This window comes from Mesorhizobium sp. BR115XR7A, assembly GCF_020165315.1.
Classification (GTDB): domain Bacteria; phylum Pseudomonadota; class Alphaproteobacteria; order Rhizobiales; family Rhizobiaceae; genus Mesorhizobium; species Mesorhizobium australicum.
Genome location: NZ_JAIUHW010000021.1, coordinates 1 through 57,671, shown reverse-complemented (window position 1 = coordinate 57,671; position 57,671 = coordinate 1). Strand labels below are relative to the sequence as shown.

Here is a 57,671-nt window from a genome sequence, read left to right as displayed (position 1 = left end):
CGCTCAGCGTGGCCGCGATCTTGGTTCCCGCCATCAGGTTCGGCAGCGAATGCGGAACGCGGATCCTGAACAGGATCTGCGTCGGGCTGGCGCCGACCGAATTCATCAGCGACAGCAGCGAGCGGTCGACCGACTGCATGCCGGCCAGCATCGACAATGTCACCGGAAAGAAGGCGATGACCAGGATCAGGCCGATCTTGGGCGCGAGCCCATAGCCGAACCAGAGAATGAAGATCGGCGCCAGCGCCACCTTCGGCACGTTCTGGAACAGCACCACCAGCGGATAAAGCGCCCGGCCCAGCCAGTCGAAGCGCACGATGACCAGCGCAATGGCGACGCCGACAACGACGGAGACAAGGAACCCGAACAGGATCTCGCCTGCCGTCACCAGTGTCGCCTGCATCAGCGTTGCCCATTGCGCGACCAGCGATTGCGCGATTTCGGACGGAGCGGGAATGATGAAGGCGGAGATAGCGAAAATCCGCACCACGGCTTCCCATACGACGATCGTCGCCAGCAAAAGTATGACCGCCGGCAGCCAGCTGCCGGTCGCGGCCACCCAACTCGAGGCAAACCGCGAGTCGGAGGGATTGGTGATGGGTTGATCGCTCATGACACGCCTCCCGGTTGGTGGCTGGCGCGCAGCATCGTGCGCAGTTGAACCACCAGCCTGACGAACTCCGGATCTTCCGTCACCGACAGATCGCGCGGATAGGGCAGGCCAATATCGAGGCTTTCGGTGATCCGGCCGGGCTTGATCCCCAGCACATGAACATGGCGAGACAAATGAATGGCCTCGTCGATGGAGTGGGTGACAAGAACGATGGTCTTGCCGGTGCGCTGCCAGATCTCCAGCAGCGACTGACCCATCTGGTCGCGGGTAATGGCGTCGAGCGCGCCGAACGGCTCGTCCATCAGCAGCACCGCCGGATCGAGCGCCAGCGCCCGCGCGATAGCGACGCGCTGGCGCATGCCGCCTGACAATTCGTTGGGACGCTTGTGGGCGCTGTCGCCCAGGCCCACCAGCTCAAGCATCTCCTGTCCGCGCGTCCGTAGTTGCGCGCGCGAAAGCGACTTGTCGGCGATACCTAGCAGCATGGAAGCGTTGTCGACGGCGTTCTTCCACGGCAAAAGGTTGGCGTCCTGGAAGACGAGGCCGATCATGCGTTTGCGCGCCGCCTCGACCGGCGAAAGCCCGGCGATCGAAACGCTGCCGCTTGTCGGATTTACAAGTCCGGCCAGAACCTTCAGCAAGGTGCTCTTGCCGCAGCCGGAAGGACCGATGAGAGAAACAAACGATCCCTTCGGTACCGAAAGATCGATGTTCTGCAGAACCAATTGCTTGGCCATGACCACCGAAACGCCCTTGGCGGAGATCAGGTCGTCGTGACGTATATGGGCCGGCCGGCCACCGGCTGCCCGAATGGTTTCAACACGCATGGCTTGGCCCTCCATGCGGTACCCCAACCCGACCGGCCTTGTGAGCACGATGTGTCATGGCTACTCCCGGCCCTCCAGGATGCGCCGCACCGCGACGAGCTTGCGCGCCCGTTCGCCTTGCAGCGCCTTTGTCTGCTCGGGCGTGTAGGAGAACATGCCCTCCCCCGATTTGATGCCGAGCTTCGACGCGTTCGTCTTTTCCAGCACCATCGGCGCGACATCGTCGCGATTGGAGAGATCGGCGTTGAGGAACGACGAAACGGACTTGTAGATATCGAGGCCCGCCATATCGAGCAGCGCCATCGGCCCGATGACCGCGATCTTGTAGCCGATGCCCCACGAGACGCAGGTGTCGAGATCTTCCGGCTCGATGACACCGCGCTCGACAAGGTCGACCGCCTCGCGCAGCAACGCATAGAGCACGCGGTTTTCGACGAAGCCCGGAACATCCTTCTTCACCACCACCGGCAAGAGGCCGATCGAGCGGATCAGGTCGCGAATCGTCGTCACGATATGCGGCGCGGTCTTTTCGCCTGCGATCACCTCGATCATCGGGATGATGTGCGGCGGGTTCGACCAGTGCATTCCCACCATCCGCTCGGGATGGGAGATGTGCGCCTGCAGCTTGGTGATCGGGATGCCCGACGTGTCGGACGCCACGATTGTGTCCGATGCGATCAGGCTGTCGATCGTGCGATAGACATCGGCCTTGATCGAAATGTTTTCAGGAACGTTCTCGATGACGAGGTCGGCGCCCGATACCGCGTCTGCGATGTCATCCGTGAAGCGGACCGTTCCGGCGCCGGCCGGTGGCGCCGCGATACCCAGGGCGTCGAGAACGCCCTCGGCCACGCCCAGCATGGACCCCGCGCGCTCGATCGCGGCCGGGGCAACATCGTAGGCGACGACCTGCAGGCCGCCCCTGGCGAGCCGGGCGGCCATGCCAGGCCCCATCGTACCCAGACCGATGATGGCGATACGCTGGATCATTATGCTGCCCTGCTTTGCGTTGCCGCTTTTGATGCCGCGACGAGATCGGCGGCTTTCTCGGCAATCATGATCACCGCCGCGTTGATGTTTCCGCAGACCAGGTCGGGCATGACGGAAGCGTCCACCACCCTCAGGCCGTCGACGCCGCGAAGCCGCAAGTGCGGGTCGACGACCGAGGCCGCGTCGGCGCCCATCCGGCAGGTTCCCGCCGGGTGATGCACGGTGATGGACGTCTTGCGGATATGCTCATCGATCTCGTCGTCGCTCTGGCATTTCGGGCCAGGGAAAAACTCCGCCTCGATGAAGGGCTGCATGGAGGGCTGCGACGCGAGGTCCCTCGCCACTCGGAAGCCGGCCCGAAGCGACTGCCAGTCCTTCGGCGAGGCGAGGAAATTCTGGTGGATCAGTGGCGCCGCGAAAGGATCGGCCGAGGCCAATTTCACCGCGCCCCGGCTTTCAGGCTGCGTCGCCACGATCCGTGTGGCGAACCCGTCCGGAAATGGCGCCTTGAACGGCTCGAAATACGGCCACGCGGCGAGCGGGGCGGCCGTGAACAGCAGTTGCACATCCGGCAACGGACGCTCCGGGCCGCTTTTCAGGAACGCGACGACCCCGCCAGGCACATCTCCCGAGAAACCTCGTCCGGTGAAGTAGGTCTTGGCGAAATCGAACCCGATCCGGTCGGCACGCATGTTGCGAAGGAAAGGGCCGCCCGGAGCCCGGCGCCGGTACATGAGAATGACCGAGACGTGATCCTGCAGGTTCTTGCCGACCGCCGGCAGGTTGACCCGCGTCTGGATACCGTGCGTCGCCAGTTCCTCTGGCGCCCCTATGCCGGACAGCATCAGAAGTTGCGGCGTGTTGATGACGCCGCCCGAGAGCAGGACTTCCCTGCGGGCGACGACCGACCGTTGGCCGCCGCCATGGTTCACAACCACGCCGGTGGCGCGCGTGCCCTCCAGCGTGATCTTCGTCGCCGTCGCTCCGGTCAGCACGGTCAAATTGGGTCGCTTCAGGGCCGGCCGCAGATAGGCGGACGCGGTCGAACTGCGCCGACCGTTCGAGATCGTCATCTGGAGCCGGCCGAAACCTTCCTGCCGCTCACCATTGTAATCGTCCGTCTGTGGATATCCTGCCTCCACGCTGGCCTGCGCAAACGCGTCGATCAGCGGGTCCTTGTAACGGCAGAACTGGGTGCTGACCGGGCCATTGCCGCCGCGAAAATGGTTCGGGCCTCCTTCCCAGCTTTCCTGCTTGCGGAAATAGGGCAGCACCTTGTCGTACGACCAATCATGGAGCCCGCTGGCCGCCCAACGGTCGTAATCGCCGCGATTTCCCCGCACATAGGCCATGGCGTTGGTCGACGACGACCCGCCGATCACCTTGCCGCGGGCGCACTCGACCCTGCGTCCGCCGACATTGTCTTCCGGTTCGCAGAAATACATCCAGTCGTGACGTCGCTCGGTCAGGATCTTGCCCCAGCCAAGCGGGATGTGGATCATGGGGTCGCGATCCCAGCCGCCGGCCTCGAGCAGCAGCACCGAACATCCGGGGTCGGCGCTCAGCCGGTTGGCGAGCACGCAACCGGCCGATCCGGCCCCAACGATGATGTAGTCGTAACTTTCCGCGTGCGGCATGGTGCGTTTCATTGCCTTGGTCCGGCGCTCCTGCGCCAGGGAACTATTGAAACCGAGCCCTGGACCATCCCGACCGGGGCCGGATGGACTAGGTATTCCTCAAGGCGGCCGGCACTAGGCCAGGCCGGCCTCTCTCAGACGCTGCGACCAGTGATTCCATCCTCGATCGATCTGGGCGCCGACGAGTTTTCCTGCCGTCTTTATCTCGCCCGGCGATAGATATTTGATGTTGCCGATCCGCAGGCCGGCCGTGAGCGCTGCCGCTTCCTGCTCGAGATAGAACGCCCGGAAGACGACCTCACGCACGGAGTTGCCGACATTGACGACGCCATGCCGCGCCATGAGCACCACTGTCTGGTTGCCGAGACTTTCGGCGATATCAGCGCAGATCGCGGGGCTGCCGCCGAAGAGATCCGTCTCGTCGCCATTCTTGTCGCGAATCTCGTAGACCGGGACTTTCTCGCCGATGAAAGCTCCCATGTGGGTGACCGGCCGAAGCGGCGTATCGACGAAGCAGTACGGCAGGACAGCGGGAGAATGGGTGTGGAGCACACACTGGACGTCGGGCCGCGCCTTGTAGATTTCGCTGTGGATGTAGCGCTCAAGATAGGACGGGCGATTGTCCGACGTCTCGCCGTCGAGATTGAAACGCTGGATGTCGTCGACGGTTATCAGGCTCGGAGCAAGCTTCTGCGCCAGGAAGAAGCTTTGGGGATCCTGGGGGTCACGGGCACTGATGTGCCCGAACGTATCCATGATGCCCTCGTTCAGAAGGATCTTCGTCGCCGTGACCAGCTCTTCGAAGACGGTCTGGTGTGCTGGGCTGTTGTCTTTCATTTCCAAATTCTCCCATTGCGCGGCGCTGGCGACCATTTTTATTCTTAGTTATCGGTCGCCGGCGTCGCGGATTTCACTTGTTTTCGTAGAGGCCAACGATCCGGTTTTGCTCGATGATGTTCCCGGCATATTTCTGCAGGAACTCCTCCCTGGTAGGCGTCCCTTCGACCTTGGTGTCCAGGGCATAGACCCAGAAGTAATAGTGATGTTCTCCATGGCCTGCGGGCGGCTGGGGCCCGTAATACTGCTTGCCGCCGGCGCCGTTTGGGCCGACGCGAAACTTCTCCTGCGCATCCGAAAGATCGGTGGTCGACGGATCGATGCCGTAGACGACCCAATGCGTGAAGCCGTTGGGCAAGGGCGCGTCGGGATCATGGCAGATGACCGCGAGTTCCTTCGTGCCCGCGGGGACGCCGCTGACCGTAAGCCTGGGCAACACATTGCCTTTGTCGCCGGCATGCTCGTCGCGCAACTTCCCGAGCGGCTTGAAATCCGCCGACGTAATCTTGAGGTCCTTGATGTTCAGGGGCATGGAATTCGTCCTTCGCCAATTTCGATCGAACTAGACACCGGCCTTGAGGTCGGCGACGGATTTGCCCCCGACGCGCTGATGAACGCGCGGACCCGATGCGACGGCCACGCAGATCAAAAGCTCATCGGGGCGCGGGCCATCCGGCACCGAAAATGTGACGGCATCATAGTGGGAACGGATGTAGAGCTCGTCCTTGTGGGCAAGCGGGATATCGATGGATGTGCCGGCTGCGGCGACCTTGCTGACCGACGAGATCCAGGCCTTGCCGCCGCCCACTTGCTGACGCAGCGGATCTCCGAACACCGTGGTGATGCAGGCGACGACATGTTCCTGCTCGCCGGATGTGCCCGCGATACCGCCTTTGCCATAGCTTTCGACCGGCCTGTTGCCGAGCAGCGCCACCGCCCGCTCGCCGAGCGCATGACCGATGGCTGAACTGGGATTGGTCAGGTCGGACAGTTCGGCGACGAACTTTCCGGCGAACGGATTGCGGATGACCACGCCAGTCGCGACTTTGACGAGGGTCTCGCCAGGCTGGCCGCCATCATGCCGGCTTTCCTGGACCGAGGCGTACCACCCCCTGACATCGTAATCCCGTTCGACTTCACTGGAATAGTTCATCTTTATCTCCTGAAGGGAGCGCAGCTTGCGCGCGCGCCGATTAATGCGTTGAGCGGCTCGTCCGATGCTACTGCGGCCATGAGAAGACGCCGCGCAGCGGGTCGTAGCGGGCTGCTTCCAATGCCGCCGGCGTGAACATGTTTCCCTTCGAGAGCGAGCGGTTCGCCGCATAGTCGCCGGACAGCGCCTGGCAGCGATCGGTGATCGGGCGAATGCGCTTTTCCCACGCGACGAGCGCGTCCTCGACCGAAGAGTCAGTCTGCAAATCTTGCGACAGGCTGAAGGCATTGACCATCGCGCAACCGGCGCCCTGGGCAAGAGCCGGACACATCGCATGCGCGGCATCTCCCACCAGGGCGACCTTGCCTCTTGTCCAGCTGTCAAGCTTGGTCGTTTCGTACTTGTCGTACCTGGCTGTTTTCAGCTTCGCCGCCTCGATCAGGCACGGCTCCAGGAAAGGGAACATCTCAACCCAGACCTCGAGATCGATCGGCACCTGCGACCCCCGCGGATCGGCGGCTGGAGCCATGAGGCCGAGATAAAGCTCATTCTCGTTGCAGGGCGAGTAGAGTATCCGCTGAACGCGCGGCCAGAAGTTCCACATGTCTATGGTGTTGTCCCACTCGCCGTGACCGAGTTCCTTCTTCTTGCGAGGCACGATCAGCCGGATGAGACCGTCCTTGGAGACCCATCGGTCCTGCTTGAAGCCAATGGAGTCCCTGACCTTGGACCCAACACCGTCGGCGCCGACGATCAGGTCGGCTTCGAGAACCTCTCCCGTCTGAAGCGTCAGGCGACCTTCCGGATCGGCGGCAACCGCTTCGGAGTTGACCGATACGTCGACACCCAGCGCGCGGGCGCGGTTGACCAGGGCGTCATGCAGGTGGCTCCGGGTCATGATGCGCCACGGGAGGCCGTTGAACGTCTCCTTGGAAACCGACTTGTTATGCATCCAGGTCTCGTAGGTCGGGGGCGTATGCGAACCTTGGAGAACATCATCCAGGGCGCCCAGTCCTTCGAGCACGCGAAGGCCATTGTGCCAGAGATAGATGCCCGCGCCGAATGCCCGCAGCTCCGAGCTCTTTTCGTGCAGCCTGACATCCCAGCCGTTCTGCCTCAGAGCGATGGCGGCGGTCAGACCGGCAAAGCCGCCGCCAGCGACCTCGGCACGGCGCGCCTTACCCTGGGTTTTGTTTACATTGGCCATTTTCTATCCTGATGCTGCGTACAAGAAGACGGCGTGCTGGGCCGTCAGGCGTCGATGAAATTCGTGATCGCTTTCAGCGTGATCTCGGGAGATACCTCGTTGACGTAGTGGTCGGCGCCCGGAACGACGACCACGGGCAGATCGGGCCGTAGCCGGCTTGTTTTCGCCAGCGCCGCCGCCGAAACCAATTTGCTCGCCTCGCCCCGAACGATAAGGACGGGCTTCGCCACATCCCGATAGGCGGGCACCAGGTCCGATCGCAGGCCCTTGGCCGTCTGGGCCATGGCCGCGGGCGACGCCAATGGTCGCAGCCCGCCGTCGACCCGCTGATAGCCGCTCTCGGCTCGGATCCTGATGGCGTCGGCGGGAATGTTCGGATAGCGGCCGGCAAGATAGGCTTCGACGGCCTTGATATCCTCGAAAAGCTGGCTTCCCGCGTTTACCCGGGCTTCCAGCGCATCCAACGCTTCGGTCTCGATATAGGGCGTGAAGTCGATTGCGATGACCGACCGCACCAGTTCCGGATGTCGCACGGCGGCCATGACCGAGTTTCTCGCGCCAAGCGAATGTCCGACGAGGATGGCAGGACCCCGATCGAGGGTACGGATCAACCCGGCAATGTCGTCGGCGTAGTCATGCGCCTCGTAACCGCCTTCCGGCTTGTCGCTGTGGCCGTGCCCTCTCTGGTCGACGGCCACGGCCGTGAAGCGATCCGAGAGCCGAGCCATCAACGGCGTGAAGACCGCGGAATTGGAGGTAATGCCATGGAAAAACAGCATCAACGGGCCGTTGCCCGCCTCGCGCGCATTCAAGGTGATGCGGCCGGTGTCGATGCGTCGCGAGCCAAATTGGTCGGAAGCTATCCCTGCCGCAATGTTCATGATCCTCACCGTCACTGCCCGTCTCGGTCAAAAGGATCATACAGCCAGAAGGACGTCAAGCAGATTGTCTGACATTCTTGCAATCTTCAGATTTGACAATCTGGCTATTTTCCACGGCGTGACGTATGCTGGTTAGGAGATTGCGACTCAAACCGATGAGACGTTAGAGATGCCTCCAGATTTGAATTTGCGAATTTCCCCACGAACAGTTCAACGCGAGACCGTCGACAAGTTACGGCTCGCCATCTTCTCCGGATTGTTCCAGCCGGGAAGCCGCCTCATCGAAAGTCAGCTGTGCACACAGCTCGGCATCAGTCGCCCTTCGCTAAGGGAGGCTTTGCGCAGTCTCGAGGCCGAGCGCCTGATCGAGATCGTCCCCAACCGCGGGCCGTCGATACCGTCGCTTACGTGGGAGGTGGCAACCGCCATCTACGAGGTTCGAGAGCTGCTGGAAGTCGAGGCCGCGGGACGCTGCGCGTCGAGAATTTCCCCGGAGCAGTTGCTTGAACTCGAGAAATCTCTTTCCGCGTTCGAAGCGGCGGCGTCCAGCAATGACAGCCTGGCACAGGTCATGACCGCCGCGGACTTCTATTCGATCATACTGGCCAATTGCGGCAACCCGATCCTTGAGGAGGTCCATCGTGGCCTTGTGGCCAGGATCAGCTTCTTTCGCGGACGATCGATGTCCTTGGATGGCAGGGCACAGAGCAGCCTGGCGGAGATGAAGGAGATATACGAATCCATCGCCGCCGGCGACGAGAAGGCCGCCCGCAAGGCCTCCAAAAATCACCTGTTGAAGGCCAAAGCGGCAGCGAAGATGTCCATGGACAGCGCGATTTGAGTTTTTCGAAAGACAGTTGCTCCGCCTGAAACCCGAAGCCTTTGACGATGTCGCGGATCGACTGTCCGCGAACGGTCGATGCGTAGGCCACCTCGTGCCGGCGCCAAACTTGCCGACCATCCAAATACGCAAGCGTCAGATGGAGTGATGATGAGCTGGGCGAATTTTGAGCGCGAACGGGATGCCGATATCGTCATCGTCGGCGGCGGGTCGGCTGGCGCATTGCTTGCGGCGCGACTGAGTGAAAAGCCGGACAGCCGCGTTCTGCTGATCGAGGCAGGCGAAGAAGCGGTGGATCCCGACATCTGGAACCCCGCCGCATGGCCGGCACTTCAGGGCCGTGGCTACGATTGGGACTATCGCACGGAGCCGCAAGCCGGGACCGCTGGCCGGGTGCATCGCTGGGCGCGCGGGCGGGTGGTCGGCGGCTCGAGTTGCCTGCACGCGATGGGTTACATGCGTGGTCATCCCCGGGACTTCCAGGCATGGGTCGACGCGACCGGCGATAACAGATGGAGCTGGGATGAATTGCTGCCCGCGTTTCGGGCTATCGAGGATCACCCGCTCGGCGGCAACGGCCTTTACGGCAAGGGCGGGCCGATGCCCGTCCATTTGCCGGCCGACGAGGTCAGTCCGGTCGCGCGCGCGTTTATCGAAGCCGGCGCTTCGCTCGGCCTGCCGCGTCTTGAAGGGCACAACAGCGGGGAGATGATCGGCGTCACCCCGAACTCCTTGAACATTCGCGATGGGCGGCGGGTTACGGTGGCGGACGCCTGGCTCACGCCGGCTGTTCGAGACCGCGAGAACCTGACCATCCTCACGGGATCGCGAGTGCGGCGGCTTAACCTGGCGAGCAATCGGGTCCACGGCCTCGAAATCGTGGGGCGACAGGGTCCGGTCGAAATCCTCGCGGATCAAATTGTCCTTTGCGCCGGCGCGCTGGAAAGTCCGGCTTTGCTGATGCGCTCGGGCATCGGTCCGCACGACATGCTCGATACCGCCGGCGTTGGCTGCTTGATCGATATGCCGGAAGTCGGTCGAAACCTTCAGGATCACCTGCTTGGCGCCGGCAACCTTTATGCGGCTCGCAGGCCCGTTCCTCCATCGCGCCTCCAGCACTCGGAATCGATGGCCTATATGCGCGCCGACGGGTTCACCGGTACCGGTCAGCCCGAAATTGTCGTTGGTTGCGGCATCGCGCCCATCGTGTCCGAACGCTTTCAGGCGCCTTCCGCCGGCACCGCATATTCGCTGCTGTTCGGGATCACCCATCCGATGAGCCGCGGCAGCGTGCGCATAAGCGGGCCGGAGCTCGACGATCGGTTGATCATCGACCCCGCATATTTGCAAAGCGGCCGGGACCGTGCGCTGTTTCGCCAGGCGCTCGAGGCAGCCCGGACGATCGGACATCGGGATGAACTCGCCGGCTGGCGCGAGCGCGAACTCCTGCCAGGCAGCCTGAACAGCGCGGCTGACATGGACGACTTCATCGCGCAGTCGGTCATCACGCATCATCATCCCTGTGGCACTTGCAGGATGGGCAAGGATCCGGACGCCGTCGTCGATGCGGATCTGCGGCTGAAGGCGCTCGACAATCTTTTTGTCGTCGACGCGTCGATCATGCCCAGTCTAACCGCGGGACCTATACACGCCGCGGTTCTCGCGATCGCCGAGACCTTCGCTCGATCTCGCGCCTGAGAAATAGCATATCGCCGGCAAAGCAAGCACGACCTGGCGACACGGCACCAACGGCGTTTCAGCGCTAGCTAACGGAACCGAATGGCTATCGCCGAATTTTGCTTCAGGCGGATTACGGAAGGGACCCCGTATTTGGAGCACCTGCATGAGCAACATAAGCGCCGAAGTCTCTGAGAAACAGAGCAATCTTCGGGCAAAAGGGCCATTCCAGCGGCTGCTGCGCACAATCGGGCCTGGTTTCATCACAGGCGCTTCGGACGACGATCCTTCGGGCATCGGCACCTACAGCCAGGCGGGCGCCCAGTTGGGGTTCAATGTCGGCTGGACGATGGTCTTCACCTTTCCGCTCATGGTCGCGATCCAGGAGATAGCAGCGCGAATAGGCCGGACGACAGGTCGAGGTATTTCCGGCAACCTCGCACGGCACTACCCGTCTCCGCTGATGTATTTTGTAGCCTTGCTTTTGTTCGCCGCCAACGTGATCAACATCGGGGCGGACCTGAGCGCGATGGCTGATGCATTGTGGTTGCTGGTGGGCGGCCCAAGCTCGCTTTACGTCGTTGCGTTCGGCGTGGCATGCGTTTTGGCGATCGTCTTCCTCGACTACAGCCGCTACGTCACGGTCCTGAAATGGACAACGCTGAGCCTCTTTGCCTACGTGGTGGCCGCGTTTCTGACTGATATCCCATGGGGCGAGGCGCTCAAGGGAATCGTTGTTCCGCATGTCGAATGGAGCCGGGCGTTCTTCACGACGCTTCTGGCCATACTCGGCACCACGATTTCTCCCTACCTGTTCTTCTGGCAAGCATCGCAAGAGGTCGAAGAGGAGAAGATCGACCCGAAGGCCAAGCCGCTGAAATGGGCACCGTGGCAGGCGCCGCGCGCGTTCCAGCGCATTCGCGCCGACACCTTGGTGGGCATGGCTTTTTCGAACCTGATCGCCATTGCAATCATTGTCACCACGGCCGCCACCCTGCACAAGGCGGGGGTGACCGACATCAATTCCTCCACCGACGCAGCCAAGGCACTGGAGCCGGTCGCGGGCAAATTCGCCTTTGTGATTTTTGCGATGGGGATTATCGGCACTGGCCTTCTCGCCGTGCCGGTTCTCGCCGGCTCGGCCGCTTTCGCCGTGGGCGAGGCGCGCCGCTGGCCAGTGGGGCTGGAGCGCAAGCCGAAGCAAGCGATGGCGTTCTATGCGACCTTGGCCGTCGCCGTGCTGCTGGGAATGGGAATCATGCTGACGCCGATCGATCCCATCAAGGCGCTTTACTGGAGCGCCGTCATCAACGGCATATGCGCGGTCCCCGTAATGGTCGTCATGATGCTGATGACCGGGCGTTCCGAGATCATGGGCGAATTCCCGGTTGAGGGTTGGCTGCGCTTTCTCGGCTGGCTCGCGACGACAGCGATGGGATTGTCCGTTGTCGGCCTCGCGCTGCAATGGGCCTTTTGAAATGACCCGACCGGGTCAGGCTCCGGTATGACGCTGGGCGCCCGCAGGGGACGAGGACCTTGGCATCCGCCGGCAGTCGCGTACGGCACCCTCGTCAACGTGCGCTCAGCGCGACCATGCGATCGAGGGCGGCGCCAAGGCCTTTCAGCGACACCGGAAAACTCAGCTTGGTGTCGGCCGCGGTGGTGACGTCGAGTTTCAGCTCGGTGCCCGCCTTGAGCTTCTGCATCAGCGCCCGGTCGATCGGAAACAGCGCCACGCAGCCGTTCGGCAGGCAGGTCCTGAACTTCAACGCCCCGACGGGCGGCTGGTCGTCGATCTGGGGCGTCACGCCGGGCTCGAACAGGATGCCGAAGGGCAGCAGCAAGGTTCCGATCAGCCCGCCCTTCTGCCCCACGCGCAGTTCCACGGCCAGAAGCCTCTGGCCGTTTTTCTGCGTCTGGTCCTGCGTGACCGTGCAGACCCGGGCATTGTCCTGCATGCCGCAGGCGAGCTGCCAGTCCTGATAGGTTTCCTGGAGCGACGATGCGCCATTGGGAAGCGAAGCCTGCTGCTGTTGCGCGAAAACGGCCGGCACCGAAGCGGCGAAGGCAGCCGCGCAGATGACGGCTGCCTTCGGGAAAAGCTGTCTACGAACCAATGAATGCTGCCTTCTCTTGGGTGCCGGGCAAATGCCCGAAGTAGCGGCTCGAGGACCCGTGTTTATCGTCACGTACAGACCCATTCACGGATCTCGCATTGGGTCCCCCCTGCCTCGCAGGCTTGCAGGGCGAGATCCTCCGCTTCCCGGCGGGTCTCGGCGGAGTTCACGCCCCACGGGGTGAACCGGTGCTCCACTTTGTCTGCCACGGCGAGCGCGCCGCAATGCTTGTAGGGAAATCCGGTCTTATCGTCGTCCGTCCAATGACGGTGATTGCGGAACACGGTAACGACGTTGCAGGCCTTTCCACCGGCATTCTCGCAATATTTCTGCGCTATGTCCTTCGCTTCCTGCCGCTTGTCGGCGCCCCAGAAGAAGCCGTATTTGGTATCGGTCTGGGAGTAGGCGATTGCCGCCCAGATACCTTTCTCCTCCTGCGGTGGCTCGGACGGCTCCACCAGATCGGCCGAGACGACCTGCCCGCTCCACAGCAAGGCCATGCACAAGACTGTCAAACGTCGCGATTTCATGGTCCGCAATCCTTTCCAGGGCGCCTCGCCCATTCGCCTGACATTCTCACTTGGCCGCCGATGCGATGGAAATCACCACGCATGTGTTGCCCGTCGGCAGCAGAAGGGCTTCGCCCGTGTTGCCGCCAAGCTCGTACACTTCGACCTGTCCGAGATGATCCGTGATCTTGCTGCCTTGCGGAAGCGCGGACGTGACGTCGGCGCAGGGGCTGGCGAACGGCGCCACCCGCACCATGGTGCCTTCGCAACCCGTGGCGGTGGGCGAAGCAAAAACGATGCCGGCGGCCGGCCCGCTGTAGCGCTCGGTCGCATAGTCCAGGCCGACAAGCGCCTGCACGGCGTGCTTGTCGGCGGCCTGGTCGCTCCACAGCGACTTGACGCTGTATTTCGAGCCGGTCGTCAAGAGCTGTCCGAGCACCGGATAGACGGTTGAACAGGCCTGCACGCCGGATTGCCTAACGTGTTGGAGGAAGGGCGAGTCCGGCAGCGCGGGCGGCGCCGTGCCGGCCTGAGCGGCCGTCGCCGTGCCGGCCTGAGCGGCCGTCGGCGTGCCGACGAGACCGGCGATCGCGGCATAGTTCGCTGCGGCGAAGCCGATGCCCATCATGACCAGCCCCAGCGCACACAAGCCGATGACGCGCGGCCAACGCCGCGGCGGCTCGACGGTCCTCTTGCGGTCCGGCTCGACGGTCGGGTTGCTGCGCGTCGCGGAGATGAACGGGTCTTGCTGGCTCACGGTGCTGCCTCGGTTATTTGACTGGCGCAAGGGCCTCGGACAGCCCCTTGAGCGTTGCGGTGACGGTAACGATCTGGCCATCGACGGTCGGGTAGGAAATCGCCGGCGTCGCCTTCTGCGCTATCTCCTGGCGCATCAGAGGTCCCACCGGCAGCATGCCGACACAGACCATTTCGTTGCAGCCGTTCAAATGCACGTCGATGGATTCGGCGCGCCCCTCGAACTTCAGCGATACCAGCCCATCGCTCCTGGCGTTCGGCGCGGTGCGCAGGATCATGTAGGGTTTGCCGTCCTGGGTGGCGGCGAGCGACCAGCTGAACGCCATCTTGCCCGCCCCGTCCTCGATCACCTGCGAGACGTTGCAGACCTTCTTGCGCGCCTTGAGGTTCTCGTCGCAGATCAGCGTCCAGTTCTCGAAGGGACGGATGGTGCGCTGGTATTGTCCGAGCTTCACGTCCGGCGGCACGACCACGTCGGAGGGCTTGACCCTATAGGGCGAAGCCGTCTGCGCGGCAGCCGGCGCTAGCCCGCCGGCAAGCGCCAGGCAGGTCAGGAATGCCATGGCTAGTCCGGGAAAACCAAACGGGTTTCCCGGATTCGAGCCTGGCCTGATATGGCCGGTTCGCCTGTTCATTCCGCCCCAGGTCCCCGCCTCAGTTCAAGGTGAAGCTCAGCCCGGCGCCGACACCGACATTTCCACCCGCCGCCGTGCCGGACACATTGCCACGGATGCGGCCGTCCTCGCTGGTGTAGCCCGCGCCGAAGGCAAAGGCGCTCGAGTCCCGCCAGAAGCCACCGCCCGCCGCCACGCTCAGCTTGCCGGGACGGTCGTCGTAGCGGAGCGAGGCTGCCGCCAGACCGATTGCCGCCGCCTGCCGTGCTTCGTCCCTGATGCCGCTGATGTCGGAATTGAGCTGGCTGAACTTCTGGTCGGTATAAGTGTTGGCTTGTTGCAACGTCGTGACAGCCACCTGGTCGGTATAGGTCTTGCTCTGAGCCAGGTTCAGGTTCAGCTGGTTGACGTTGACCGCGTCGGTGCCGGCAACGCCGGGGCCGACATTGGAGATGACGACAGGCGCATTCGGATCGCCGCCCTGCAGCGTGATCTTGTTGATTTTGGTCGTCGATCCGTCCGGATTGGTGACGGTGTCGTACTGCACGGTGTTTTGGACGGTGCCGCCGATGCCGCCGATCGTTTTGGTCAGGTCTTCGATCGCTGTGTTGGTGGCGTAGAGCTGCGAGCCGTTGATCGCATCGGTGCTGTCGGAAGAAACGCGTCCGGCGGCGACATTGGTGATCGTCCTCTCCGCGCCGGCATCGCCGACGCTGACGGTGCCGTCCGGGGTCGTGCCGGCAAAGGCGTAGGTCTTGCCGTTGATGACCGTGTTGGACGTGCCGACGGCGGTCTGCGATACCGAGCCGGAGCCGAGCGCCACATCGCTGGCATTGTTGGCCTGCGCGCCTTGGCCGAGCGCCACGGCGCCCTGCCCGGTGGCCATCGAACCATGGCCCGCGGCCAGGCTGTCGGTGCCGCTCGCCACGCTCTCCGGCCCGATCGCCACCGCGTCGGTGCCGCCGGCAAGGCTGTCGGCCAGCGTCGAATTGGCATGGAAATACTTGATGCCGCCGCCATTGTTGATGGTGGTGAGCGCATTGTTGACGGCGGTGAAGCCGTCATAAACGGTCGAGTAGTTGTTGCCCTGGATATTGTAGGTCGGGCCGGTGATCGAGCCGTCGGGATTGACCGTGGTGCCGCCGCCGAACAGGTTGGAAACGTTTTGAGAGACACCGCGCAACTGCGAGACGTTGACGCCGTCCGTATCGGCCGAACCCGCCGCGACATTGGTGAGCTTGCGCTCCGCCCCGGCGGCACCGAAGGACACTTCGCCGGCCGATGTCTGCGCGGCGCCGAGGGCAAAGGCTGTGTAGCCGGCCTGCGCGCCGACCGTGGTGATGGATGACGCGCCCAGCGCCACGCTGTTGGCGAAGGTGCTTTGGGCGCCGGCGCCCAGTGCGATGGATTGCACGCCGGCGGCGGTGGAGTCGGTGCCGAGCGCGATGCCGTCGGCCAGCATCACATGGGCGTTCTGCCCGATGGCGGTGCCGCCGGGTGCCGTCTGGTCGACGACGGCTCCATTGCCGATGCCGACGCCATTGTCGCCATTGACGACCGTGGTCGGGCCAACCGCGACCGATTCCGCTCCGACCGCCAGCGAGTCGCCGGCTGTCGAATTGGCATGGAAATATTTCGTCGAGGTGGCGGAGACCGCCGCGATCACTCCCGCCAGCTGGCGCACAGTCACGGCGTCCTGGTCCTGCGTGCCGTCGGCCACGTTGGTGATCTGCCGGTAGGCCGTGGCGGTACCAACCGACACGGCGCCGAGCAGCGTCTTGTCGGTGGTGTTGTACTGGATGAAGTTGGACGGGCCGGCCGCGATCTGCCCGGAAGCCGGAGCGATCGCGCGGTCAGAGACCGAACCTTGACCGAGCGCCACGCTGCCGTCGATGCTGGCCGCGCTGTCGCGGCCGAGCGCAAGCGCGCTGACGCCGGTCGCGGTCGCCTGGTAGCCGACTGCGGTGGAACCGACGCCTTGCGCGAAGGAATCGGTCTGCGCCAGGCCGGTCTCGTTGGTGCGGGCATAGCGGATGCCCTCGCCATTGGCGTTGGTGTAGATCGCCGAGGTGTCGCCGGCGATGTTGTTGATCGTGTTGCCGAGATTGGTGATGTTGCCGCCGATATTGGCGATGTCGGTCGTGTTCTGCGTCACCTGCTGGTTGGTGGCGAAGAGCTGCGAGCCGTTGACGGCATCGGTCGAACCGCCGTTCAACTGTCCGGCGGCGACGTTCTGGATCTGGCGCTCGGCGCCGGCCGAGCCGACCGAGAAGGCGCCCGCCGGCGTGCCGCCGGCGAAGGTGTAGTTGACGCCGCCGATCGTCGTGCCGCCGACATTGGTCGTGGCGCCCGACGTCGAATTCAGGCCGATCGCGACGTCGCCGGCATTGTTGGCCACCGCGTTCGGGCCGACAGCGACGGAATCGGCTCCCAGCGCCTGCGAATCCGCCAGCGTCGAGTTGGCGTGGAAATACTTGATGCCGCCGCCGACATTGATGTTGTTGACGACGGCGCCGATGGCGTCGACCGCCTGGTTGGTGGCGGCGAGCTGCGAGCCGTTGATCGCGTCAGTCGAGAGCGCGCTGATCCGCCCCGCAGCCAGGTTGGTGATGGTGCGTTCCGCGCCCGGCGCGCCGATGCTGACCGTCGAGGTCGGGTTGGTGCCCTGGAAGGCATAGGTCGTGCCGTTGACCACCCCACTGGCGGTGCCGACCGCCACGGCGGTCACCGAGCCCGAGCCCAGCGCCACGTCGCCCGAGCTTGCCGCCGCCGAGGCGCCGTTGCCCAGCGCGACATTGCCGACGAAACCGGCGGCGCCCGCAGTGGAGCCGTTGCCCAGCGCGACGGAGCCTTGCCCGATCGCCTTGTTGTTGTTGCCGATGGCGACGGCGCCATTGGCCATATTGGCTCCGGTCGCGGTCGCCGTGCCGTCGCTGTTGGCGATGTTGTTGGCGCCGCCGGTGAAGGCGCCGGTGCCGCTGGCGAAGCTCGGATCGCCGATGGCGACCGCGCCGTCGCCAAAGGCGGTGTTGTTCGCACCGATCGAGACGGCTTGGCCGCCGGTCGCCACGGCGTTGGTACCCATGGCAACCGCGTTGGTGGAACTGGCCGCGGCATTGTTGCCGATGGCGATGGCGCTCGTAGCCGACGCCGCGGCGCCGATGCCAAGTGCGGTGCTGGCAACCCCGCTGGCGTTGGAGCTGACGCCGGCAGCGAGGGAATTGTCTCCCGTAGCCTTGGATCCTGTCCCGTACGAGGAGGCGTTTGTGCCACTCGCAACAGCCTGGCGTCCGGTGGCTGTGGAATTGTCGCCGCTGGCGTTGGTACCGGCGCCTACGGCAACCGATAAAATACCACCGGAACTTGCATTGTTGCCGAGCGCAAGGCCCGAGGTCGCGGTGCTGGCAACGATTGCGCCCGAGCCTATCGCAACAGCACCACCGGCTGCAAGCGCCTGCGCTTGGTTACCCATGGCGACCCCGAAGGCTCCCGATGCAACCGTGCTGGCGCCGACGGCGACCGAGTTAGTTGCCGATGCCGCGGCTGTGACGCCCATCGCTATGGCGGACGTGCCCGTTGCCTTGCTTTGGCGCCCGATCGCAGTGGAGTCAACCTGAGACGCCAGTACGTCCGTGCCAATGGCGATGGCGCTTTCCTGAAGGGCGCCCCCTCCCGCAACAGTTCGGTTGCCAAGATTGACGGCATTGATCGCGGTCGCGGTCGCCTGGAAGCCGATGGCGATGGCGTTCTGATTGCTTGCGACGGCGCTATTACCTTGGGCAAGCGAATCCAGCCCGGACGCTGTTGCCCCAAACCCGAGCGCGGTGGCGCGCAGCCCGGTCGCCCGGGTAACGTAGCCGATCGCCGTCGAGTTCAATCCGTCGGCACGCGCGTTCAGGCCAAAGGCGGCCGCGCCTGCGGCTGCAACCGAGTTGACGCCAATCGAGCTTGCTCCGTCCCCGTTGGCATGGGCGTTCCCGCCCAAAGCGAGGGCGTTGACGCCGGTCGCGCCCGCGAACACGCCTATGCCTATGGAATTGAGGCCATTGACACTCATCGCATAGCCGATGGCGATCGTAGCGTCGCCCGTTGCACTGTTGGAGGTGCCCAACGCCGTGCTGTTATTGCCATTCGCCGTCGCGCCGTTACCGATGGCGACGGCGTTGCCGCCTGTCGCCGACCCGCCACCGGCCTGATATTGCGCCAGGGCCGGCGTTGCAGCCATGCCGATCGCGAAGGCGCCCAGCATCGCGGCCGGCGCCCCGCCGACGCCCAGCGTTCCCAGCCCCAGGCGCTTGCGTCCCATACCCAGCGCGCGATGAGCCATGCGCAGCACCGCCATCAAACGACGGCGAACCGAGCGAGAGCGAGGATCGGCATTCGCGATCCAGTTGCCGGCGAGATGCGCCGCGCGACGCTGCACAACAGGCGAGCCGCTCGAAATCTGATTGTCGGTCATGGTGCCCTCTCCGCTGGCCGGCATGGAATCGTCTGACAATTCCAGTCCACGGCAGGAAGACATGATTCCTGCTTGCCGTATTTCACGAAATTGCTGTCTTGTGAGAAAAGACCCGAGCATATAGGCGGAGGTTAACAGCTCGTTACCTTAGCAACTGCTTTAAAACCAAGTAGCCAAGAAACGGTTTGGGCGGTACTTCATCTAATCTTGGCGTTAAGCTTCCCTACCCGCGCCTGCAATGGGGTCACCTGCCGGTATTTCTTCATCACGGTGGTAAAATGGCTCTGGCTTGAAAATCCACTGGAATGAGCGATGTCGGCGATCGTCATGCGGCTGTCGGCAAGCAGCCTTTCGGCGAGGTCCAGCCGCAGGTCGAGAACATATTGATGCGGCGGCACGCCGAACGTCCTGGCAAACGCCCGCACGAAATGAGAAGGCGACAACCCGCACACCGCGGCCATCTCGGCAAGCGCCAGCTTGCGGGTGAAGTTCTCGTGCAGGAAGTCTTGCACCTTGCGTGCGGCGCGGGGAGAAAGCCCGCCTTTTGCAGTGAGCGCCGGCTGCCGCGCCGAATTGATTCGAGAAACTGACCCGGGGAAACCATCATCGCCCGGCATTCTTCGGCCTCCTGATAAGTTCCAGATAAAGTTCAACCCGAGGCCTCCCTGGCCGTTCCCGCGAAAAACAATTCGTGATTACTCGACGCGGGCCGGCGCCGTCGTGAGGCCCGTTCATGTGAGCGATCCGTCCGGACGGCGAACGATGCGCAGGCTGCATGGGCGCAAGCACGATCCCTGCGGAGTACTCCTTGGCCAGGAATGTCTGCGAGCCGGGCCCGCAAACGGAATAAATCACGCTTCCTTGCGCTGTGGCCCTGCGCGGACCTGCACTTTCAGGAATGATGTCCAGGACGTATCGAGCTGCTCGCTTCCGATCGATGCCTCGGGAAATGCCGCTTTCCCGTGCCTCGTCCGCATTTTTCATTCGCACTGCCTCAGCCGTCCGACGACGCCTCAATCCCCTTCCCGGCCCCGAAGACAGGGTAACGCAGCCATCTTCGCTTGGGAAGAACTCCCACGTGCAAAGAAAAATCTTTATTCGAGAAAAGAAACAAGGAATGGGGCGAATGGGAGTTGCCGAGCGTTTCATTTTCGCTCGGCGCGAGGTCTTCGCCATCCAGGAGTTCGCCAATCGGTGCTGACACGCCCGGTCGCGCGATTCTGTGTTCTCGTCAACCGCTGACGGCAGGTGCCTGGCGCAGCCTGCGCTGATTGATGGCTTGCCCGCGAGGTCGAGCATGGGAGCCGCCGTTCGGAGCCGGTGATTGGCAGTCCGCTGCTACAGATCACCGCGCCGGTTCTCGTACAGATCCCAGGCGAGTTCCACGAAAGCCAGAAGAACATCGTCCCGCTTCCAGCCGGCCGCCACCGCGGCCTGCACGATCTCATTGACGAGAGGCAGCAACTGGTCCTGGCAATCGGCCGGCGCATCGCCGTCGCCCACTGGTGGCCCCTCGAAGTTGAACGTCATCATTCGGCGCCCCCCTCGCCATCAACCGAAGTGTTACATCGCTAATTTCATTCCCTCTGATATACAATGGATGCGGTACCAAAGTACAGGAATCCTCGATGACCAAAGCAGCGCGGGACGACGCCGGATCGCACCGGCTCTATGCTTTCCCACGCGGTGAGGCTGGGCTCTCTCGGGTGGAATTTATCGCAGGTTGATCGAGCCAACTGCTCAATCCTCAAACGAACGTTCCCACCAGCTGGAGAGCCACGCTTGGCGGCCGAGGCTCTCGCGACCAGCGGCGGCCTGCCGTGCTCGCGACGGCGAGGCCGTCAAGGCCGCGGTCCGCGCCGATATCGACGCCGCTTTCAGCGTCCTGGTTGGCCTGCTCAAATAACCGTGCGCCGCCGTTCTCGCGCTTGCAGAGACGTGGATACGGCCGGCTGCATTGCCTTATGCGGGCGCTCGCTGGATAGTCCCGGCAATGTTCGAGACCCTGGCGATTCACTGGCCCCAAATACTGGCGATCATCTCGGTGGTGATGGCGACCATCGGCATTGCCCATGCTGTCATGACCAAGGAGGACGTCCGCGCCGCCACCGGCTGGGTCGGCATCATGGTGCTGTCGCCGATCCTCGGCGTGCTGATCTATGCCGTGGCCGGCATCAATCGCATCCGCCGCGCCACGATCAGCGCCCAGCGCCCGCTCGCCGATGGCCTGGTGTCGGCCAAGCATGAACGCGACGTCGCCCTCGAAGAGGCGTTGATCATCGAGCGCTATGGACAGCGGTTCACTGGCCTCAGGACGCTGGGCGACAGGGTGGCGCGGCGAACGCTCAACCCGGGAAATGCAATCGAGGTGCTGGAAAGCGGCGACGAGGCCTACCCGGCCATGTGCGCGGCGATCGACGGGGCCGAGCGCAGCGTCCTGCTCGAGACCTATATTTTCGACAACGACGCCGTCGGCCTGCTTTTCGTCGAAGCGCTGGCCGGCGCTGTCCAGCGCGGCGTCACCGTCCGTGTGCTGATCGATGCCGTCGGCGCACGATACTCCGTCCCCAGCATCCTGGGGCATCTGCGCCGCGCCAACATCACGGCGGATGTCTTCAACGGCAACATCGTCATGGGCCTGCGCCTGCCCTATGCCAACCTGCGGACCCACCGCAAGATCCTGGTGGTCGACGGCACGGTTGCCTTTACCGGCGGCATGAACATCCGCAAGGGTTTTTCGGCGGAGTTCGCCGGGTCGAAAAGCGCCAGGGATACGCATTTCCAGGTCACCGGCCCCGTTGTCGCCGATCTCTTCTCCGTCGCCGCCGAGGACTGGCGCTTTGCCACCAAGGAGGCGCTGAAAGGCGATGCCTGGCGGATCACACCGGTTTCGCCACCCGCCGGCCAGCCGATGCTGGTGCGTGCGGTCGCGTCCGGACCGGATGCGAGCAACGAAACCAACCACAAACTGCTGATCGGCGCCTTCTCGGTCGCGCGCAAGTCGATACGGCTGATGTCGCCCTATTTCCTGCCGGACCGGGAATTGATCAGTGCCCTGATCACCGCGGCCAGGCGCGGCGTCGAGATCGATGTCGTGGTGCCGGCGGTGAACAACCTCTTCCTTGTCGATCGCGCCATGACCGCGCAATTCGACCAGATCCTGAAGAATTATTGCCGCATATGGCGCACGGAAGGGCCCTTCGACCATTCCAAGCTGCTTTCGATCGACGGCGTGTGGGCCTATGTCGGGTCCTCCAACCTCGACGCCCGCTCGCTGCGGCTCAACTTCGAGATCGACCTTGAGGTCCTCGACGCGGGTTTTGCCACCGAGATCGAGACCCGGATCGGATCGGCGATCGAAACGGCCGTCCCAGTCACGCTGGCCTCCTTGCGGGCGCGTCCGTTCATCATCCGGCTGTTCGATCGCATGCTCTGGCTGGGATCGCCCTATCTCTAGAAGAAACTATCTCTGGGAAAAAACCTGTCTTTAAGAAAACGACGTGTTTACCGGATAGGGTGTCGCCAACCATGGAACATCGGCTGAAAGACTCTATTTCTAGGTGCATGGTGAAAACAGCAAGGACGATCGGCGCGCGATGCGAATGAACGGGCGCAGCCTGCCGGCCAATATGCTCCTGTCCATTCGCGACCGGCGGATGCGCAAGGCCAACGCCTTCTCGGCGAAGAAGGACGGCGTCACCGGGACGCTGGTCGCCTCCTACAACGTCCACAAATGCATCGGCGTCGACCGCAAGTTCGATCCCGACCGCACCAGCCGCGTCATCCGGGAGATCGCCCCCGACGTGATCGCCCTGCAGGAGGCCGACAATCGTTTCGGCGACCGTGACGGGCTTCTCGACCTGCACCGACTAGAACTCGAAACCGGCCTCGTGCCGGTGCCCATTTCGGCAACGGGCAAAGGCCATGGCTGGCACGGCAATGTCCTGCTGTTCAAAAGGGGCGTCGTTCGCGACGTGCATCAGATCAGGCTCCCGGGTCTCGAACCGCGCGGCGCGGTGGTCGCGGAAATCGATCTCGACGGAAATCAGTCCTTGCGCATCATCGCGGCCCATCTGGGCCTGCTGCGCCGCTCCCGCTCGCAGCAGGCCCAGGTCGTGCTGGATATCATGAACAGTCCCGACGAGAAGCCGACGCTCCTGCTCGGCGACCTGAACGAATGGCGGCTCGGAAACCGCTCCGCGCTGAACACGCTGCACGCGAGCTTCGGCCCGCAGCCCCCTGCCGTTCCCACCTTCCCGTCCAATCTGCCGCTGCTGGCGCTCGACCGGATCATGGCCAACCGACACGGCATGATCGGGACCATCGAAGCGCATGACACACCGCTGTCGCGCGTGGCCTCCGACCATCTGCCGCTGACCGCCTTCGTCCACTTGTAATATGTGGCCGATAACGGCTTGATGTCGCCAGCGTCGCAAAGCGTGTGGATTTGAGCGGAACACCCGGTTGTTCCGCGAGTTTATGTGTGTTGAACATGCAGGAGGACGGAATGAAAAAGTTGATTTTGGCTTCGGTGCTGGCGTTTGCCGCGACAGCTGCGGCGATTGCGCCCACGCAGGCTGCCAGCGTGACTATCCAGTCCGACGACGGCAACCAGTATTCCTCGGACGAAGATTCGGGAATCGTCGTGCGCCGTCATCATGAGCGCCGCTACGACAACGAGTATGATGGCGACCAGAGCGTTCAGTATGACAGTGGCGGCTACCGCTGGCGTCACCACCGCCATCACCGCTGCCACATCGAGACGGTCGTTCATTGGCGCCACCACCACAGGGTGGTCGAAGACGTTCGCGTCTGCGGCTGATCGGCGTCTCCTGCTAAGCAGAGACTATTCGCCACCAGGCATTCCGGGCATAGCCGCCGACCTTCCAAGGTCGGCGGCTATGCTGCATTGCACAAATTTGCGGCCTTGCTCATAATGCGTGCATGGTCCGAACTTCCCTCGCCGTCCTGGTGATCGACGAAAACCGCATCCGCGCTTCGATAATCGAAGCCGGATTGCGCGAGGCGGGCCATCAGCGGGTCACCGTCATCCATGACGTCTCGGGCATTGCGCGCCGCATTGCCGAGATCGAACCCGACGTCATCGTCATCGACCTTGGAAATCCCAACCGCGACATGCTGGAAAACATGTTCCAGCTGTCGCGGGCCGTAAAGCGCCCGATCGCCATGTTCGTCGACCGCTCGGATCAGGCCTCGATCGAGGCCGCGGTCGATGCCGGCGTTTCGGCCTATGTCGTCGACGGGTTGAGGCAGGAGCGCGTCAAGCCGATCCTCGACATGGCGGTGAGCCGCTTCAACGCTTTCTCGCGCATGGCACGTGAACTGGAAGAGGCGCGCAGCGAACTCGAGAGCCGCAAGGTGATTGACCGCGCCAAGGGCATCTTGATGAAGTCGCGCGGCCTGACCGAAGAGGCCGCCTACACGCTGCTGCGCAAGACCGCGATGAACCAGAACCGCAAGATCGGCGACATCGCCCAAAGCCTGGTGACTGCCGCCGGGCTTCTCGGACCGGCGGAGGACGAATGAGCATGGGCGCCGAGCACCAGATCACCGCCGGCTTCATGCCGCTTTTCGATAGCGCCGTGCTGGTCGCGGCCGGCGAACTGGGCTTTGCCGCGCGCGAAGGCATCGATCTCACCCTGCACCGCGAGACCTCCTGGGCCAACATCCGCGACCGCATCGCCATCGGCCATTTCGACCTCGCGCACATGCTCGGACCGATGCCGCTCGCCTGCAATCTGGGCCTCACTCCGCTCGCCTCCGAGACCATCGTGCCCTTTTCGCTGGGGCTCGGCGGCAACTGCGTCACCATCTCCAACGCCGTCTGGGCCGGCATGGCGGCGCACGGTGCGGCACCCGATCTCGATCCGGCCCGTGCCGGCGCGGCACTTGGCGCCTTCATCCGCGAGCGGGCCGACGCCGGCCGGGACCCGCTGCGTTTCGCCGTCGTGCATCCGCATTCCGGGCACAATTACGAACTGCGTTACTGGCTTGCCGCCTGCGGCGTCGATCCATCGCGCGAGATCGAGATCGTCATCGTGCCGCCGCCCTTCATGGCCGACGCGCTGGCCGCCGGCCGCATCGACGGCTATTGCGTCGGCGAGCCCTGGAACAGCGCCGCGGTGGCGGCCGGCACCGGCCATATCGTCACCGTCAAGGCACGGATATGGCGCAACAGCCCGGAGAAGGTGATTGGCGTGCGCAAGGCCTGGGCCGAACAGGTCCCAGAGGCGCTGGCGGCCCTCTTGCGCGCATTGCATCACTCGGCGCGCTGGTGCCAGGATCCGGCGAACCGCGACGAACTGGCCGCGGTGATGGCGCAGCGTGGCTTCCTTGGCCTGCCTCCGGCGGTCCAGATGCCGATCCTGACCGGCCATCTCCGGCTGGGCGGCGGGGCGGAGCTGGACATCGACGACTTCTTCGTGCCGTTCGACAAGGCCGCCAACTTTCCCTGGAAAAGCCATTCGCTGTGGTTCTACACGCAGATGGTCCGCTGGGGCCACGTCGCGCACACGCCCGACAATCTCGCCATCGCCCGCGACTGCTACCGCCCAGATCTCTACCGCTCGGCGCTGAAGCCACTCGGGGTGGCGCTGCCCGGCGCCAATGCCAAGGTCGAAGGCGCACTCAAGGCCGCGACCGCGGTAGGCGCGACGGGAGCCGGTCTCATGCTCGGACCGGACGGTTTCTTCGATGGCCAGATCTTCGATCCAGACGAGATCGACGCCTATATCGAGAGGGAAAAATCAGCCATCGGGGAAGCCTGATCATTTTTAGCGCCATGCTTGTGCATTGCACAAAAATTATGCGCTCGAAAGGTAAGCTGACCAATGTTTGACCTCAGTCGTGACGGATCGGGTCGCCGCATAAAGCTCGCATCGTATTGATTCCATTTGAATTTTTCGGCCAGAGGTAAACTGGCACGGTTCCTGCTTTGAAATAAACGAGCCTTCACGGGCAATGGAACAGGCGTCCAATGGCGGGCGCCATAGGCAAAGCTGCCGCTCAGGTCACTGCGCAATCCCCCCAGGGATGCGCGAAGCCTGGCCGGCGGCTTTTTTGTTTTTGGCCGAACACGCAATCGACGGCGCTTCCAACGCGCCCAACCGGAGACGACGATGACGAAACGGATCGGAACTGGCACGTCCCTCAAGGATTTCACCCGCCGCGATTTTCTGGCCAGCAGCGCGCTGACGGCAGGACTGTTCCTCGCCGCAAAGACATTGTTTCCCGCCGGCGCTCATGCCGAAGGCAAAGGTCCCGAAGTAACCGGCGCCAAGCTCGGCTTCATTGCGCTGACCGATGCCGCGCCCCTGATCATCGCCAAGGAGAAGGGCCTGTTCGCGAAATTCGGCATGCCTGATGTCGAGGTGCTCAAGCAGGCCTCCTGGGGCGCGACGCGGGACAATCTGATGCTCGGCGGCGAAGCCAACGGCATCGACGGCGCCCACATCCTGACGCCGATGCCTTACCTCATGCACACCGGCAAGGTGACGCAGAACAACCAGCCGCTGCCGATGGCGATCGTCGCCCGCCTCAACTACGACTGCCAGGGCATTTCGGTCGCACAGGAATATGCCGCGACCGGCGTTGGCCTCGATGCCGCCAAGCTGAAGGACGCCTTCGCCGCCAAGAAGGCCGAAGGCAAGGAGGTCAAGGCCGCCATGACCTTCCCGGGCGGCACCCATGATCTGTGGCTGCGCTACTGGCTGGCCGCCGGCGGCATCAACCCGGACAAGGATGTCTCGACCATCGTCGTGCCGCCGCCGCAGATGGTGGCCAACATGAAGGTCGGCAATATGGACGTGTTCTGCGTCGGCGAGCCGTGGAACGAACAGCTTGTCCACCAGGGCATCGGCTTCACCGCCGCCACGACGGGCGAACTCTGGAAGGGCCATCCGGAAAAGGCGCTCGGCCTGCGCGCCGCCTTCATAGAAAAATATCCCAACGCCACCAAGGCGATCGTCATGGCGGTGATGGCGGCACAGCAATGGTGCGATGCCAAGGAAAACAAGGACGAGATGGCCGCCATCATCGGCAAGCGGCAATGGATGAATGTGCCCGTCGCCGACATTATCGGCCGCCTCAAGGGCGACATCAACTACGGCAATGGCCGGGTCGCCAGCGCCACCGACCTCTACATGAAATTCTGGAAGGGCGGCGTCTCCTACCCGTTCAAGAGCCACGACAGCTGGTTCCTCGCCGAAAACATCCGCTGGGGCAAGTTCGCGCCGACCACCGACATCAAGGCGCTGGTCGACCAGGTCAACCGCGAGGATATCTGGCGGGAGGCGGCCAAGGAACTCGGTGTCGCCGCGAGCGACATCCCAGCCTCGTCCTCGCGCGGCGTCGAGACCTTCTTCGACGGCAAGACTTTCGATCCGGCCAACCCCTCGGCCTATCTCGACAGCCTGACCATCAAGGCATCGGCTTAGTCAGGCCGTTTGTGCCCCAACGCAAACGGCGCCATCGCCGTTTGGCGCTCAGTACCGCACCAGCACGCCACGGAGTATCCCCAGGACATGTCCATCCAAGCCGTCGAGGACACCAAGGTGAAAGCATTCCCGGCCAAGCCAGCCGAGGTGGTCGCCTTCACCGCCAAAGCGCGGCGCCGTATCGATCCGGTGGCGGTCGCCACCAGGGTGGCCAGCGCTCTCGTCCCGCCCGCCATCGTCATCGCCCTCCTGCTTGTCGTCTGGCAGGTCGCCTGCTCGTCGCCGACGGCAAGCCTGCCGCCGCCGAGCCAGGTGTGGAACGAGGCCTATGACCTGATCGCGCATCCATTCTTCGACAACGGCCCGCAGGATATCGGTCTTGCCTGGCGGGTGCTGATCTCGCTGCAGCGCGTCGCCATCGGCTTCGGCATGGCGGCGGTCGTCGGTGTGGCGCTCGGCGCGCTGGTAGGCCAGTCGATCTGGGCGATGCGCGGCCTCGATCCAGTGTTCCAGATCCTGCGCACCGTGCCGCCGCTCGCCTGGCTGCCGCTGTCGCTCGCCGCCTTCCGCGACTCCAACCCGTCGGCTCTGTTCGTGATCTTCATCACTTCGATCTGGCCGGTCATCATCAACACCGCCGTCGGCGTGCGCAACATCCCGCAGGACTATCGCAATGTCGCCCGCATCCTGCGGCTGAACCAGCTCGAATTCTTCATCAAGATCATGGTGCCAGCCGCTGCGCCTTACATCTTCACCGGCCTGCGCATCGGCATCGGCCTGTCCTGGCTCGCCATCGTCGCGGCCGAAATGCTGACCGGCGGCGTCGGCATCGGCTTCTTCATCTGGGACGCGTGGAATTCGTCACGGCTGCCCGACATCATCGTCGCGCTCGCCTATATCGGCGTCACCGGCTTCTGCCTCGACCGCTTGGTCGCGGCGGTCGGCGCCTTTGTCACCCGCGGCACGACGGCAAAGTGAGGAGAGCGCCATGACCGCCTATCTCAAGCTCGACCATATCGACAAATCCTTCGCTCGTGGCAGCCAGGTCAGCGAAGTCCTGAGGGACATCAGGCTGACCATCGACAAGGGCGAATTCGTCTCCATCATCGGCCATTCCGGTTGCGGCAAGTCGACCTTGCTCAACCTGATCGCCGGCTTGACCAAGGTTTCCGCCGGCGCGGTGTTGCTGGAGGACAAGGAGGTCGACAGCCCCGGCCCCGAGCGCGCCGTTGTGTTCCAGAACCACTCGCTGCTGCCGTGGCTGACCGTCTACGAGAACATTAATCTGGCGGTGTCGAAAGTCTTCGGCCGCTCGAAGAGCAAGGCCGAGCGGCATGACTGGATCATGCGCAATCTCGACCTCGTGCAGATGGCGCATGCGAGCGACAGGCGGCCGGCCGAAATCTCCGGCGGCATGAAACAGCGCGTCGGCATTGCTCGCGCGCTCGCCATGGAACCCAAGATCCTGCTGCTCGACGAGCCGTTTGGCGCGCTCGACGCCTTGACCCGCGCCCATCTGCAGGACGCTGTGATGGACATCCATTCCAGGCTGGGTTCGACGACGATCATGATCACCCATGACGTCGACGAGGCGGTGCTGCTGTCCGACCGCATCGTCATGATGACCAACGGCCCGGCGGCGACCGTCGGCGAGGTGCTGCCCGTGCCGCTGGCGCGGCCGCGCCGACGCATCGAACTTGCCTCCGACCGGACCTTCCTGCGTTGCCGCGAGGCGGTGCTGAAGTTCCTCTACGAACGCCACCGCTTCGTCGAAGCCGCGGAGTAACGCCATGACCGAAAAACTCGTCATCATCGGCAACGGCATGGCGCCCGGGCGCATGCTGGAGCATCTGCTGGAACAGGCGCCGGGCCGCTACGCCGTCACCATCTTCAACGCCGAGCCCAGGGTCAATTACGACCGCATCATGCTGTCGCCGGTGCTCTCCGGCGAGAAGGCCTATGAGGAAATCATCATCCATGGCGACGGCTGGTACATCGCCAATGACATCACCCTCTACAAGGGCCACAAGATCATGGCCATCGACCGGCAAGCGAAGACCGTCACCTCCGACCACGGCGTCACCGAGCCTTACGACAAGCTTGTCATCGCCACCGGCTCGGTGCCGTTCATCATCCCGGTGCCCGGCCACAATCTGCCGGGCGTGCTGACCTATCGCGATCTCGACGACGTTCAGGCGATGATGCTCGCCGCTCAGTCGCGCGCCAAGGCCGTCGTCATCGGCGGCGGCCTGCTCGGATTGGAGGCGGCGGCCGGCCTCAACGCGCAAGGCATGGATGTCACCGTGCTGCACGTCATGCCGACATTGATGGAGCGCCAGCTCGATCCGGCCGCAGGCTACCTCCTGCAACGGGCGGTGGAGGAGCGCGGCATCAAGGTCATCACCAAGGCCAACACTCAGGCCATCACGGGCAACGGCAAGGTCGAGCAGGTGGAACTCGCCGACGGCACGGTCATTCCGGCGACGCTGGTGGTCATGGCGGTGGGCATCCGGCCGAATGCGGCACTGGCCAAGGAGGCCGGCATTGCCGTCAATCGCGGCATCGTCGTCGACGCCGGCATGCGCAGCAACGACCCCGACATTTACGCGCTCGGCGAATGCGCCGAGGTGAACGGCCAGGTCTACGGGCTGGTGGCGCCGCTCTACGAAATGGCCCGCGTCACGGCCCAGCAGCTTGCCGGCGATGAAACCGCCGCCTTCGTGCATTCAGACACGCCCACCAAGCTCAAGGTCACCGGCATCGAGCTGTTCTCGCTTGGCGATTTCGCCGATGGAGAGGATCGCCAGGAGATCGTGCTGCGCGATGCCGCCGCCGGCGTCTACAAGCGCCTGGTGCTCAGGAATGACCGCATCATCGGCACCGTGCTCTATGGCGAGACTTCAGACGGCGCCTGGTTCAACGACCTGAAGAAGAAGCAGACCGATATCTCGCAGATGCGCGACACCTTGATCTTCGGCCAGTCCTACCAAGGGGGTGCCCCGCTGGACCCTATGGCGGCCGTTGCAGCCTTGCCGGATGATGCGGAAATCTGCGGCTGCAACGGCGTCTGCAAGGGCAAGATCACGGGCGCGATCACGGGCAAGGGCCTGACTTCGCTCGACGACGTGCGCGCCCACACCAAGGCGTCGGCGTCTTGCGGCTCCTGCACCGGGCTGGTCGAAAAGCTGATGGTGCTGACCCTTGGCGACACCTACAACCCGGCCGCCGTGCAGCCCATGTGCTCCTGCACCGTTTTCGGCCATGACGACGTGCGCAGGCTGATCAAGGCCAAGGGACTGAAGACCATTCCGGCGGTCATGCAGGAGCTGGAGTGGAAGACCTCCTGCGGCTGCGCCAAATGCCGGCCGGCCCTTAACTACTACCTCGTCTGCGACTGGCCGGACGAGTATGCCGACGACTACCAGTCGCGCTTCATCAACGAGCGCGTCCACGCCAACATCCAGAAGGACGGCACCTATTCGGTGGTGCCGCGCATGTGGGGCGGCGTCACCAATGCGGCCGAACTGCGCGCCATCGCCGACGTCGTCGACAAATTCGAGATTCCGATGGTCAAGGTCACCGGCGGCCAGCGCATCGACATGCTGGGCATCCGCAAGGAGGACCTGCCGGCGGTGTGGGCCGATCTCGGCCAGGCCGGCTTCGTTTCGGGCCATGCCTATGCCAAGGGCCTGCGCACGGTGAAGACCTGCGTCGGCTCGGACTGGTGCCGCTTCGGCACGCAGGATTCGACAGGTCTCGGCATCCGCATCGAGAAGTTCATGTGGGGCTCGTGGACGCCGGCCAAGGTCAAGATGGCGGTGTCGGGCTGCCCGAGGAATTGCGCCGAGGCGACCTGCAAGGACGTCGGCGTCATCTGCGTCGATAGCGGTTACGAGATCCATTTCGCCGGCGCCGCCGGGCTCGACATCAAGGGCACGGAAGTGCTCGGCCTGGTCAGGACCGAGGACGAGGCGTTGGAGCATATCGTGGCGCTGACACAGATGTATCGCGAGCAGGGCCGCTATCTCGAACGCATCTACAAATGGGCCAAGCGCATCGGCATCGCCGAGATCAAGCGCCAGATCATGGACGATGGCGAGAAGCGCAAGGCCTATTACGACCGCTTCATCTTTTCGCAGAAGTTCGCCCAGGTCGATCCATGGTCCGAGCGCGTGTCCGGCAAGGACAAGCACGAGTTTCGGCCGATGGCGTCGGTCGGGTTTGCGCAGGCGGCGGAGTGATGGCGATGTCAGCGCGAGGCACCCCCCTCTGGCCTGCCGGCCATCTCCCCCTCAAGGGGGGAGATCGGATGTCATATCTGCTTTCGACAATCTCCAGCGCTGAAGAAAATGCGCCTGCGCTCAAGCTGCCAATCTCCCCCCTTGCGGGGGAGATGTCCGGCAGGACAGAGGGGGGTGCCTTGGCACATTCATATCAAGCAAAGGCACACCTATGATCTGGATATCGATCGGCACCCTCTCCGACATTCCCCCCCGTGGCGCGCGCTGTGTCGCCACCCCGCAAGGCAAGATCGCTGTCTTTCGCACCGCCGACGACCAGGTCTTCGCCATCGAGGACCATTGCCCGCACAGGGGCGGACCGCTGAGCCAGGGCATTGTCCATGGCGCGGCCGTGACGTGCCCTCTGCACAATTGGGTCATCTCGCTTGAGACAGGCAAGGCGCTTGGCGCCGACGAAGGCGCCGTGCGCACGATTCCCGTGAAGCGGGAGGGCGAGCACCTGTTCGTCGCGCTGGAAGCGCTGGCCAGCCGCGCGGCCTGAACTATGGAGATTGACGCAGCGCGCGAGGTGAGGACCACCTGCCCCTATTGCGGGGTCGGCTGCGGCGTGCTGGCGAAGGTTGCCGCGAATGGGCAGGTGTCGGTCCGTGGCGATCCCGATCATCCCGCGAATTTCGGCCGGCTCTGTTCCAAGGGCTCCGCACTGGCCGAGACGATCGACCTCGACGGCCGGCTGCTCCATCCGCAAATCCACGACCGCCCCGCCGGCTGGAACGAGGCGCTCGACGTCGTCGCCTCGACCTTCCAGCACACCATCGCCGAACATGGCCCCGACGCGGTCGCCTTCTACGTCTCCGGCCAGTTGCTGACCGAGGATTATTATCTCGCCAACAAGCTGATGAAGGGGTTCATTGGCTCGGCCAACATCGACACCAATTCGCGGCTCTGCATGGCTTCGTCGGTTGCCGGCCATCGCCGCGCGTTTGGTTCGGACACTGTGCCGGGAACCTACGAGGATCTGGAGCTGGCCGACCTGATCGTGCTGGTAGGCTCCAATCTCGCCTGGTGCCATCCCGTGCTCTATCAGCGCATCGCGGCTGCCCGGGAAAAGCGGCCCGAGATGAAGGTAGTGCTCATCGATCCGCGCCGTACCATGACATCTGACATCGCAGACATGCATCTGGCGATCGCGCCGGATGGCGACGTCGCCCTGTTCACCGGCCTGCTCGCCTGGCTCGGCCAGCACAATGCGCTCGACCGTGCCTATATCACGGCGCATACGGCCGGATTCGGACAAGCCCTGTTCGCCGCCTCGACGCTCGACCTTGCCGGCGTCGCTGCCGCCACGGGCCTCAGCGAAGACCAACTTAGCCGTTTCTACAGCTTGTTCGCCAGGACGGAAAAGACCGTCACCGTCTACAGCCAGGGCGTCAACCAGTCGTCCCAGGGCACCGACAAGGTCAACGCCATCATCAACTGCCATCTCGCCACCGGCCGCATCGGAAAAGCGGGCGCCGGCCCTTTCTCGGTCACCGGCCAGCCCAACGCCATGGGCGGCCGCGAGGTCGGCGGCATGGCCAACATGCTCGCCGCCCACATGGAGATCGAAAACCCCGGGCATCGCGAACGCGTGCAGCGCTTCTGGAAGGCGCCGGCGATTGCCGGGGAGCCCGGTCTCAAGGCGGTCGAGATGTTCAAGGCGGTGGCCGATGGGCGCATCAAGGCGTTGTGGATCATGGCCACCAACCCGGTCGATTCCATGCCGGATGCAGGGGCAGTCGAGGCTGCGATCAAGGCCTGCCCCTTCGTCGTGGTGTCGGACGTGCTGGCCGAGACCGACACGGTCCGCCACGCCCATGTCCGATTGCCGGCCACGGCCTGGGGCGAGAAGGACGGCACCGTCACCAATTCCGAGCGCCGCATCTCGCGCCAGCGGCCGTTTTTGGCCACCCCCGGCGAGGCGCGGCCCGACTGGTGGATCATTGCGGAAGTGGCAAGGCGGATGGGCTTTGGCGAGGCGTTCGCGCATGAGAGCCCAGTGGAGATCTTTGCCGAGCACGCCGCGCTGTCGGGGTTCGAAAATGATGGCGAGCGGGATTTCGACATCAGCGCTTATGCTGCGATCGATGTTGAGGACTACGAAGGATTGGCTCCGTTCCATTGGCCGGCGCCGAGCCCAGGCACCCCCCTCTGGCCTGCCGGCAGGCCAGAGGGGGGTGCTCAAGCTCAGCTTCAATCAGAAGGGGGTGCTCAGGCTGGAACTCGGCCAGAGGGGGCCACTTCGATTGAACGCCAACCAACCCGTTTCTTCGCCGACGGCAACTTCTACACGCCCGACCGCAAGGCCCGCTTCATCGCTCTGCGCCCAACCGTCGAGACCCGCATCACCGCCGCCTTCCCGCTCGTCCTCAACACCGGCCGGATCCGCGACCATTGGCACACCATGACGCGTACCGGCAAAAGCCCGCGCCTGTCCCAGCACATCGCCGAGCCCTTCGTCGAAATCAATCCCGAGGATGCGCAGCGTTACGGCATTGGCGACGCCGACATCGCGCGCGTTTCGACTCCGCGCGGCGAAGTGCTGGTCCGCGTGCTGGTGACAACGCGCCAGCGCCCGGGCAGCCTGTTCGCGCCGATGCACTGGACCGACCAGTTCGCCGCCAGGGGCCGGCTCGACACGCTGACAGCGTCGCTTACCGATCCCGTGTCGGGGCAGCCGGCGCTAAAGCATGTCGCCGCCCGCATCGAGAAATTCACCGCTGGGGCCTTCGGCTTTGCCGTGACACGCAAAAGGCCCGTGACGATGGCCGCCGACTACTGGGCGATCGCCAGATGCCGGGGCGGCTGGCGGGTCGAGCTGGCCTTTGCCAATGACGATATCGACTGGACGGCCTTCGCCGGCTCGCTCTTCGATGCCGCGGATGCCGAAATGCTCGCCTATCACGACCGCGAGGCCGGCCAGCACCGCATCGCCGCCTTCCAAGGCGAGCATCTGGCGGGTGCCTTGTTCATCGCACCCGGTCCGGTCGCGGTGTCGCGCGGCTGGGCCGCCGAGCAGCTCGGCGAGGTCCACGCCAGCCAGCGCGAACGCTTCAGGATCGTCGCCGGCCGTGCCGGTGCCGAGCGGCCCGATGCCGGCGCGACCGTCTGTTCCTGTTTCAACATCGGGGTGAACCAGATTACCGCGGCCGTGGCGGCCGGCTGCAACAGTGTCGAAGCCATCGGCGCCACGCTGAAGGCAGGGACCAATTGCGGTTCCTGCCGGTCGGAAATCCGCACGATCATCCAGGCCCGTCGGGTTCAGGCGGCCGAGTGAAGGTGTCCGTCCCACCTGGCAAAGTGGCACGGCCTTGCGAAATCGGCGGAACCCGCAAGGGCTTCAACCTGTCCAACGGTTAATTCGACTTGGCTGGGACTCATTTGGTTGATGGAGGTGAAAGATGCCGCCATGGACCAGCAACTGGAAACGCCTTGACGACCGTTGCGCCACGCTGCGGCTGGATCTCGCCGTTCGGCTAACGATTCGGAAGGGGTTCTCAAGCATAGCAAACGAGACGATAACCGTTGCCGTGGATCTGTGTCTCGGCTGGCCCTGTTCTTCGTAGTTGGTACGTCTGGACACAGATGTCGAAGACTGGAAAATGGGGAACGCAATCTCGCCATGCGAGTTGATTCAAGGCATCGGGAGATCATCGCTGAATCCGCAAGACATAGCCGGCCATCCAGCCTTGCACCGCTACGTTCAGGAACAGTCGCAGTCCCTGATCCGCATCTATGAGGAAAGCCCGCGGCTGGCTTCGATCTTTGCCACGCAGCAGCGCTGGCTGTTGGGCCATGTCGGCCTTGCCATGCACTTCAGGCGCGACCCGAACGACCGCCGCAAGGACCTGACCGTATCGCGTTTCATCGAGGTCGTGCACAAGAACGCGGTTGCCAGCCGCAACACGGCGGACGCCTTCATCAAGGAGATGCTGCACTACAACATCGCCGAGTATGTGGCGGGTGGGGACGGCCGCACGCATCCCCTGCAACCGACGGCGGCGACGATTGAGCGATTCACCGGCTGGGTAACAGCCCATCTGCGCACGCTCGACCATATCGATGGCGGCAACCGGCTGGCCAGGTTCCTGGAGCGGCCCGACATGCTTGCCACGCTGCAGCCGCTGGTGGCTGACGGCTTGCTAGCCTCAAAGCCGGTGCGCGAACCCAACCAGACCTTTTCCCTTTTCATCTGGCTCAACAATGGCGGCATCGTCATGGACTGGCTGATGTCGGGCATCAACCCCGACCATGCCGGGCTGGAGCGAATTCCGACCGGCGTGGTTTCGATCGGCGACTTCGCCAAATGGCTCAAGCTGTCGCGGACCCATCTCAGCCGTAAACTGCGCACGGCGGAGGAACTCGGCAGCATTGGCTGGCTTGGTCAGCGCGGCAATTCGGTGATGTGGGTGTCGCACGGATTCTACGAGGAATACATGATCGTCCAGGCCGCCAAGCTGGCCGTCGTCGACAGCGCCTTTGCAGCGTGTTTTTCCACCGACCGCCGAGTCCCGCCACCTCCCAACTTGTGAAGCTGATGCAGGCCTATTTGAAGCGTCGATCGCGCGGGCGCGGCGCCGGTCAGACTGGTTGCGCCTCTTCGGTATGGCGTGCGCTCCAATGGCGCAGCACGACGGGAACGACGAGCGCCAGGCCGAGCAGCGAGGAATAGAGCTCGGGCGCCACCAGCAGCAGGGCGGCAAATACCAGGAGCACGTTCTCCCATGGGCGCGTTCGCACCAGCAGATAGCGCGACAGGGCGGCCCCGAGGCAGGTGATACCAAGCACGCAGCCGCCAAAGGCCAGGAAGAAATTCGGCCAGGTGAAGTCCTTTGTCACCAGCAGCAGGGACGGCGAGAAGACGAACACGAAAGGAACCAGCGCCTTGCCCAACCCTAACCGGAAGGCGGTGTTGCCTGTCTTGAACGGGTCCGCCCCCGCCATGCCGGCCGCCGCATAGGCGGCCAGCGCCACCGGTGGCGTGATGTCGGCCAGCAGGCCGTAATAGAAGACGAAGAAGTGGGCGACGATCGGTTCGGTGCCCAGCATGACCAGCGCGGGTGCCGCGATGGTCACCATGATGATGTAGTTGGCCGTCGTCGGGATGCCGCAGCCCATCAGGATGCAGACCACGCCGGTCATGAGCAGGGTGAACAGCAGCGTCAGGCCCTGGGCCGAGAAGATCGACTCGGGGATGAAGGTGCCGAACAGGAGCGACAACTGGCCCGCCGTTGAGGTGACGATGTAGGATAGCTTGAAGCCGACGCCGGTCAGGGTGACGACGCCGACGACGATGCCGACGGTGGCGGCCGCGGCACCGACGGCGAGCGCATATTTGGCGCCGTCGCGCAGGCATACTGCGATGTCGGCAACCGACATGCGACGGCGCGGATTGAGCAAGCCGACGGCGATGCAGAGCGTAATGCCCCAGAAGGCGGCCATGTAGGGCGTGTAGCCCGAGAGCAGGACGCCGATGAGCACGACAAGCGGGATGATCGTCGGCCAGTCCCGCTTCAGCGCCTCGACGACGTCGGGCATCTCGTCCGGCCTGAGCCCCCTGAGGCCGGTGCGCTTGGCCTCGAAATGCACCTGCATGAACACGCCGAAGAAATGCATGAAGGCAGGCACGATGGCGGCCAGAATGATGGTCGTGTAGGGCAGTTCGAGGAATTCGATCATCAGGAAGGCGGCCGCGCCCATGATCGGCGGCGTGACCTGACCGCCGGTCGAGGACGCCGCCTCCACCGCCGCGGCGAAATGTTTCTTGTAGCCGAGCTTGATCATCGCCGGGATGGTCAGCGAGCCGACGGTGACGGTGTTGGCGACCGACGAGCCGGAGATCATGCCGAACAATGCCGAGCCGAAGATCGAAACCTTCGCGGGACCGCCGGCGTAGCGGCCGGCGACCCAGGCGGCACAGTCGAGGAAGAGCTGGCCGAGGCCTATGCGGGTTGCGAAGACGCCGAACAGCACGAAATGGAAGACGTAGGTGGCGACGACGCCGAGCGCGATGCCGTAGATTCCCTGCGTCGTCAGATAAAGGTGATCGACAAGCTGGGAAACGGACGCGCCGGGGTGCACCAGAATGCTCGGCATGTACCGCCCAAACAGTGCGTAAGCCATGAAGATGCACGCGATGATCGGCAGCGGGATGCCGACGGAGCGGCGCGTCGCTTCCAGGAGGAGCAGGATCAGGATAACGCCCAACACCACATCGAGCGTCGTGGGGTTGCCGACGCGGAAGGCAAGATCGTCGAGCGGGATCATCGGCACGTGCAGGACGGCCACCACGGCGGCGAGCGCCAGCAGCCAGTCGAAAAGCGGTATGCCAAGCGGCCGCAGGAAGCTGGATTGCGCGGGCTGGTCGTAACCCTTCTTCACCAGCGGGAAGACGAGGAAGATCAGCGCCAGCACCATCGACAGATGGATGCCTCGGTGCAGCATCTCCTGCAGCAATCCGAAGCCGGCGGTGTAGTAGTGAAACAGCGACAGCGCCACCAGGAGGAAGCCGACCAGCCAGCCCGCGGCCTGGGTCAATGGCCGGAATCGGATTTCGGAGTCGAATTTCTCCTCCAGTTCGCGAGCTTTCTCCTCATCGAACTCCATCGCGGAAAGCGTGATTTTGTCATCGTCGCTCATGGCCGGTTCCATGTCCTGAGTTTCCAGGCAAAAGAGGCGGAAAGCACGCCTCCCGCCTCGCTGTCGTCCATCGGTCCTACGCGCTGGTAGCTCCTACTTCAGGGCGCCGACTTCCTTGTAGAATTTCTCCGCACCGGGATGAAACGGAATCCCTGCGCTGGTGACCGCGTTCTGGAGCGTGATCAGCTTGCCCTTGGCATGGCCGGCCTGCAGCGCCTTCTGGGTCGCGTCGCTGTAAAGCGATTTGACGATCTTGTAGACGAGGTCGTCGGTCTGCTTGGCGCTGGTCACCCATTGCGCGGCGACGGATATGGTCTTGGTCTCGCCGACATTCTTGTAGGTGCCTTCCGGCACAGTGTCGGCGGAGAAGAACTTCTGCTCGGACAGGAGCTTGTCGGCTTCGGGGCCGGTGATTGGAACCAGGGTGATGTTGTTGGTGCTGGCAAGTTCGACGATGGCGCCGGTCGGATAGCCGCCGACGAAGAAATAGGCGTCCATGGCGCCATCCTGGAGCCGCTCGCCGGCCGGACCGGGCTTGAGGTATTCGGGCTGCACATCTTTCTCCGTCAGCCCGTATGCGCCGAGCACGAGGCGCGCGTCGACAATGGTCCCTGAGCCCGGCTCGTCGAGGGAAACGCGCTTGCCCTTCAGGTCCGCCACCGTCTTGATGCCAGCATCCGCTCGGGCGACCAGATGGATCGTTTCGGGATAGAGCGTCGCGATGAGGCGCAAGTCATCGGCCTTGGGCTTGCCCTCATAGAGGCCAGTGCCCGAATATGCCCAGTAGGCGACATCGGATTGCGTAAACCCTGATTCGGATGCACCCGACTGGATGGCGCTGATGTTGGCGACCGACCCGTTGGAGGACGTGGCGGTGGCGACCAGGCCTTCGACGCCGGCCGGCCCCGTTGCCGAGATGGCGTTGGCGATCAGGCCACCCACCGGATAGTAAGTGCCGGACGTTCCACCCGTGCCGATGCGGAAAAAAGCCTGCTGCGCGTGCGCCGGCGAAAGGCCGGCGGCGGCCAATGCCAAAGCTCCTGTGCCTATGGAAAAGGTGCGGCGGTTGATCGAAACAGTCATAACTACCTCCGAGTCAAAGATCGGCAGGATGTTGCAGCAACCGGAAGGTTGTCAACCTGCGCGTGCTTTTTGGCCGCTTCCAGAGCGCTTCCAGGAAGGGTATGTTTCCGCCCGGAATCGCGTCAAAACAGGGACTTAATGGATGGCACCCGGCTCCGGGACAACGACCTGCATAAATCAGAGGCTTACAGCAGGTCGGGCGAATCCTATTCGCCGCGACATGCCGTAGAGCGGTTTAACCGCGGCGCCAGCGTCACCTGCCTGTGGCGACAACCAGCCAAACACAAGAGCCGTAAAACAAAAACCCGCCTTGCGGCGGGTCATCGGCGCATATCGGCACCATGTTAAAAATGGTAGCATAACTGCACTCGGCAATCAATCTCCGGTCGCAAACGGTTCGGGTGCGCAACGACACCCGAACCGGGCCAGCGTTCTCAATCGATGTCGAACGAGACGCCCTGGGCGAGCGGCAGCGCCTTGGAATAGTTCACGGTGTTGGTGGCGCGCCGCATATAGGCTTTCCACGCATCTGAACCGCTCTCGCGGCCGCCGCCGGTTTCCTTTTCGCCACCGAAAGCGCCCCCGATCTCCGCGCCGGAAGTACCGATATTGACGTTAGCGATGCCGCAATCCGAACCGTCGACACCGAGGAAGCGCTCGGATTCCTGCAGGTCGCGGGTGAAGATCGACGACGACAGGCCGGCGCCGACCGCGTTGTGCTCGTCGAGCACGGCGTCGAAATCGGAATACTTCATCACATAGAGGATCGGCGCGAAGGTCTCTTCCGTCACCGGTGCAACCTGCTTCGGCATTTCGACCAGCGCCGGGTGCACATAATAGGCATCGGGATGGCCGTTCTCGACCCGGCTGCCGCCAGTCACCTTGCCGCCATGCGCGGCCGCCTCCGTCAGCGCCTTCTGCATGGCGTCGAAGGCGGCCTTGTCGATCAGCGGACCGACCAGTGACGAGGTCTCCAGCGGATTGCCGACCGAGACGCTCTGATAAGCCTTCTTCAGCCGCGGCACCAAGGCGTCGTAGACGCTGTCATGGACGAACAGGCGGCGCAGCGTCGTGCAGCGCTGGCCGGCGGTGCCCATGGCGCCGAAGGCGATGGCGCGCAGCGCCATGTCGAGATCGGCCGTCGGGCAGACGATGCCGGCATTGTTGCCGCCCAGTTCCAGCACGGCGCGGGCGAAACGCTTGGCCAGGCGCGGACCGACATCCCGGCCCATGCGGGTCGAACCGGTGGCCGAGACCAGCGGCACCCTGGGATGGTCGACCAGTATCTCGCCGACCGCACGGTCGCCGATCAGAACCGGTGCCAGTCCTTGCGGTGCGTCGGTGCCGAAGCGCTTGACCGCACGCTTGAAGATCGCCTCGCAGGCAAGCGCGGTCAGCGGCGTCTTCTCCGACGGCTTCCATACCACTGCATCGCCGCAAACCAGCGCCAGTGCGGCATTCCACGACCACACCGCGACCGGGAAGTTGAATGCGGAGATGACACCGACGACGCCAAGCGGATGCCAGGTTTCCATCATGCGGTGGCCCGGACGCTCGGTGGCGATGGTCAGGCCGTACAATTGCCGGGACAGACCAACGGCGAAATCGCAGATGTCGATCATCTCCTGCACTTCGCCGAGCCCTTCGGACGGGATCTTGCCGACCTCGATCGACACCAGCCGGCCAAGCTCGGCCTTGTGCGTGCGCAGTTCCTCGCCCAGCAGCCGCACCAGTTCGCCGCGCTTGGGACCCGGCACCAGCCGCCAGGACTGGAACGCCTTGTGGGCTGCATCGATGGTCTTTGCCGCGTCGGCCGGCGAGATCGTCTTCAGCGCCGCGATCCGCTCACCCGTCACCGGACTGCGCACGATCAGGTCGCCGCCGTCAAGCGCCTCCTTGGCCACGCCCAGTTTCGCCAGAAGCTCGGCCGTTTCCTTCGCTATCGTCATTTCTGTCCCTTTCAGAATCCCGCCGCTCGTAGGGCGCGGGCCAACGCCTGCCATGTCTTCCCGGCGCCGTCGCGGCTGGAAGCGGCTGTCATGGCGTGCCATTACCTGTTTCAGGGGAAAATCGCCACCCCGGCATGGTCCAAGCCCGGGCTGCACGATTGAGCCAGGCGATGCTCGGGCCGACCGGGCGCAGGGGCTCAGTTTGCCTTTTTCGCCGGCGTGCGTACGGCGCCGTCCTTGATCAGACGGTCGATATGCATGCGGATATGGGCAGCTTCCGCCGCCGTATTGGCGAGCGCGATGGCGCGATCGAAGGCAATGCGTGCCTCCTCGCCCCGGTCGAGTTGCATCAACAGCCCGCCCTTGAGGCCGAAGAAATGGAAATAGCCCGAAAGCCTCGGCTCGAGCGGCTCGATCATTGCCAGCGCCGCTTCCGGTCCGCGCACCTTGGCGACCGCGACCGCACGGTTGAGCGTGATGACCGGCGACGGCTGCATCTGCTCGAGCAGGCCGTAGAGCAGGTCGATCTCCACCCAGTCGGTGTCCTCGGCTTTCTCGGCCCGCGCATGGAGCGCTGCGATCGCCGCCTGGACTTGATAGGGACCTGGCTTGCGATGGCGCAGCGCCTTGTCGACGAGCGCCAGCCCTTCGTCGATCATCTTGCGGCTCCACAGGCTTCGATCCTGGTCCTCGAGCAGCACGATCTCGCCATCATCGTCAAAACGTGCCGGTGCGCGTGCGTGCTGCAGCAGAAGCAGCGCCGTCAGCCCCATGATCTCCGGCTCGGTCTGGAACAGCCGCAGCAGCAGCCGGGCAAGTCGGATCGCTTCCTCGCACAAGGGCGCGCGAGCCGGCGCCTCGCCGCTGTTGGTCGAATAGCCCTCGTTGAAGATCAGGTAGACCATGGACGCGACCGCAGCGAGCCGCTCGGAGCGCTCGACCGCGCCCGGCGTCTCGAACGGCACGCCAGCGTCCGCGATGCGCGCCTTGGCGCGGGTGATGCGCTGCTCCATCGCGCTCTCGCCGACCAGGAAGGCGCGCGCGATCTGCTTGACGGTGAGGCCGGAGACGACGCGCAGCGCCACCGCGATCTGCTGCGTTGCGGGCAAATCAGGGTGACAGCAGATGAACAGCAGCCGCAATATGTCGTCGCGGTAATGCGCTCCGTCCAGCCGCTCGGCGATGTCGCTTTCGGCGTCCTCCAGATCGGAAACCTGGTCCTCTTCCGGCATCGGCGCCTGCTTGGCACGCTTGCGCACCGCGTCGATGCCGCTGTTGCGGCCGACGAAGATCAACCAGGCCGCCGGATCGCGAGGCGGTCCGTTTTGCGGCCAGTTCTTCAGCGCCTTGAGGCAGGCGTCCTGGAAAGCTTCCTCCGCCGTGTCGAGATCGCGGAAATAGCGCAGCAGCGCGCCCATCGCCTGTGGGCGGGCAGCGCTGATCGCGGAGCTTATCCAGGCGAGTTCGGTCATGCCGGAACCCTGGTCGGATGGAACACCGATACAGGGCGGATTTCGTAAGAACCGCCGCTTGGGTTGACCTCGGAGAGCTCACGGGCGAATTCGACGGCCTCGTCGAGGTCGGCGCAATCGAGCGTGTAGAAACCGAGGAACTGTTCCTTGGTCTCGGCGAACGGCCCGTCGATGACCAGCGATTCACCTTTCACTTTCCGCAGCGTCGTTGCCGCCGTCGTCGGCAAAAGCCGCGCCACGGGCCCAAGCCGGCCGGCGTTGGCATACTTCTCCTGAACGCCGAGCAGGTCGGCCATGACCTTGTCGTCCTGTTCCTTGCTCCAGGAACAGACGACATCTTCGGAGGCGTAGCAGAGGATGGCGTAGAGCATGGACGGTCCTTTCTGTAGCAAAGGACGAAACAGTAGGGCCGATGCCGACATGGCGTCGATAAAAAAATCGAGACGCCGCGGATTCAGCGGCCGCCGATTGCCGCCGATCGGTCCTCCTGCGTCTTCAACCATCTCAACACGAGCGCTTCCTCCTCATCGAGGCCTTCGATGGATCGCTTGCGCTTGTTGGCTTCCGCCATTTCGGCAAGCAGTCGTCCTTCGCTCCAAGCCTTGAAGACCTGCGGATGGATATAGCATTGGCGGCAGACCGCGCGCGTATTGCCCAGCCGTTCGGCCACCTTGTCGATGACGTTGTTCATCACCCGTTTTTGCTGTGCCTGGCTCTCAGGCAGTTCCGTCTGTGCAAACAGCGACGCGGCGTGGATGGTGCCGCCCCATGTGCGGAAGTGCTTCGAACTGAACGCATCGCCGACCGCTTCGCGGATATAGTGGTTCACGTCGTCGGAGCGGACAGGGCGTCTGTTGCCGTCCTCGTCGAGATACTGGAACAGTTTCTGGCCCGGCAGGTCCTGCGCGCCCCGAACGATCCCCGCGATCCGGCGGTCAACCAGCTTCAATTTCCACTCCTTGCCGGACTTGCCCTTGAAGGCGAAGCGCAGGCTCGATCCCTTGATATCGACATGCCGGTCCCGCAAAGTCGTCAGGCCGAAGCTCTTGTTGTCGCGGGCATAGGCGGCATTGCCGACGCGGATCATCGTGTTGTCGAGCAGCCAGACCACCGCGGCGGCGACGCGTTCGAGCGGCAGGCCGTGACGGCGCAGGTCGCTGTCGATCTTGCGCCGAAGGTCCGGCAGGCTTTCGGCGAAAGCCACGAGGCTCGAATATTTGGCGCCGTCGCGCTCCTCGGCCCATTGCGGATGATAGCGATACTGCTTGCGCCCCCGCTGATCCCTCCCGGTCGCCTGGATATGCCCGTTCGGATCGGGCGAAATCCAGACATCGGTCCAGGCCGGCGGTATGACGATCGCCGCGATGCGCGCTCTGTCGGCATCGGAGACCGCTTTCCCGTCCGGTGCCTTGTAAGCGAATCCCTTGCCTGCCTTCAGCCGGCGGATGCCGGGCTCGGCATCGCTGACATAGGTCAGCGCGGCATCCCTGGCGGAAATCTGTGCTCCATTCTTGGGTACGCTATCACCGTCGGCCAATCGGCTCCGCGACGATCCGGTTCTCTGCAGCATGTAAGCTCCACACGAAATATGCGTAGATAAGCTGCGGGCTGACCGCTGGTTCCACACCCCGCCTGGAAACAAGGCAATCCCGGTGGCGTCGGTCGGGCCTACAATGCGCGCTGCATCTGTGTCGGCGGAAGGGACAGCCGGCGGCGCGCCGCGAGTTTGAATTTGTAGCGCAGGCATCGCCAGGCTTCCGAGCGCCGCTTCGGCGCCACTGAGGCTATTGCGAGAAAGCGCGTGGCCATGTCCAGGTCGCCCCGCGCATAATGGACACGGGCGATCTTGAGCGCGACGAGGCCCTCCCTGGCTTTCAGTGCCGAAATCGGGATGCCGCAATCGGTGAGCGTACGCAGCTCCCGGCGCCAGTCCAGGAAGCGCCGCACCGGGTTGACCGTGAAGCGATCGTCCGAACGCTCCGCTGAAACTTCGTAGATCATGACGGGGCGCTGAATCATGACCAGCGACGCCTTGCTCATCAGCCGCGCCCAGAACAGCGTGTCCTCGTCGAAGGCGAGCCCGACGGGGAACCGGGTCTCGCCGATGAGACGCCGGGAAGCCAGCACGCTGCCCACCGCCACCGAGCGTATATCCCCCTTCACGTAGGCGGAGGCGTTGGTGAGGCAGGCAGCGGTGTAGCCGTTTGGCACCTTGATCTGCCGATCCTGGCCGTTCACCCTGCGCCGGAAGGCACCGACGATCATGTCGGCCTTGGGCTGGTTTTCCGCCTGCGACAGCAAGGAGCTTAAGCCGCCCTGAAGGTGCAGGTCGTCGGCGTCGATCAGGTAGACCCACGGATGGGCTGCCTCATCAAGCGCCAGGTTACGGGCGCCGCCGGCGTCGCGGCAACTGGCGGGCAGCACACGCAAAGGCAGGGATGATTGCGCCGCGGCCTGCCGGGCTGCATCGGCCGTGCCATCGGTCGATTGATCGTCGACCAGCAGGACCTCGCCGATAAACCCGGCCTCTCCGCCAAGCGAGGCCAGCGTTTTAGCGATCGTTGCCGCCGCATTGTAGGCGGGTATGACGACGCTGACAGCTTTCAATGACAAACCTCATGCCTGTGCGCGGCAGCCTAAGACTATTCTCCCCTAAGGCGAATACAGACTAAGCACCTACAGGAAAAGTGTGAAACGGCTTTTCCGTCCGGAATTGCGCGAAATCAAAGACTTGGATCGGCTTGCCTTTTCCGTGAACCGGTGAGCTGCTCTAGTGACCGCATCGATGTTTGAGAAGTCTGCCCCATCCTTGTGAGAACTCGCGGCGCCGAGCAAGTTAGTGCACCCCGTTTCACGCCTTTTCGAGCACGACCGGGATGACGTCGACCGCCTGGTCGCCGACCTGTCCGCCAGTCGTCTTCAGCACGCCGACGATGGGCGCCACATCCGAATAGTCGCGCCCGTAACCAACGGTGATATGGTCGTTGGAGGCCCGCATGCCATTGGTCGGATCGAACTCCTGCCAGCCGGCATCACGCCCGCACCAGACCTTGACCCAGGCATGCATGGCATCCGCGCCTTCCAGCCGGGGCTTGCCTTTGGGCGGAATGGTGCGCAGGAAGCCGCTGACATAGCCCGCCGGAATGCCGAGCCCGCGTAAGCCGGCGATCATGATGTGCGAGAAATCCTGACAGACGCCCCGCTTCAGCTGGAAGGCGTCGCTGGCCCGGGTCCGCACCGTGGTCGCCTCGTCATCGTATGTGAAATCGCGATGGATGCGATTGCACAGGTTCATCGCCGTCCCCGCGGCCGAGTTTCCGATACTGTCCTGCGCGAATGCGGTGATCGCCGCATCAATGCCCGCATGGCTGCTGGCGGCCAGGAAATGGTGCGGCGAGGCAGGCGCAAGCGACCGCACGGCGGCCAGATCCTGTCGAAGGCGGCGGAGATCGGGCGACACATCGAGCCCTGGCTCGGGCCGCGCCACCGACACACGCGCGCTCATCCTGATGTCGAGCGTGTCATGGGCGTCGCGAAACGCGATCGATGTGACATTGTTGCCGAAGAAATCGGAAAAATCCGACCGTTCGTTGGGTGCCGGTGAAAAAGAAAGCGAAGCGGCGATGACACGCTGCACACCGTCAATGGTCGACGGCAGCACGCGCACCTGATGGCGTCCGCCGCCAGCAGCGGCAGCATAGTCGTAGTGGAGCAGAAGCCTGATGTCGTACAGCATGGCCATCTCTTTCTAGCCGAAATAGGCTTTGGCGAGGCTGCTGTAGAGCCCGCCTATTTCGCCCGCGAGATCGTTCAACGCCCTCACCGTCATGTCTGCCGGCTCCTTGATGGCGATGGACGTGTTGAGCTGCAGGATTTCCTTGGCCGCCGCCGACATGTGCCCCTCGCCGCCGGTCGCCGGCAACAGCCCTATCTCGGCTTTCAGCCTTTCCAATTGGAACAGGATGGAGCGTGGATTGAGCGGATCGAGCGCCAGGAGATCGATCGTCGTGCGCCGGCCGGCCTGCACCGGATATTGCCGTCGATGGGTCATCACGCTGTCGCCGATCTCCAGCATCATGTCCAGCGCCCCGTCCGGCGCCTTGCTGCTGGTCAGTCGGGCCAGAGTGCTGGCGATCTGGATGCCGCGCTCCAGCCGCCGGCCGATCTCGAGGAAACGCCAGCCAGCGAAGCGGTACATGTTCTCATGCAAAAGGCCCGAGAATCCGGCAAGCTTGCGCAGGATCACGGTCATGGCCCGCGTCGCATCGTCGCCGGGCGCCACGGTTGTGGCGAACTGATGGATCGTTTTTGACAAATCCTTGAGCGCCAGCCAGCCATCCGGCGAGAAACGATCGCGGATCTGGCCGGCGCTGTACACCGCGCTGTCGAGCGTGCCGATCAGCCCTGGCGGGATCGCCGTTTCGACATCGATGCCGAACGGTTCGAGATAATCCCTGATATCGGCCAGCAGCGGCATGTCCGGATCGGACGTTTCGGCGAGCCGCACGTGATAGGCGCGCAGGATACGCACCGTGTCTTCCGAGCGTTCGATGTAGCGGCCGAGCCAGGTCAGGTTTTCCGCCGCGCGGCTGGGCAGGCTACCGGGCCTCGTCCGGTTGAAGCTGTCGCTCTCCTGCGGCAGCAGCGTCTCGCGCTCCACGGGTCTGTCGCTGACCACCCAGACATCAGCCGCCTGGCCGCCGCGCTGCATGGCGATCGCCGTCGGGTCGAGCGATAGGCCGACGCGCGCAAACCCGCCCGGCATCACCGTCCAGCCCTCGGGCGTACGCGCCAGATAGACGCGCAGGCTCGCCGGCCGCGGTTCCAGCCAGCCGCCGACATAGACCGGCGTCGTCGAAAGCGTCACCGCCTCCTGGCCGACGAAGGCCTCGCCGTCGCGTTCGATGCGCGCCACCAGTTCCGCCCGCTCCCCGACCGACAGCGCCGAGCCGAGCTTCGTCTGTCCGTCATCTTCGAAGGCAAGTCTTGTCGACAGCGCCGGGCCGACCACCATGCGGTCGATATTGGCGAGCACATGGGCGCGCTCCGTCTCCTGCCCGCACCACCATGTCGCCACACTGGGCAAAAGCAGCTCCTCGCCCCACAATTCGCGCGCGATCTTGGGCAGAAAGGCGAGCAGCGCGCGCGTCTCCATCAGGCCCGAGCCCAGCGCATTGACGGTGGACACCGTGCCTTGCCGGATCGCCTCGACCAGCCCCGGCGTACCGATCTGCGAATCCGGGCGCAGCTCGAGCGGATCGGCGAAGGCGGCATCGAGCCGCCGCCACAGCACGCTGATGGGCATCAGGCCGGACACGGTCCGCACCATCAGCCTGCCGCCGGAAACGGTCAGGTCCTCGCCTTCGAGCAGCATGATGCCGAGGTAGCGGGCGATATAGGCGTGTTCGTAATAGGTCTCGTTGAGTGGCCCCGGCGTCAGGATGGCGACGCGGCCGTCGCTCTCCTTTGCCATGCCGATCAGCGCATCGCGAAAGCGGCGGAAGAAGCCGGCGAGCCGGTGCACATGCATCTCGCCATAGATGTCGGACAAAGCGCGCGTGGTGGCGACCCGGTTTTCCAGCGCGAAGCCGGCGCCCGAAGGCGCCTGGGTGCGGTCGCCCAGCACCCACCAGCGGCCGTCCGGACCGCGGCCGAGTTCGAAGGCGCAGAAGTGCAGGAAATGCCCTCCGGCCGGCCTGCTGCCGACCACGGGCCGCAAATATTCAGGGCTCGCCGCGATCAGTCCTGCCGGCAGGATGCCTTTTTCGATCAGCCGGTTCGGCCCATGGATATCGGCAACAATTTCCTCGAACAGTTCGGCGCGCTGCACCAAGCCGGCGCTGACCGCCTGCCACTCGCTGTCCTCGATGAGCAAGGGAATATGCGCCAGCGGCCATTCGCGCTCGTTGGCGCCCGCCTTGTCGTAGACGCGGTAATAGACACCGGCATCGCGCAGATACTGGTCGGCGCGGGCGAAGCGCTGGCCGAGCTTTTCGGCCCCGAGTTCGTCCAGCGCTTCGACAAAATGCTTCCAGACCGGACGGGGATTGCCTGACGCGTCGACCATCTCGTCGACGACGCCGTCGATCGGCTGGTAGTGCTCCAGCAGGCTATGGGCCTGCGGCTTGCCGCGCACCCTTTTGTGATTCCCCTTTGCCATGTCAGATCACAGTCTTGGTGGACGCCTGAGGTCAAGGGTCATCGGGAAATCTTCCGCAGGCTGTTCCTCGCGCAACACATAGCCCGAGGGTGTGTGGCCGCGCGGTTCGAAGCGGGCGAGCCGCCGTGCCTCCGCCTCGTTGCCGTTGACGGGGAAAGTGTCGTAGCTGCGCCCGCCGGGATGCGCGACATGGTAGACGCAGCCGCCGATTGCCCGGCCGGACCAGCGGTCATAGATGTCGAACACCAGCGGCGTGTTGACCGGCAGCGCCGGATGCAGGCCCGAGGCCGGCTGCCAGGCCTTGAAGCGCACGCCGGCCACCGCGACCTCTCTGTTGTCGGTAATCCTCATCGGCACGATGCGGCCGTTGCAGACGATCGCATGACGCTCCGGGTTGAGGCCTTCGGTCCTGACCTGCAGCCGTTCGACCGATGAATCGACGAAGCGCACGGTGCCGCCGATCGCGCCCTGCTCGCCCATCACGTGCCATGGTTCCAGCGCTTGCCTGAGCTCCAGCTTGATCCCGGCATGCTGCACCTCACCGCAGAAGGGAAAGCGGAATTCGAGCTGGGCATCGAACCATTCGGGCCGGAATTCGAAACCATTGAGCTTGAGGTCGTCGAGCACGTCGAGAAAGTCCGCCCAGACATGGTGCGGCAGCATGAAGCGATCATGCAGCGAGGTGCCCCAGCGCGCGAAGCGCCCGTCGAGCGGGTTCTTCCACGCGCGGGCGATGATGGCCCGCACCAGCAATTGCTGCGCCAGAGACATGCGCGCATTGGGCGGCATCTCGAATCCGCGGAATTCGACAAGGCCAAGCCGGCCAGTCGGACCATCCGGGGAAAACAGCTTGTCGATGCAGATTTCCGAGCGATGCGTATTGCCGGTGACGTCGGTCAACAGGTTGCGGAACAACCGGTCGACCAGCCACGGCAAGGGTGCGGCACCCTGGTCGGGATGCGGCACCTGCGCCATCGCGATTTCAAGCTCGTAAAGAGAGTCGTGGCGCGCCTCGTCGAAGCGCGGCGCCTGGCTGGTCGGGCCGATGAACAGGCCGGAGAACAGATAGGACAGCGAGGGATGCCGCTGCCATTGCAGCACCAGGCTCTTCAGCAGGTCGGGCCGGCGCAGGAATGGGCTGTCATTGGGCGTGGCGCCGCCGACCACGACATGGTTGCCGCCTCCGGTGCCGGTGTGGCGGCCGTCGATCATGAACTTGTCGGCGCCAAGCCGCGTCTGCCGCGCCTCGTCGTAGATCGCCGTCGTTGTCGCCACGCAGTCCTGCCAGTTGGAGGCTGGGTGGATGTTGACCTCGATGACGCCGGGATCGGGTGCCACGCGGATGACGTTAAGGCGCGGGTCATGCGGCGGACCGTAGCCCTCGATGTGCACGGGAAGGCCAATTGCCTTTGCCGCGTTCTCGGCCGCGGCGACGAGCTCGAGGTAATCCTCGAGCGCCTCGACCGGCGGCATGAACACGCACAGCCTGCCGTCACGCGGTTCGACCGAAAGTGCCGTGCGCACCGCGCCGCCGATCTCGGTGATCTCCTGCTCGACGCGCTCCTGCTGGCCGGTCGTCGCCGTGAACGAGGCTGCCTGCTGGCGACGGGCCATTTCGTCGGCGCCTTCGAGTTCTGCCGGAGCGGCCGCTGGCAAGATCGCTTCGCGCACGGGCAACGGGCCACGCGGCAGCGACGGATCGACGGGCACGATGTAGGGGAATTGCGCCGGCGGCACATAGGGCAGCGTGCCCAATGGCAGGCGATAGCCGACCGGAGAATCGCCCGGCACCAGGAACAACCGGCCGCGCCGCGTTTTCCATTTTTCCGAGCGCCAGCGCGGATCGGAGGCCTGGCTGTTCCAGCGCTGCACCGGCAGCACATAGCCGGACGGCTTGGTCAGCCCGCGTTCGAAGACACGCGCCATGCGGCTGCGTTCCTCCGGATCTTCGAGCTTCGAATTCGACGGGTCGACATTCTCGGGCAGCTTGCCTTCCTTGAGCAGCCATTCGGCTGGGTCCTCATAGGCTTCGCTGACCATGGACGTGTCGATGCCGAGTTCGCCGGCGATCGCCGTCAGCAGGCTTTCGGCTTGTTTCGGCCCGATATCAGCCGAACTATCTTCCCGCGCGATCAGCGACGGGTCGCTCCACACCGGCTCGCCGTCGGCGCGCCAAAAGAGCGAAAACGTCCAGCGTGGCAGGCTTTCACCGGGATACCATTTGCCTTGTCCGTAGTGGAGAAAGCCACCGGGCGCGAAACGCTCGCGCAACCTGCGGATCAACGCATCGGCCTTTTCGCGCTTGGTTGGCCCAACGGCGGCGGTGTTCCATTCGGCGGCCTCGAAATCGTCGATCGAGACGAATGTCGGCTCGCCGCCCATGGTCAGCCGCACATCCCCGGCCGCGAGCGCGGCATCGACCTCGTTGCCGAGCGCGTCGAGCGCCTGCCAGCTCTCATCCGAGAACGGCTTGGTGATGCGCGGATGCTCGGCGATGCGGTCGACCCGCATCTCGAAGCCGAACTCGACATTGGCGAAGCTCGCCATGCCTGAAATAGGCGCCGCATTGCGGAAATGCGGCGTCGCTGCCAGTGGCACATGGCTCTCGCCGGTGAGCAGGCCCGAGGTCGGATCGAAGCCGATCCAGCCGGCGCCGGGAAGATAGACCTCGCACCAGGCGTGCAGGTCGGTGAAATCGACCGCTGTGCCGGCCGGCCCATCCAGCGCGACAAGGTCGGGCTTGAGCTGGATCAGATAGCCCGAGACGAAGCGCGCGGCGATGCCGAGATTGCGCAGGATCTGCACCAAGAGCCAGCTTGAATCGCGGCAGGAGCCCTTGGCCGCTACCAGCGTTTCCTCCGGCGAGAAGACACCGGTTTCCATGCGCACGATATAGGCGATCTCGCGCTGCAGGCGGGCATTGAGATCGACGAGGAAATTGACCGTGTTGGGCGCACTGCGGTCGACGGTTTTCAGAAACGCCTGGAGCAGCGGCCCGGCCGGCTCCGGCGTGCGGTAGATGGCGAGGTCGTCACGGATCTCCTCGGGATAGTCGAACGGGAACGCCTCGGCCGACGGTTCGACGAAGAAGTCGAACGGATTGTAGACGGTCATGTCGGCGACGAGGTCGACCTCGATCTTCAGCTCCGTCACCGGCTCCGGAAAGACGAAACGGGCGAGGAAGTTGCCGTAAGGATCCTGCTGCAGATTGACGAAGTGGTTCGCCGGCTCGACCTTGAGCGAATGGCTCAACACCTTGGTGCGGGAATGCGGTGCCGGCTGAAGCCTGATGATTTGGGGCCCGAGAACCACCGGCCGGTCGTATTTATAGTGGGTCAGGTGGTAGACGGCTGCCAGAATTGCCATGGGGCCCCGGAGATCGGCGTTTCATCAGCCGAACCCTGACACATCTGGCCGCCATTCTCCAAGCGGATGTTGCGGTGCACCTAAATTAAACGGCTATCGAACGGACAATATCATCTGGTTCGACTGGTTGCTCGCTACCGTCTCCAGCACTGATGATTGGTGGAAGCGCCTCTCCCGTCGTCATCCTAGGGCGAAGCAAGGAGCGAAGCGACGCGGCGCAGACCCTAGGATCCATGCCGTTACATTGATCGAAGAATACCAGCGGCGCAGAATGAGGTCATTCTGTTGCGATTCGGCCGTGCACACATCCTTCAGCGCAGCAGCGCTTCCGTGTCGCGGCATGGATCCTAGGGTCTCCGCGAGGTCGCTTCGCGACTGCTCCGCCCTAGGATGACGAAGCCGAGGATCAAAAGAAGGCCTGTATCCCCGTTTGCGCCCGTCCCAGGATCAGCGCGTGCACGTCATGGGTGCCTTCGTAGGTGTTGACGGTTTCCAGGTTCTGCGCGTGGCGCATGACGTGATAGCCGATCTGGATCCCGTTGCCGCCATGCATGTCACGGGCCTGGCGGGCGATGTCGAGCGCCTTGCCGCAATTGTTGCGCTTGACGATCGAGATCATTTCCGGCGCCATCTTGCCTTCATCGAGCAGGCGCCCGACGCGCAAGGAGGCCTGTAGCCCCAGAGCGATCTCGGTCTGCATGTCGGCGAGCTTCTTCTGGTAGAGCTGCGTGCCGGCCAGCGGCTTGCCGAACTGCTTGCGGTCAAGCCCATATTGGCGAGCGCGATGCCAGCAATCTTCCGCCGCGCCCATCGAGCCCCATGAAATGCCGTAGCGGGCCCGGTTGAGGCAGCCGAAGGGTCCACCGAGGCCCTTGGCGTTGGGCAGCAGCGCGTCCTCGCCGACCTCGACGCCTTCCATCACCACTTCGCCGGTGATCGACGCGCGCAGCGACAGCTTGCCGCCGATCTTCGGCGCCGACAGCCCCTTCATGCCTTTCTCGAGCACGAAACCGCGGATCTCGTCCTTGCCGTTCTCCCCCTTCAACTTCGCCCATACGACGAACACGTCGGCGACCGGCGCGTTGGAAATCCACATCTTGGAGCCGGAGAGCTTGTAGCCGCTGGCGGTCTTTTCGGCGCGGGTCTTCATGCCGCCGGGGTCGGAGCCGGCATCCGGCTCGGTCAGACCGAAGCAGCCGATCCATTCGCCGCTGGCGAGCTTCGGCAGATACTTCCTGCGCTGTTCGTCCGAGCCATAGGCATGGATCGGGTACATCACCAGCGACGACTGCACCGACATCATCGAGCGATAGCCGGAATCGACGCGTTCGACTTCCCGCGCCACCAGCCCGTAGGTGACATAGCTGGCGGCGAGGCCACCGAACTCTTCCGGAATGTTGATGCCGAGCAGGCCGGCCTCGCCCATCTCGCGGAAGATCGCCGTGTCGAAGGTCTCGTTGAGATAGGCTTCCTCGATACGCGGCGCGAGCTTGTCGGCGGCAAAGGCGGCAGCGCCATCGCGCACCATGCGCTCGTCTTCCGAAAGCTGGTCCTCGATCAGGAACGGGTCTTCCCACACGAATGCATTCTTGTCGGCCATGGCTTCTCGATCCTTGAAACAGGTGAAGCCCGGCTTATCGGCTCGTGGCCTGAAAAAATCAAACGAAATTGCTTCACCGATCAATGAGCGCTAGGAATGGATCATGAGTGTCCAACGCCGCCTTTTGCCCAACATCAGCGCCCTTGCCGCCTTCGAGGCCGTGGCGCGGCTTGGCTCCTTCACGGCCGCCGCCCAGGAATTGGACCTGACCCAGGGCGCGGTCAGCCGCCAGATCAGGCTTTTGGAAGATCAGTTCGGCCGGCAGCTGTTTGAACGCGACAGCCGCAATGTAGGGCTCTCCACGGCAGGTGAAATCTACGCCGAAGCGGTACGCTCGGCGCTTGGCCAGTTGCGTGACGCAGCCCTTGGATTGATGAGCAATCGGCATAGTGGGATCTTGAATCTTGCCATCCTGCCGACTTTCGGCACACGTTGGCTGATGCCGATGATCCCCGATTTCGTCGAGAACAATCCCGACATCACCATCAACTTCGTCACCCGCGTCGGGCGCTTCGACTTCGCCCGCGAACGGTTGGATGCCGCCATCCACTACGGCCTGCCGGACTGGCCGGACGCCGACTCGACGCTTCTGGTGCGCGAGACGGTGGCACCGGTGGTGTCACCCGAATTCCTCGCCGGCCGCGCCATCGCCACGCCGGCCGACATCGGCCGTTTGCCGCTGCTGCACATGACGACGCGCCCCGGGGCCTGGAGCGAATGGTTCGAGCATCAGGGCCTGAGCGCGCCGGCCGGGCCTGGCATGCAGTTCGAGCAGTTCGCCACCGCCGCCCAGGCTTGCATGGCGGGCCTCGGCGTGGCGCTCTTGCCGCAGATCCTCATCGAGGGCGAACTGCAGCGCGGCCAGCTTGTGCCCGCGCCAGGCCAGCCGATGCAAAGCCGCAATGCCTATTACCTCGTCATCCCCCACGACAAGCGCGGCTATCCGCCGGTTGCCAGTTTCCGGGACTGGCTGCTCGGCCAGCTTGAGAAGGAGCCGGCTGTTCTGGCGTGGTAGCTACTTTCGCTTCAGCGCGTCCGCCAGCGCGGCGCCGAACGCACCTTGCTGTGCCGGCCCCTCCGGCTGGCGTTGCGGCGTAGGCCCGCGTGGCGCCGGCCTGCCGCCGCCATTGTCGCGCGGCCCGCCCTTCGATGCACCGCCCTCGCCGGCATCCTTACGCATCGAGAGCGCGATACGCTTGCGCTTGATGTCGACATCGACGACGCGCACCTTGACCACGTCGCCGGCCTTGACCACCTCATGCGCGTCCTTGATGAAACGGTCGGCGAGCTGCGAGACATGCACCAGCCCGTCCTGGTGCACGCCTATATCGACGAAGGCGCCGAAAGCGGCGACATTGGTGACGGTCCCTTCCAGCAGCATGCCGGGCTTCAGATCCTTGATCTCGTCGATGCCATCGGCGAAGGTCGCGGTCTTGAAGCCGGGACGCGGATCGCGGCCGGGCTTCTCCAGCTCCGCCAGAATGTCGCGCACCGTCGGCAAGCCGAAACGCTCGTCGACGAAGACGCGCGGGTCGAGCGCCTTGAGCGCGGCACTGTCGCCCAAAAGCGAACGCACGTCGCGGCCGCAGGCGGCGACGATCTTCTTGGCCACGCCATAGGCCTCCGGGTGCACCGACGAGGCATCGAGCGGTTCGCTGCCATTGGCGATGCGCAAGAAGCCGGCGGACTGCTCGAACGCGCGCGGTCCAAGCCGTGCCACCTTCAGCAGATCCTTGCGGCTGGCGAACGGGCCGGTCGCATCGCGATGCGCGACGATTGCATCGGCGAGCGACGCGCCGAGGCCTGAAACCCGCGCCAGCAACGGCGCCGAGGCGGTGTTGAGGTCGACGCCGACCGCGTTGACGGCGTCCTCCACCACCGCTTCCAGCGAGCGGCCGAGCCGGTACTGGTCGACATCGTGCTGATACTGACCGACGCCGATGGATTTCGGCTCGATCTTGACCAGTTCGGCCAGCGGATCCTGCAGCCGTCGCGCGATCGACACCGCGCCGCGCAGCGACACGTCGAGGCCGGGGAACTCGGCGGCAGCCGTCGCCGAGGCCGAATAGACCGACGCTCCCGCCTCGCTGACGATCACCTTGAGCGGCTTCGGGCCGCCGTCCGAAGGCATGTCGGACAGCATGTCGGCGACCAGCTTCTCCGTCTCGCGGCTGCCAGTGCCGTTGCCGATCGAGATCAGCTCGACCTTGTGCTGGCGGATAAGCGCCGCAAGTTCGGCCTGCGTGCCACGCACATCGTTCCTCGGCTGAAACGGATAGACCGTCGTCGTCGCCAGCAGCTTGCCGGTGCCATCGACCACCGCCACCTTGACGCCGGTGCGGATGCCGGGATCGAGCCCCATCGTCGGCCTCGAGCCGGCGGGTGCCGCCAGCAGCAAATCCTTGAGGTTACGGGCAAAGACATGGATCGCTTCTTCCTCGGCCCGCTCGCGCAGGTCGCGCATCAGGTCGAGCGTCAGGTGCAGCGACAGTTTGATGCGCCAGGTCCAGCCTGCCACCTCCATCAGCCAGCGGTCGCCTGGCAGGCTGGCACCGATGGCGTAGGCGTTGGCGATCATCCGCTCGACCGGCTTCACCGGCGAGCTGTCATCGGCATCCACCTCAATGTCGAGCGACAGCACCTCCTCGTTGCGGCCGCGCAGCATGGCGAGCGCGCGGTGGCTTGGCACGGTCGCCCAACGTTCGACATGGTCGAAATAGTCGGAGAATTTCGCGCCGGCTTCCTGTTTGCCGTCGACCACCCTGGCGCGCAGGAAGGCGCGTTCCTTCATGTAGCTGCGCAGCTTGCCGACCAGATTGGCATTTTCGGCGAATTGCTCCGACAGGATGTCGCGCGCGCCCTCGAGCGCCGCCTTCGCATCGGCCACCTCGCCGGTGACATAGGCGAGCGCGACGTCCGCGGGCACCAGCGAGCGGTCGGCGAGAATGGCTTCGGCCAGCGGCCCCAATCCACGCTCGCGGGCGATCTCGGCCTTGGTGCGGCGCTTCGGCTTGTAGGGCAGGTATATGTCCTCTAGCTCCGCCTTGGTCGCGGCGCCCGCGATCTTGGTTTCAAGCTCTTGCGTCAGCTTGCCCTGCTCGCGGATCGAGCCCAGGATGGTGTCGCGGCGCGCGTCGAGTTCGCGCAGATACACAAGACGCTCGGCAAGGTCGCGCAATTGCGTGTCATCCAGCCCGCCGGTCACTTCCTTGCGGTAGCGTGCCACGAACGGCACCGTCGCCCCCTCATCGAGCAGTCCGATCGCCGCGGCCGCCTGTTCCGGCCGCGCCTTGATTTCGGCCGCGATGATGGCTGCGATGCGCTTGATGTCGGATGCCATGTCTTCCCACTCTCGTCGAAAAGAGCGGCGACCATAAGGGTTGGCGTGCGGCCCGCCAACCACCGCGTCCTCACACGCGGCGGAGGTCCACAGGAAAGCGCGATGCGTTCACCGGATCTGGGTACCGCAGGAATTTGCCCATACTGAGATGTCTGCGCTGCCCCTCACCTGCCTGCCGGCATCCTCTCCCCGTATAGTGACGGGGAGA

General features: G+C 64.1%; 44 protein-coding genes (1 of these 44 running past the window's edge). 16 read left to right on the top strand and 28 right to left on the bottom strand.

The window, feature by feature from the left end:
* The 9 genes from LB557_RS30095 to LB557_RS30055 form a co-directional block, all read right to left on the bottom strand.
* Positions 1-613: the 5' portion of an ABC transporter permease gene (locus LB557_RS30095; protein WP_015315981.1), read on the bottom strand. It extends 203 nt beyond the left edge of the window; the window shows 613 of its 816 coding nt (coding positions 1-613); it begins with the start codon at positions 611-613; its stop codon lies off the left edge, out of view.
* The gene (locus LB557_RS30090) at positions 610-1,440 is read right to left on the bottom strand and encodes an ABC transporter ATP-binding protein (protein ID WP_140665227.1); all 831 of its coding nucleotides are present in this window, start codon (positions 1,438-1,440) and stop codon (positions 610-612) included. The genes LB557_RS30095 and LB557_RS30090 overlap by 4 nt, the downstream gene beginning before the upstream one ends.
* 60 nt (positions 1,441-1,500) lie before the next feature.
* The gene (fhmpcd1, locus tag LB557_RS30085) at positions 1,501-2,430 is read right to left on the bottom strand and encodes a 5-formyl-3-hydroxy-2-methylpyridine 4-carboxylate 5-dehydrogenase (protein WP_224641018.1); all 930 of its coding nucleotides are present in this window, start codon (positions 2,428-2,430) and stop codon (positions 1,501-1,503) included.
* Positions 2,430-4,067: a GMC family oxidoreductase gene (locus LB557_RS30080; protein WP_224641094.1), complete on the bottom strand. Its 1,638-nt coding sequence runs from the start codon at positions 4,065-4,067 to the stop codon at positions 2,430-2,432. Before LB557_RS30080 ends, fhmpcd1 begins: the two co-directional genes overlap by 1 nt.
* A 114-nt stretch (positions 4,068-4,181) precedes the next feature.
* Positions 4,182-4,904 carry a class II aldolase/adducin family protein gene (locus LB557_RS30075; RefSeq protein WP_224641020.1) on the bottom strand — a complete coding sequence of 241 codons (723 nt, stop codon included), beginning with the start codon at positions 4,902-4,904 and terminating at the stop codon, positions 4,182-4,184.
* A gap of 73 nt (positions 4,905-4,977) precedes the next feature.
* Entirely contained in the window at positions 4,978-5,436 is a 459-nt protein-coding gene (locus LB557_RS30070; RefSeq protein WP_015315976.1) for a YbhB/YbcL family Raf kinase inhibitor-like protein, read from the bottom strand.
* 30 nt (positions 5,437-5,466) lie between these two features.
* The gene (locus tag LB557_RS30065; protein WP_041163678.1) at positions 5,467-6,057 is read right to left on the bottom strand and encodes an amino acid synthesis family protein; all 591 of its coding nucleotides are present in this window, start codon (positions 6,055-6,057) and stop codon (positions 5,467-5,469) included.
* A 67-nt stretch (positions 6,058-6,124) separates the two neighbouring features.
* Positions 6,125-7,264: an FAD-dependent oxidoreductase gene (locus LB557_RS30060; protein WP_224641022.1), complete on the bottom strand. Its 1,140-nt coding sequence runs from the start codon at positions 7,262-7,264 to the stop codon at positions 6,125-6,127.
* A 44-nt stretch (positions 7,265-7,308) separates the two neighbouring features.
* Complete coding sequence (locus tag LB557_RS30055) at positions 7,309-8,145, bottom strand: alpha/beta fold hydrolase (protein WP_224641024.1); 837 nt, start codon at positions 8,143-8,145, stop codon at positions 7,309-7,311.
* Between the two features lie 169 nt (positions 8,146-8,314).
* Here LB557_RS30055 and LB557_RS30050 point away from each other — a divergent pair, with 169 nt between their 5' ends.
* The 3 genes from LB557_RS30050 (at position 8,315) to LB557_RS30040 (ending at position 12,140) form a co-directional block, all read left to right on the top strand.
* Positions 8,315-8,986, top strand: a complete 672-nt coding sequence (locus LB557_RS30050) for a GntR family transcriptional regulator (protein ID WP_140617621.1) — start codon at positions 8,315-8,317, stop codon at positions 8,984-8,986.
* A gap of 150 nt (positions 8,987-9,136) precedes the next feature.
* On the top strand, positions 9,137-10,684 hold the full coding sequence (locus LB557_RS30045) for a GMC family oxidoreductase (RefSeq protein WP_224641026.1): 1,548 nt from the start codon (positions 9,137-9,139) through the stop codon (positions 10,682-10,684).
* Positions 10,685-10,829: 145 nt separating this feature from the next.
* Positions 10,830-12,140 (top strand): NRAMP family divalent metal transporter, encoded by a 1,311-nt coding sequence (locus LB557_RS30040; protein WP_224641028.1) that lies wholly within the window; start codon positions 10,830-10,832, stop codon positions 12,138-12,140.
* Positions 12,141-12,234: 94 nt separating this feature from the next.
* Here the strand turns inward: LB557_RS30040 and LB557_RS30035 are convergent, their stop codons facing one another.
* From LB557_RS30035 to LB557_RS30005, 7 genes are all read right to left on the bottom strand, one after another.
* Positions 12,235-12,780, bottom strand: coding sequence for an invasion associated locus B family protein (locus LB557_RS30035; RefSeq protein ID WP_015315969.1), 546 nt, complete (start codon positions 12,778-12,780; stop codon positions 12,235-12,237).
* Between the two features lie 68 nt (positions 12,781-12,848).
* Entirely contained in the window at positions 12,849-13,310 is a 462-nt protein-coding gene (locus LB557_RS30030; protein WP_224641029.1) for a DUF4189 domain-containing protein, read from the bottom strand.
* Positions 13,311-13,356: 46 nt separating this feature from the next.
* Positions 13,357-14,046: a hypothetical protein gene (locus tag LB557_RS30025; protein ID WP_224641031.1), complete on the bottom strand. Its 690-nt coding sequence runs from the start codon at positions 14,044-14,046 to the stop codon at positions 13,357-13,359.
* Between the two features lie 13 nt (positions 14,047-14,059).
* Entirely contained in the window at positions 14,060-14,608 is a 549-nt protein-coding gene (locus LB557_RS30020) for an invasion associated locus B family protein (RefSeq protein ID WP_224592965.1), read from the bottom strand.
* Between the two features lie 91 nt (positions 14,609-14,699).
* On the bottom strand, positions 14,700-19,118 hold the full coding sequence (locus tag LB557_RS30015; RefSeq protein WP_224641033.1) for a YadA-like family protein: 4,419 nt from the start codon (positions 19,116-19,118) through the stop codon (positions 14,700-14,702).
* Between the two features lie 197 nt (positions 19,119-19,315).
* Positions 19,316-19,735 (bottom strand): AraC family transcriptional regulator, encoded by a 420-nt coding sequence (locus tag LB557_RS30010; RefSeq protein WP_015315964.1) that lies wholly within the window; start codon positions 19,733-19,735, stop codon positions 19,316-19,318.
* A 721-nt stretch (positions 19,736-20,456) separates the two neighbouring features.
* The gene (locus LB557_RS30005) at positions 20,457-20,651 is read right to left on the bottom strand and encodes a hypothetical protein (RefSeq protein ID WP_015315963.1); all 195 of its coding nucleotides are present in this window, start codon (positions 20,649-20,651) and stop codon (positions 20,457-20,459) included.
* Between the two features lie 460 nt (positions 20,652-21,111).
* On the opposite strand from LB557_RS30005, the gene LB557_RS30000 reads away from it, so the two are divergent.
* The 12 genes from LB557_RS30000 (at position 21,112) to LB557_RS29945 (ending at position 36,386) form a co-directional block, all read left to right on the top strand.
* Positions 21,112-22,575 (top strand): phospholipase D-like domain-containing protein, encoded by a 1,464-nt coding sequence (locus LB557_RS30000; protein ID WP_224641035.1) that lies wholly within the window; start codon positions 21,112-21,114, stop codon positions 22,573-22,575.
* A 139-nt stretch (positions 22,576-22,714) separates the two neighbouring features.
* Positions 22,715-23,515, top strand: coding sequence for an endonuclease/exonuclease/phosphatase family protein (locus LB557_RS29995; RefSeq protein ID WP_140619516.1), 801 nt, complete (start codon positions 22,715-22,717; stop codon positions 23,513-23,515).
* Positions 23,516-23,625: 110 nt separating this feature from the next.
* Positions 23,626-23,940 carry a hypothetical protein gene (locus tag LB557_RS29990; protein ID WP_224641037.1) on the top strand — a complete coding sequence of 105 codons (315 nt, stop codon included), beginning with the start codon at positions 23,626-23,628 and terminating at the stop codon, positions 23,938-23,940.
* 122 nt (positions 23,941-24,062) lie between these two features.
* The gene (locus LB557_RS29985) at positions 24,063-24,665 is read left to right on the top strand and encodes an ANTAR domain-containing response regulator (protein WP_140619514.1); all 603 of its coding nucleotides are present in this window, start codon (positions 24,063-24,065) and stop codon (positions 24,663-24,665) included.
* Positions 24,666-24,667: 2 nt separating this feature from the next.
* Positions 24,668-25,906, top strand: a complete 1,239-nt coding sequence (locus tag LB557_RS29980; protein WP_224641096.1) for a CmpA/NrtA family ABC transporter substrate-binding protein — start codon at positions 24,668-24,670, stop codon at positions 25,904-25,906.
* A gap of 351 nt (positions 25,907-26,257) precedes the next feature.
* Positions 26,258-27,574, top strand: a complete 1,317-nt coding sequence (locus LB557_RS29975; RefSeq protein WP_140721514.1) for a CmpA/NrtA family ABC transporter substrate-binding protein — start codon at positions 26,258-26,260, stop codon at positions 27,572-27,574.
* An 87-nt stretch (positions 27,575-27,661) separates the two neighbouring features.
* Positions 27,662-28,552, top strand: coding sequence for a nitrate ABC transporter permease (gene ntrB / locus LB557_RS29970; protein ID WP_140713515.1), 891 nt, complete (start codon positions 27,662-27,664; stop codon positions 28,550-28,552).
* Between the two features lie 10 nt (positions 28,553-28,562).
* A complete protein-coding gene (locus LB557_RS29965) occupies positions 28,563-29,360 on the top strand; it encodes an ABC transporter ATP-binding protein (protein ID WP_224641039.1) in 798 nt (265 codons plus the stop codon).
* 4 nt (positions 29,361-29,364) lie between these two features.
* The gene (gene nirB / locus LB557_RS29960; protein ID WP_140619505.1) at positions 29,365-31,815 is read left to right on the top strand and encodes a nitrite reductase large subunit NirB; all 2,451 of its coding nucleotides are present in this window, start codon (positions 29,365-29,367) and stop codon (positions 31,813-31,815) included.
* Positions 31,816-32,026: 211 nt separating this feature from the next.
* Complete coding sequence (gene nirD / locus LB557_RS29955) at positions 32,027-32,356, top strand: nitrite reductase small subunit NirD (RefSeq protein WP_224641041.1); 330 nt, start codon at positions 32,027-32,029, stop codon at positions 32,354-32,356.
* Between the two features lie 3 nt (positions 32,357-32,359).
* Positions 32,360-35,131 carry a nitrate reductase gene (locus tag LB557_RS29950; protein ID WP_224641043.1) on the top strand — a complete coding sequence of 924 codons (2,772 nt, stop codon included), beginning with the start codon at positions 32,360-32,362 and terminating at the stop codon, positions 35,129-35,131.
* A gap of 325 nt (positions 35,132-35,456) precedes the next feature.
* Positions 35,457-36,386, top strand: coding sequence for a hypothetical protein (locus LB557_RS29945; protein ID WP_224641044.1), 930 nt, complete (start codon positions 35,457-35,459; stop codon positions 36,384-36,386).
* Positions 36,387-36,435: 49 nt separating this feature from the next.
* On the opposite strand, the gene LB557_RS29940 is transcribed toward LB557_RS29945, so the two are convergent.
* From LB557_RS29940 to LB557_RS29890, 11 genes are all read right to left on the bottom strand, one after another.
* Complete coding sequence (locus LB557_RS29940; protein WP_140875284.1) at positions 36,436-38,493, bottom strand: TRAP transporter permease; 2,058 nt, start codon at positions 38,491-38,493, stop codon at positions 36,436-36,438.
* Between the two features lie 93 nt (positions 38,494-38,586).
* Positions 38,587-39,576, bottom strand: a complete 990-nt coding sequence (locus tag LB557_RS29935) for a TAXI family TRAP transporter solute-binding subunit (protein WP_015315949.1) — start codon at positions 39,574-39,576, stop codon at positions 38,587-38,589.
* A gap of 434 nt (positions 39,577-40,010) precedes the next feature.
* On the bottom strand, positions 40,011-41,525 hold the full coding sequence (locus tag LB557_RS29930) for an aldehyde dehydrogenase family protein (RefSeq protein ID WP_015315948.1): 1,515 nt from the start codon (positions 41,523-41,525) through the stop codon (positions 40,011-40,013).
* A 197-nt stretch (positions 41,526-41,722) separates the two neighbouring features.
* Entirely contained in the window at positions 41,723-42,997 is a 1,275-nt protein-coding gene (locus tag LB557_RS29925) for an RNA polymerase sigma factor (protein WP_015315947.1), read from the bottom strand.
* The gene (locus LB557_RS29920) at positions 42,994-43,368 is read right to left on the bottom strand and encodes a YciI family protein (protein ID WP_015315946.1); all 375 of its coding nucleotides are present in this window, start codon (positions 43,366-43,368) and stop codon (positions 42,994-42,996) included. Before LB557_RS29920 ends, LB557_RS29925 begins: the two co-directional genes overlap by 4 nt.
* A gap of 83 nt (positions 43,369-43,451) precedes the next feature.
* The gene (locus LB557_RS29915; RefSeq protein WP_015315945.1) at positions 43,452-44,567 is read right to left on the bottom strand and encodes a DNA topoisomerase IB; all 1,116 of its coding nucleotides are present in this window, start codon (positions 44,565-44,567) and stop codon (positions 43,452-43,454) included.
* Positions 44,568-44,665: 98 nt separating this feature from the next.
* A complete protein-coding gene (locus LB557_RS29910) occupies positions 44,666-45,604 on the bottom strand; it encodes a glycosyltransferase family 2 protein (protein ID WP_224641046.1) in 939 nt (312 codons plus the stop codon).
* A 244-nt stretch (positions 45,605-45,848) separates the two neighbouring features.
* On the bottom strand, positions 45,849-46,733 hold the full coding sequence (locus LB557_RS29905) for a transglutaminase domain-containing protein (protein WP_141906221.1): 885 nt from the start codon (positions 46,731-46,733) through the stop codon (positions 45,849-45,851).
* Between the two features lie 12 nt (positions 46,734-46,745).
* Positions 46,746-49,157 (bottom strand): circularly permuted type 2 ATP-grasp protein, encoded by a 2,412-nt coding sequence (locus LB557_RS29900; protein WP_224641048.1) that lies wholly within the window; start codon positions 49,155-49,157, stop codon positions 46,746-46,748.
* A gap of 6 nt (positions 49,158-49,163) precedes the next feature.
* A complete protein-coding gene (locus LB557_RS29895) occupies positions 49,164-52,523 on the bottom strand; it encodes a DUF2126 domain-containing protein (protein WP_224641049.1) in 3,360 nt (1,119 codons plus the stop codon).
* A 406-nt stretch (positions 52,524-52,929) separates the two neighbouring features.
* On the bottom strand, positions 52,930-54,123 hold the full coding sequence (locus LB557_RS29890) for an acyl-CoA dehydrogenase (RefSeq protein WP_140619487.1): 1,194 nt from the start codon (positions 54,121-54,123) through the stop codon (positions 52,930-52,932).
* A gap of 103 nt (positions 54,124-54,226) precedes the next feature.
* Between LB557_RS29890 and LB557_RS29885 the strand changes: the two genes are divergently transcribed.
* On the top strand, positions 54,227-55,138 hold the full coding sequence (locus tag LB557_RS29885) for a LysR family transcriptional regulator (protein WP_224641051.1): 912 nt from the start codon (positions 54,227-54,229) through the stop codon (positions 55,136-55,138).
* Here LB557_RS29885 and LB557_RS29880 read toward each other — a convergent pair whose 3' ends face one another.
* Positions 55,139-57,463: a Tex family protein gene (locus tag LB557_RS29880; protein WP_224641053.1), complete on the bottom strand. Its 2,325-nt coding sequence runs from the start codon at positions 57,461-57,463 to the stop codon at positions 55,139-55,141.
* Positions 57,464-57,671 lie beyond the last annotated feature (208 nt).

Bases quoted from the DNA above. Each gene is read 5' to 3' on its own strand.
- LB557_RS30090 (WP_140665227.1), bottom strand. From the start codon at position 1,440: ATGCGTGTTGAAACCATTCGGGCAGCCGGTGGCCGGCCGGCCCATATA.
- fhmpcd1 (WP_224641018.1), bottom strand. From the start codon at position 2,430: ATGATCCAGCGTATCGCCATCATCGGTCTGGGTACGATGGGGCCTGGC.
- LB557_RS30080 (WP_224641094.1), bottom strand. From the start codon at position 4,067: ATGCCGCACGCGGAAAGTTACGACTACATCATCGTTGGGGCCGGATCG.
- LB557_RS30075 (WP_224641020.1), bottom strand. From the start codon at position 4,904: ATGAAAGACAACAGCCCAGCACACCAGACCGTCTTCGAAGAGCTGGTC.
- LB557_RS30070 (WP_015315976.1), bottom strand. From the start codon at position 5,436: ATGCCCCTGAACATCAAGGACCTCAAGATTACGTCGGCGGATTTCAAG.
- LB557_RS30065 (WP_041163678.1), bottom strand. From the start codon at position 6,057: ATGAACTATTCCAGTGAAGTCGAACGGGATTACGATGTCAGGGGGTGG.
- LB557_RS30060 (WP_224641022.1), bottom strand. From the start codon at position 7,264: ATGGCCAATGTAAACAAAACCCAGGGTAAGGCGCGCCGTGCCGAGGTC.
- LB557_RS30055 (WP_224641024.1), bottom strand. From the start codon at position 8,145: ATGAACATTGCGGCAGGGATAGCTTCCGACCAATTTGGCTCGCGACGC.
- LB557_RS30050 (WP_140617621.1), top strand. From the start codon at position 8,315: ATGCCTCCAGATTTGAATTTGCGAATTTCCCCACGAACAGTTCAACGC.
- LB557_RS30045 (WP_224641026.1), top strand. From the start codon at position 9,137: ATGAGCTGGGCGAATTTTGAGCGCGAACGGGATGCCGATATCGTCATC.
- LB557_RS30040 (WP_224641028.1), top strand. From the start codon at position 10,830: ATGAGCAACATAAGCGCCGAAGTCTCTGAGAAACAGAGCAATCTTCGG.
- LB557_RS30030 (WP_224641029.1), bottom strand. From the start codon at position 13,310: ATGAAATCGCGACGTTTGACAGTCTTGTGCATGGCCTTGCTGTGGAGC.
- LB557_RS30020 (WP_224592965.1), bottom strand. From the start codon at position 14,608: ATGGCATTCCTGACCTGCCTGGCGCTTGCCGGCGGGCTAGCGCCGGCT.
- LB557_RS30015 (WP_224641033.1), bottom strand. From the start codon at position 19,118: ATGACCGACAATCAGATTTCGAGCGGCTCGCCTGTTGTGCAGCGTCGC.
- LB557_RS30010 (WP_015315964.1), bottom strand. From the start codon at position 19,735: ATGCCGGGCGATGATGGTTTCCCCGGGTCAGTTTCTCGAATCAATTCG.
- LB557_RS30005 (WP_015315963.1), bottom strand. From the start codon at position 20,651: ATGATGACGTTCAACTTCGAGGGGCCACCAGTGGGCGACGGCGATGCG.
- LB557_RS30000 (WP_224641035.1), top strand. From the start codon at position 21,112: ATGTTCGAGACCCTGGCGATTCACTGGCCCCAAATACTGGCGATCATC.
- LB557_RS29995 (WP_140619516.1), top strand. From the start codon at position 22,715: ATGCGAATGAACGGGCGCAGCCTGCCGGCCAATATGCTCCTGTCCATT.
- LB557_RS29990 (WP_224641037.1), top strand. From the start codon at position 23,626: ATGAAAAAGTTGATTTTGGCTTCGGTGCTGGCGTTTGCCGCGACAGCT.
- LB557_RS29985 (WP_140619514.1), top strand. From the start codon at position 24,063: ATGGTCCGAACTTCCCTCGCCGTCCTGGTGATCGACGAAAACCGCATC.
- LB557_RS29980 (WP_224641096.1), top strand. From the start codon at position 24,668: ATGGGCGCCGAGCACCAGATCACCGCCGGCTTCATGCCGCTTTTCGAT.
- LB557_RS29975 (WP_140721514.1), top strand. From the start codon at position 26,258: ATGACGAAACGGATCGGAACTGGCACGTCCCTCAAGGATTTCACCCGC.
- ntrB (WP_140713515.1), top strand. From the start codon at position 27,662: ATGTCCATCCAAGCCGTCGAGGACACCAAGGTGAAAGCATTCCCGGCC.
- LB557_RS29965 (WP_224641039.1), top strand. From the start codon at position 28,563: ATGACCGCCTATCTCAAGCTCGACCATATCGACAAATCCTTCGCTCGT.
- nirB (WP_140619505.1), top strand. From the start codon at position 29,365: ATGACCGAAAAACTCGTCATCATCGGCAACGGCATGGCGCCCGGGCGC.
- nirD (WP_224641041.1), top strand. From the start codon at position 32,027: ATGATCTGGATATCGATCGGCACCCTCTCCGACATTCCCCCCCGTGGC.
- LB557_RS29950 (WP_224641043.1), top strand. From the start codon at position 32,360: ATGGAGATTGACGCAGCGCGCGAGGTGAGGACCACCTGCCCCTATTGC.
- LB557_RS29945 (WP_224641044.1), top strand. From the start codon at position 35,457: ATGGGGAACGCAATCTCGCCATGCGAGTTGATTCAAGGCATCGGGAGA.
- LB557_RS29940 (WP_140875284.1), bottom strand. From the start codon at position 38,493: ATGAGCGACGATGACAAAATCACGCTTTCCGCGATGGAGTTCGATGAG.
- LB557_RS29935 (WP_015315949.1), bottom strand. From the start codon at position 39,576: ATGACTGTTTCGATCAACCGCCGCACCTTTTCCATAGGCACAGGAGCT.
- LB557_RS29930 (WP_015315948.1), bottom strand. From the start codon at position 41,525: ATGACGATAGCGAAGGAAACGGCCGAGCTTCTGGCGAAACTGGGCGTG.
- LB557_RS29925 (WP_015315947.1), bottom strand. From the start codon at position 42,997: ATGACCGAACTCGCCTGGATAAGCTCCGCGATCAGCGCTGCCCGCCCA.
- LB557_RS29920 (WP_015315946.1), bottom strand. From the start codon at position 43,368: ATGCTCTACGCCATCCTCTGCTACGCCTCCGAAGATGTCGTCTGTTCC.
- LB557_RS29915 (WP_015315945.1), bottom strand. From the start codon at position 44,567: ATGCTGCAGAGAACCGGATCGTCGCGGAGCCGATTGGCCGACGGTGAT.
- LB557_RS29905 (WP_141906221.1), bottom strand. From the start codon at position 46,733: ATGCTGTACGACATCAGGCTTCTGCTCCACTACGACTATGCTGCCGCT.
- LB557_RS29900 (WP_224641048.1), bottom strand. From the start codon at position 49,157: ATGGCAAAGGGGAATCACAAAAGGGTGCGCGGCAAGCCGCAGGCCCAT.
- LB557_RS29895 (WP_224641049.1), bottom strand. From the start codon at position 52,523: ATGGCAATTCTGGCAGCCGTCTACCACCTGACCCACTATAAATACGAC.
- LB557_RS29890 (WP_140619487.1), bottom strand. From the start codon at position 54,123: ATGGCCGACAAGAATGCATTCGTGTGGGAAGACCCGTTCCTGATCGAG.
- LB557_RS29885 (WP_224641051.1), top strand. From the start codon at position 54,227: ATGAGTGTCCAACGCCGCCTTTTGCCCAACATCAGCGCCCTTGCCGCC.
- LB557_RS29880 (WP_224641053.1), bottom strand. From the start codon at position 57,463: ATGGCATCCGACATCAAGCGCATCGCAGCCATCATCGCGGCCGAAATC.